Annotated in this window: 48 protein-coding genes, 1 tRNA gene and 3 pseudogenes (2 of these 52 cut by a window edge); 23 read left to right on the top strand and 29 right to left on the bottom strand. The window is 69.4% G+C overall.

Going from position 1 to position 57050, the window contains the following annotated elements; all coding sequences use genetic code 11:
* The 4 genes from AB0M67_RS29145 to AB0M67_RS29130 all read left to right on the top strand — a co-directional run.
* On the top strand, positions 1 to 794 hold the 3' portion of the coding sequence (locus tag AB0M67_RS29145) for an ABC transporter permease (RefSeq protein WP_365750313.1). Its footprint begins 34 nt before the window's first position; the window shows 794 of its 828 coding nt (coding positions 35-828); its start codon lies beyond the left edge, outside the window; its stop codon occupies positions 792 to 794.
* A 32-nt stretch (positions 795 to 826) separates the two neighbouring features.
* Positions 827 to 1846: an ABC transporter substrate-binding protein gene (locus AB0M67_RS29140; RefSeq protein WP_365750222.1), complete on the top strand. Its 1020-nt coding sequence runs from the start codon at positions 827 to 829 to the stop codon at positions 1844 to 1846.
* Positions 1843 to 2703, top strand: a complete 861-nt coding sequence (locus tag AB0M67_RS29135) for an ABC transporter ATP-binding protein (RefSeq protein ID WP_365750220.1) — start codon at positions 1843 to 1845, stop codon at positions 2701 to 2703. Before AB0M67_RS29140 ends, AB0M67_RS29135 begins: the two co-directional genes overlap by 4 nt.
* A 121-nt stretch (positions 2704 to 2824) precedes the next feature.
* Positions 2825 to 3364 (top strand): GNAT family N-acetyltransferase, encoded by a 540-nt coding sequence (locus AB0M67_RS29130; protein WP_365750312.1) that lies wholly within the window; start codon positions 2825 to 2827, stop codon positions 3362 to 3364.
* A gap of 97 nt (positions 3365 to 3461) precedes the next feature.
* Here the strand turns inward: AB0M67_RS29130 and AB0M67_RS29125 are convergent, their stop codons facing one another.
* The 3 genes from AB0M67_RS29125 to AB0M67_RS29115 all read right to left on the bottom strand — a co-directional run bounded on the left by AB0M67_RS29125 (position 3462) and on the right by AB0M67_RS29115 (position 8959).
* Positions 3462 to 4187, bottom strand: coding sequence for a sugar phosphate isomerase/epimerase (locus AB0M67_RS29125; RefSeq protein WP_365750310.1), 726 nt, complete (start codon positions 4185 to 4187; stop codon positions 3462 to 3464).
* A gap of 176 nt (positions 4188 to 4363) precedes the next feature.
* Entirely contained in the window at positions 4364 to 7870 is a 3507-nt protein-coding gene (locus tag AB0M67_RS29120) for a ThuA domain-containing protein (RefSeq protein ID WP_365750218.1), read from the bottom strand.
* 231 nt (positions 7871 to 8101) lie between these two features.
* On the bottom strand, positions 8102 to 8959 hold the full coding sequence (locus AB0M67_RS29115) for an aldo/keto reductase (RefSeq protein ID WP_365750216.1): 858 nt from the start codon (positions 8957 to 8959) through the stop codon (positions 8102 to 8104).
* Positions 8960 to 9138: 179 nt separating this feature from the next.
* Here AB0M67_RS29115 and AB0M67_RS29110 point away from each other — a divergent pair, with 179 nt between their 5' ends.
* Positions 9139 to 10020: a LysR family transcriptional regulator gene (locus AB0M67_RS29110; protein WP_365750214.1), complete on the top strand. Its 882-nt coding sequence runs from the start codon at positions 9139 to 9141 to the stop codon at positions 10018 to 10020.
* A 197-nt stretch (positions 10021 to 10217) separates the two neighbouring features.
* Here the strand turns inward: AB0M67_RS29110 and AB0M67_RS29105 are convergent, their stop codons facing one another.
* The 3 genes from AB0M67_RS29105 to AB0M67_RS29095 form a co-directional block, all read right to left on the bottom strand.
* Complete coding sequence (locus AB0M67_RS29105; protein WP_365750212.1) at positions 10218 to 10730, bottom strand: DUF664 domain-containing protein; 513 nt, start codon at positions 10728 to 10730, stop codon at positions 10218 to 10220.
* A gap of 165 nt (positions 10731 to 10895) precedes the next feature.
* The gene (locus tag AB0M67_RS29100; protein ID WP_365750210.1) at positions 10896 to 11798 is read right to left on the bottom strand and encodes a transketolase; all 903 of its coding nucleotides are present in this window, start codon (positions 11796 to 11798) and stop codon (positions 10896 to 10898) included.
* Between the two features lie 82 nt (positions 11799 to 11880).
* A complete protein-coding gene (locus AB0M67_RS29095; RefSeq protein WP_365750208.1) occupies positions 11881 to 12582 on the bottom strand; it encodes a transketolase in 702 nt (233 codons plus the stop codon).
* A 151-nt stretch (positions 12583 to 12733) separates the two neighbouring features.
* Here AB0M67_RS29095 and AB0M67_RS29090 point away from each other — a divergent pair.
* Positions 12734 to 12810, top strand: a tRNA-Pro gene (locus AB0M67_RS29090).
* On the opposite strand, the gene AB0M67_RS29085 is transcribed toward AB0M67_RS29090, so the two are convergent.
* From AB0M67_RS29085 to AB0M67_RS29055, 7 genes and pseudogenes are all read right to left on the bottom strand, one after another.
* Positions 12789 to 13502 (bottom strand): hypothetical protein, encoded by a 714-nt coding sequence (locus tag AB0M67_RS29085; protein WP_365750206.1) that lies wholly within the window; start codon positions 13500 to 13502, stop codon positions 12789 to 12791. The genes AB0M67_RS29090 and AB0M67_RS29085 overlap by 22 nt on opposite strands.
* 94 nt (positions 13503 to 13596) lie before the next feature.
* Positions 13597 to 13842: a helix-turn-helix domain-containing protein gene (locus tag AB0M67_RS29080; protein WP_365750308.1), complete on the bottom strand. Its 246-nt coding sequence runs from the start codon at positions 13840 to 13842 to the stop codon at positions 13597 to 13599.
* A 766-nt stretch (positions 13843 to 14608) separates the two neighbouring features.
* Complete coding sequence (locus AB0M67_RS29075) at positions 14609 to 15145, bottom strand: hypothetical protein (RefSeq protein WP_365750204.1); 537 nt, start codon at positions 15143 to 15145, stop codon at positions 14609 to 14611.
* A gap of 144 nt (positions 15146 to 15289) precedes the next feature.
* Positions 15290 to 16515: pseudogene (locus tag AB0M67_RS29070) on the bottom strand (IS701 family transposase).
* Between the two features lie 123 nt (positions 16516 to 16638).
* Positions 16639 to 17013 (bottom strand): VOC family protein, encoded by a 375-nt coding sequence (locus AB0M67_RS29065; protein ID WP_365750202.1) that lies wholly within the window; start codon positions 17011 to 17013, stop codon positions 16639 to 16641.
* A gap of 442 nt (positions 17014 to 17455) precedes the next feature.
* Entirely contained in the window at positions 17456 to 17974 is a 519-nt protein-coding gene (locus tag AB0M67_RS29060; protein WP_365750200.1) for an ATP-binding protein, read from the bottom strand.
* A gap of 692 nt (positions 17975 to 18666) precedes the next feature.
* A complete protein-coding gene (locus AB0M67_RS29055) occupies positions 18667 to 19365 on the bottom strand; it encodes a DUF317 domain-containing protein (RefSeq protein ID WP_365750198.1) in 699 nt (232 codons plus the stop codon).
* 1497 nt (positions 19366 to 20862) lie between these two features.
* Here AB0M67_RS29055 and AB0M67_RS29050 point away from each other — a divergent pair.
* Positions 20863 to 22023, top strand: coding sequence for a hypothetical protein (locus AB0M67_RS29050; protein WP_365750196.1), 1161 nt, complete (start codon positions 20863 to 20865; stop codon positions 22021 to 22023).
* A gap of 72 nt (positions 22024 to 22095) precedes the next feature.
* Here AB0M67_RS29050 and AB0M67_RS29045 read toward each other — a convergent pair whose 3' ends face one another.
* Together AB0M67_RS29045 and AB0M67_RS29040 are read right to left on the bottom strand one after the other, a co-directional pair.
* Entirely contained in the window at positions 22096 to 22500 is a 405-nt protein-coding gene (locus AB0M67_RS29045) for a (2Fe-2S) ferredoxin domain-containing protein (protein ID WP_365750194.1), read from the bottom strand.
* Positions 22501 to 22920: 420 nt separating this feature from the next.
* Positions 22921 to 23227: pseudogene (locus tag AB0M67_RS29040) on the bottom strand (antibiotic biosynthesis monooxygenase).
* Positions 23228 to 23461: 234 nt separating this feature from the next.
* On the opposite strand from AB0M67_RS29040, the gene AB0M67_RS29035 reads away from it, so the two are divergent.
* From AB0M67_RS29035 to AB0M67_RS29025, 3 genes are all read left to right on the top strand, one after another.
* Positions 23462 to 24610, top strand: a complete 1149-nt coding sequence (locus AB0M67_RS29035) for a glutathione-independent formaldehyde dehydrogenase (RefSeq protein WP_365750192.1) — start codon at positions 23462 to 23464, stop codon at positions 24608 to 24610.
* A gap of 54 nt (positions 24611 to 24664) precedes the next feature.
* The gene (locus tag AB0M67_RS29030) at positions 24665 to 25222 is read left to right on the top strand and encodes a type 1 glutamine amidotransferase domain-containing protein (protein ID WP_365750190.1); all 558 of its coding nucleotides are present in this window, start codon (positions 24665 to 24667) and stop codon (positions 25220 to 25222) included.
* Positions 25223 to 25575: 353 nt separating this feature from the next.
* On the top strand, positions 25576 to 25944 hold the full coding sequence (locus AB0M67_RS29025) for a hypothetical protein (RefSeq protein WP_365750188.1): 369 nt from the start codon (positions 25576 to 25578) through the stop codon (positions 25942 to 25944).
* A gap of 1415 nt (positions 25945 to 27359) precedes the next feature.
* Here the strand turns inward: AB0M67_RS29025 and AB0M67_RS29020 are convergent.
* The 4 genes from AB0M67_RS29020 to AB0M67_RS29005 all read right to left on the bottom strand — a co-directional run bounded on the left by AB0M67_RS29020 (position 27360) and on the right by AB0M67_RS29005 (position 31353).
* Positions 27360 to 28157, bottom strand: a complete 798-nt coding sequence (locus tag AB0M67_RS29020; RefSeq protein ID WP_365750187.1) for a DUF317 domain-containing protein — start codon at positions 28155 to 28157, stop codon at positions 27360 to 27362.
* A gap of 25 nt (positions 28158 to 28182) precedes the next feature.
* On the bottom strand, positions 28183 to 28416 hold the full coding sequence (locus tag AB0M67_RS29015) for a hypothetical protein (protein WP_365750185.1): 234 nt from the start codon (positions 28414 to 28416) through the stop codon (positions 28183 to 28185).
* Positions 28417 to 28664: 248 nt separating this feature from the next.
* Entirely contained in the window at positions 28665 to 29258 is a 594-nt protein-coding gene (locus tag AB0M67_RS29010; protein ID WP_365750183.1) for a hypothetical protein, read from the bottom strand.
* 1540 nt (positions 29259 to 30798) lie between these two features.
* Positions 30799 to 31353 (bottom strand): hypothetical protein, encoded by a 555-nt coding sequence (locus tag AB0M67_RS29005; protein ID WP_365750181.1) that lies wholly within the window; start codon positions 31351 to 31353, stop codon positions 30799 to 30801.
* 380 nt (positions 31354 to 31733) lie between these two features.
* Here AB0M67_RS29005 and AB0M67_RS29000 point away from each other — a divergent pair, with 380 nt between their 5' ends.
* The 4 genes from AB0M67_RS29000 (at position 31734) to AB0M67_RS28985 (ending at position 38552) form a co-directional block, all read left to right on the top strand.
* Entirely contained in the window at positions 31734 to 34184 is a 2451-nt protein-coding gene (locus AB0M67_RS29000) for an MMPL family transporter (RefSeq protein ID WP_365750179.1), read from the top strand.
* Positions 34185 to 34323: 139 nt separating this feature from the next.
* Complete coding sequence (locus AB0M67_RS28995; RefSeq protein WP_365750177.1) at positions 34324 to 35622, top strand: histidine kinase; 1299 nt, start codon at positions 34324 to 34326, stop codon at positions 35620 to 35622.
* A 1044-nt stretch (positions 35623 to 36666) separates the two neighbouring features.
* On the top strand, positions 36667 to 37899 hold the full coding sequence (locus AB0M67_RS28990; protein WP_365750175.1) for a histidine kinase: 1233 nt from the start codon (positions 36667 to 36669) through the stop codon (positions 37897 to 37899).
* Positions 37896 to 38552 (top strand): response regulator transcription factor, encoded by a 657-nt coding sequence (locus tag AB0M67_RS28985; protein WP_365750173.1) that lies wholly within the window; start codon positions 37896 to 37898, stop codon positions 38550 to 38552. The genes AB0M67_RS28990 and AB0M67_RS28985 overlap by 4 nt, the downstream gene beginning before the upstream one ends.
* Here AB0M67_RS28985 and AB0M67_RS28980 read toward each other — a convergent pair.
* Together AB0M67_RS28980 and AB0M67_RS28975 are read right to left on the bottom strand one after the other, a co-directional pair.
* Positions 38522 to 39199, bottom strand: coding sequence for a DedA family protein (locus AB0M67_RS28980; protein ID WP_365750171.1), 678 nt, complete (start codon positions 39197 to 39199; stop codon positions 38522 to 38524). The genes AB0M67_RS28985 and AB0M67_RS28980 overlap by 31 nt on opposite strands.
* The gene (locus AB0M67_RS28975; RefSeq protein WP_365750169.1) at positions 39196 to 39921 is read right to left on the bottom strand and encodes a methyltransferase domain-containing protein; all 726 of its coding nucleotides are present in this window, start codon (positions 39919 to 39921) and stop codon (positions 39196 to 39198) included. Before AB0M67_RS28975 ends, AB0M67_RS28980 begins: the two co-directional genes overlap by 4 nt.
* A 132-nt stretch (positions 39922 to 40053) precedes the next feature.
* Between AB0M67_RS28975 and AB0M67_RS28970 the strand changes: the two genes are divergently transcribed.
* Positions 40054 to 41205, top strand: coding sequence for a histidine kinase (locus tag AB0M67_RS28970; protein ID WP_365750167.1), 1152 nt, complete (start codon positions 40054 to 40056; stop codon positions 41203 to 41205).
* Positions 41202 to 41852 carry a response regulator transcription factor gene (locus tag AB0M67_RS28965; RefSeq protein WP_365750165.1) on the top strand — a complete coding sequence of 217 codons (651 nt, stop codon included), beginning with the start codon at positions 41202 to 41204 and terminating at the stop codon, positions 41850 to 41852. The genes AB0M67_RS28970 and AB0M67_RS28965 overlap by 4 nt, the downstream gene beginning before the upstream one ends.
* A gap of 55 nt (positions 41853 to 41907) precedes the next feature.
* Here AB0M67_RS28965 and AB0M67_RS28960 read toward each other — a convergent pair whose 3' ends face one another.
* The 7 genes and pseudogenes from AB0M67_RS28960 to AB0M67_RS28930 all read right to left on the bottom strand — a co-directional run bounded on the left by AB0M67_RS28960 (position 41908) and on the right by AB0M67_RS28930 (position 49280).
* On the bottom strand, positions 41908 to 43380 hold the full coding sequence (locus AB0M67_RS28960; RefSeq protein WP_365750163.1) for an MFS transporter: 1473 nt from the start codon (positions 43378 to 43380) through the stop codon (positions 41908 to 41910).
* Between the two features lie 56 nt (positions 43381 to 43436).
* Positions 43437 to 43565, bottom strand: a pseudogene (locus tag AB0M67_RS28955) (oxidoreductase C-terminal domain-containing protein); the annotation flags it as partial.
* 6 nt (positions 43566 to 43571) lie between these two features.
* Complete coding sequence (locus AB0M67_RS28950) at positions 43572 to 44252, bottom strand: DedA family protein (protein ID WP_365750161.1); 681 nt, start codon at positions 44250 to 44252, stop codon at positions 43572 to 43574.
* Positions 44253 to 45048: 796 nt separating this feature from the next.
* Complete coding sequence (locus AB0M67_RS28945) at positions 45049 to 46224, bottom strand: FAD-dependent oxidoreductase (RefSeq protein WP_365750159.1); 1176 nt, start codon at positions 46222 to 46224, stop codon at positions 45049 to 45051.
* The gene (locus tag AB0M67_RS28940) at positions 46221 to 46418 is read right to left on the bottom strand and encodes a ferredoxin (RefSeq protein ID WP_030355372.1); all 198 of its coding nucleotides are present in this window, start codon (positions 46416 to 46418) and stop codon (positions 46221 to 46223) included. Before AB0M67_RS28940 ends, AB0M67_RS28945 begins: the two co-directional genes overlap by 4 nt.
* Before the next feature lie 70 nt (positions 46419 to 46488).
* Positions 46489 to 48078: a cytochrome P450 gene (locus AB0M67_RS28935; protein WP_365750157.1), complete on the bottom strand. Its 1590-nt coding sequence runs from the start codon at positions 48076 to 48078 to the stop codon at positions 46489 to 46491.
* Positions 48075 to 49280 (bottom strand): cytochrome P450, encoded by a 1206-nt coding sequence (locus AB0M67_RS28930; protein ID WP_365750155.1) that lies wholly within the window; start codon positions 49278 to 49280, stop codon positions 48075 to 48077. Before AB0M67_RS28930 ends, AB0M67_RS28935 begins: the two co-directional genes overlap by 4 nt.
* Positions 49281 to 49516: 236 nt before the next feature.
* Between AB0M67_RS28930 and AB0M67_RS28925 the strand changes: the two genes are divergently transcribed.
* Both AB0M67_RS28925 and AB0M67_RS28920 read left to right on the top strand, forming a co-directional pair.
* Entirely contained in the window at positions 49517 to 50146 is a 630-nt protein-coding gene (locus AB0M67_RS28925) for a helix-turn-helix domain-containing protein (RefSeq protein WP_365750153.1), read from the top strand.
* A 520-nt stretch (positions 50147 to 50666) separates the two neighbouring features.
* Positions 50667 to 51338, top strand: coding sequence for an FAD-dependent monooxygenase (locus AB0M67_RS28920; RefSeq protein WP_365750151.1), 672 nt, complete (start codon positions 50667 to 50669; stop codon positions 51336 to 51338).
* Positions 51339 to 51844: 506 nt separating this feature from the next.
* Here the strand turns inward: AB0M67_RS28920 and AB0M67_RS28915 are convergent.
* Entirely contained in the window at positions 51845 to 52456 is a 612-nt protein-coding gene (locus AB0M67_RS28915; RefSeq protein WP_365750149.1) for a helix-turn-helix domain-containing protein, read from the bottom strand.
* Between the two features lie 143 nt (positions 52457 to 52599).
* Here AB0M67_RS28915 and AB0M67_RS28910 point away from each other — a divergent pair, with 143 nt between their 5' ends.
* The 5 genes from AB0M67_RS28910 to AB0M67_RS28890 form a co-directional block, all read left to right on the top strand.
* Positions 52600 to 53334 carry an SDR family oxidoreductase gene (locus AB0M67_RS28910; RefSeq protein ID WP_037738440.1) on the top strand — a complete coding sequence of 245 codons (735 nt, stop codon included), beginning with the start codon at positions 52600 to 52602 and terminating at the stop codon, positions 53332 to 53334.
* Positions 53335 to 53367: 33 nt separating this feature from the next.
* Positions 53368 to 53991 (top strand): NAD(P)-binding domain-containing protein, encoded by a 624-nt coding sequence (locus AB0M67_RS28905; RefSeq protein WP_365750146.1) that lies wholly within the window; start codon positions 53368 to 53370, stop codon positions 53989 to 53991.
* Positions 53992 to 54025: 34 nt separating this feature from the next.
* Positions 54026 to 54916: a TIGR03619 family F420-dependent LLM class oxidoreductase gene (locus tag AB0M67_RS28900; RefSeq protein WP_365750144.1), complete on the top strand. Its 891-nt coding sequence runs from the start codon at positions 54026 to 54028 to the stop codon at positions 54914 to 54916.
* Positions 54917 to 55249: 333 nt separating this feature from the next.
* On the top strand, positions 55250 to 55996 hold the full coding sequence (locus AB0M67_RS28895) for a transposase family protein (protein ID WP_365750142.1): 747 nt from the start codon (positions 55250 to 55252) through the stop codon (positions 55994 to 55996).
* Between the two features lie 132 nt (positions 55997 to 56128).
* Positions 56129 to 57050, top strand: the 5' portion of a protein-coding gene (locus tag AB0M67_RS28890) for an NADPH:quinone reductase (RefSeq protein WP_365750140.1). Its footprint extends 92 nt past the window's final position; the window shows 922 of its 1014 coding nt (coding positions 1-922); it begins with the start codon at positions 56129 to 56131; its stop codon lies off the right edge, out of view.

The raw sequence follows: 57050 nt of genomic DNA, 5'->3' as shown, positions 1-57050 counted from the left end.
TGGGGGAGCGGCTGGTCCGTGCCGTCGAGGCCGGCTGGCGGCCCGTCGCCCTGCTGGCGGGCTGTTTCGCCGTCTGGTGGATCATCGCGGCGGCCGAACTGGTCGAGCCGTATCTCGTCCCCTCGCCCGGCGCGACCCTCGATGTGCTCACGGGCAAGGCCGACTACCTCTGGCAGCACACCTGGGTGACGACCTACGAGACGCTGCTCGGCTTTGTGATCGCGGTGGTGGTCGGGGTGCTCGCCGCGGTCGTCATGGTCTACTCCTCGACCGTCGAGAAGACGCTCTACCCCATTCTGCTCTTCGCCCAGGTCGTGCCCAAGATCGCCATCGCGCCGCTGTTCGTGGTCTGGCTCGGCTTCGGTATCACACCGAAGATCCTGATCGCCGTCCTCATCGCCTTCTTCCCCGTGGTGATCTCCATGGTCACCGGCTTGAAGGCGGTCGATCCGGAGATGCTCCAACTCTCGGCCACCATGGGCGCGAAGCCCTGGGGGACCTTCGCCAAGATCCGCTTCCCCGCCTCGCTGCCCCATCTCTTCTCCGGTCTGAAGGTCGCGGTGACCCTCGCGGTGACCGGCGCGGTCGTCGGTGAGTTCGTCGGCGCCAACGAGGGGCTCGGCTATGTGATCCTCCAGGCGAACGGCAACCTCGACACCCCGATGCTCTTCGCGGGACTGCTCGTCATGTCACTGATCGGCGTCGTTCTCTTCGTCCTCGTCGAGATCGCCGAGAAGCTGCTCCTGCCCTGGCACGCCAGCCGCCGGGACACCAACGTCACCACCTCGTACTGACCGACTCGATCCCGTTCGGGGAAGGGCCAGCCATGCATGCGCGCAGACTCCTGATCGGCCTCGTACCGCTGCTCCTGGTCGCCACGGCCTGTGGCGAGGACGGTTCGGGGACCACCACCAGCGACTCCGGCAAGAAGCTCGACAAGGTGACGCTGACCCTCAACTGGTATCCGTACGGCGAACACGCGCCGTTCTACTACGGCAAGCAGCAGAAGATCTTCGAGAAGCACGGCATCGATCTGACGATCAGGGCGGGCCAGGGCTCGCAGAAGACCGTCCAGGCGACCGCCGCGGGCCAGACCGACTTCGGCTGGGCCGACACCCCCGCCGTACTCAGCGGTGTGGACCAGGGCGTGAAGGTGAAGAGCCTCGGTGTGTTCCTCCAGACCACGCCCTCCTCGGTGCAGTTCTTCGCGAGCGAGAACGTCTCCACCCCCGCCGATCTCAAGGGAAAGACCATCGCGGGCACGGCCGGTGACGCGCTCACCAAGACATTCCCGATCTTCCTTGAGAAGAACGATCTCAAGGAGTCGGACGTCCGGATCCAGAACACCGACCCGGCGGGCAAGATCGCCGCGGTGATCTCCGGCAAGACGGACGCGCTGCTCGGCTACGCCAGTGACCAGGGCCCGACCATGCAGGACAAGGCCAAGAAGGACGTGTCGTATCTGCGCTTCTCCGAGCACGGACTCAACTTCTACTCCAACGGACTGATCGCGGGGCAGAAGGTCCTCTCCGGCAGGAGCGAGCTGGCCGGACGCATGGTGCGGGCCGTCAGTGAGGCCTGGACGGCGGCGGAGAAGGCACCGGAGGCGGCCGTGGCGGAGATGGACGGTGCCTCGGAGCAACTGCCGCCCACGAACGTCCTGTTGGAGCAGTTCAAGACGACCGTCACACTGCTGCACACCGACGCGACGCGCGGCAAGGCCCCGGGCGTCAACACCGAGGGCGACTGGCAGCAGACCATCGACGTCTTCTCCGAAGCCGGTCTGGTGAAGAGCCCGAAGGCCGTCGCGGAGTACTGGGACAGCTCCACGGCGCTGAAGGGATGACGATGGCCAGGGATACAACGCTCCGGAAGCCGGACCTCACCAAGGGCGGCGCCTCGGCGGGAGCGCGAAGCGCGGCGGGAGGGCAGACGGCGGCGGTCGGCCTTGAGGACGTCGCCGTCCGGTTCCGTACGAAGAAGCGCGATGTCACCGCCCTCCAGGAGGTCTCGCTCGATATCGCGATGGGGGAGTTCGTCGCCATCGTCGGTCCCTCGGGGTGCGGCAAGTCGACCCTCCTCAAGTTGGTCGCGGGCCTCCTCCAGGCGTCCTCGGGCGCCGTAAGGCTCCAGGGCGACCGGGTCGACGGACCGCGGCACGACATCGGATACGTCTTCCAGCGGGCGGCGCTGCTGGAGTGGCGTACCGCCCGGCGCAATATCCTTCTCCAGGCGGAGATGCGCCGGATGCCCGCCGAACCGGCGCGCCGGCGCGTGGCCGAGCTGATCGAGATGACCGGTCTCAGCGGTTTCGAGGACGCGTATCCGCATGAGCTGTCGGGCGGGATGCAGCAACGGGTCGCCCTGTGCCGGGCGTTGCTGCACGAGCCGCCCGTGCTGCTGATGGACGAGCCGTTCGGCGCGCTCGACGCCCTCACCCGCGAACAGATGAACATGGAGCTGAACCGCATCTGGCGGGAGACCGGCACCACCGTGCTGCTGGTCACCCACTCGATCTCGGAGGCGGTCTATCTGGCCGACCGGGTGGTGGTGATGAGTCCGCGCCCCGGCACGATCACCGAGATCATCGAAGTGGGTCTGGGGGCGGAGCGCGACTATACGGAGACGCTCGGCCGGCCCGAGTTCCGGGAGGCGACCGGACATATCCGGGGGCTGCTGGGGGCGGCATCGGCACAGGACTGACCGAGGCGGCCGAGTCGATCCAGGGGACCCGGGTGACCGAGGCGGTGTGTCGCGGATCTGGGATACCGTTCCCCGGGTGAGAGAGAGTGATCCGGGGGTACGCGATCGCGGCGGTCCGCTCATGACCCCCGAGGTGGTGCCGCTGTCCGCCGACGAACTGCTCGACGCCCTGGACGAGCTCGCGGAGCTGCTGATCGACACCGTCCTCGGGGGCGCCTCGATCGGGTTTCTCGCACCCCTCGACCGGGCGACCGCGGCGGCCTGGTGGCGGGCGCAGATCCCGGCCGTCCGCGCGGGACGGCTCTCCGTACGGGTCTCCAGGGACGGCGGGCGCATCATGGGGACGGTCGGCGTGCTGTTCGCGGACAAGCCCAACGCCCGCCATCGCGCCGACATCGTGAAACTGATGGTCCACCGCGACGCCCGCGGCAAGGGCCTCGGCCGGACGCTGCTCAGTGCGGGGGAGCGAGCGGCGGCGGAGTCCGGGGTGACGCTGCTCCTTCTCGACACCGAGACGGGCAGCCCCGCCGAGACGCTGTACCGCTCCGCGGGCTGGACCGCGATCGGGGTGGTCCCGGGGCACGCGGCGGACCCGGCGGGGACGCTCCGCCCGACCACCTTCTTCTACAAGGACCTGCCGGCCGCTTCCGTACGGGACTGAGGGACGTCATATGGCTCCCGGCCGCCGGTGACGGAGGCCGGGAGCCACTACGGACGACGAACGCCGGTGCTCGGTACGCTCGGTACGGTCAGTACGTTCAGTACCGCAGCGCCGACAGATAGCGGTAGCTGTTCAGCGCGCTCGCGAACGGATCGGCCGGCGCGTCGTGTTCCACCAGCCACTGCCGTACGCCCCCGCTGCGCGCTGTGTCGAACATCGCCGCGAAGTCCAGGACACCCGAGCCGACGTCCTCGAAACCGCCGTTGGGGGCCATGTCCTTCACATGCAGCGCGGGGAACCGCCGACGGTCCGTCACGAACAGCCGACGCGGGTCGTCTCCGCCCTTCGCCGCCCAGTACACGTCCAGCTCGAAGCCCACCAGCTCCGGGTCGGTCTCCTTGAGCAGGATGCCGTACAGGCTCTCGCCGTCGACCACGTCGTGATCGCCGTCGTGATTGTGGAAGAGCACCTTGAGCCCGGACTCCCTGGCGATCCGCCCGGCGGCGTTGAACTGCCGTGCCGCCTCTCGGTATCCGGCCGGTGAGTGCATTCCCGCGGGCAGGCTCGGCACGACCACCCAGGAGCCGCCCAGCGTACGGACGTCCTCGATCGCCTGCGGCAGACCGCTGCCGGTGACCGTGGTGTAGGCGACATGCTCCAGGACCGCCTTGAGCCGCGTGGCGTCCAGCATCCGCCGGATCTCGGCGGCGCTGTGACCGTGCCGGCCGCTGACACCGACCGTCGCGTAACCGATCTCCGCCAGGCGCTCCAACGTCCCCCGGAAATCCGTCGCGAGCGGGGTGCGCATCGTATAGAGGTGCATACCGATCCCGGACGGCGGGATGCGCCGCCGCCGGCGACCGGTGTCGGTGCGGTGGGCGGTGTCGTGGGTGGCCGCCGCCGCGGGAGTGCTCATCCCCAGCGCCGCCAGACCGACTGCCGCGCCCGCCGTGCCGAGGAACGCTCTTCGGGTGCCGTTCATCGTCACTCTCTCTCCTCTCAACGTACCTGGATCGGGACCGCGCCGGTCGTCGTGTCGCCCTTGTCGTCGGTGACGGTCAGACGCGCCGTGTACGCGCCCGGCCGCGCGTAGGTGTGAGCCGCGCTCGGCCCCTCGGTACCCGTGATCTTGGTGTTGTCACCGAAGTCCCAGTGGTACGAGGCGATGGTGCGCCCGGCCGCCGGCATCACGGTGCTGGTGAGCCGCACGGCCAACGGTGTGTTCCCCTCGGCGGGCATCGCCTTGACCGACACCTTCGTGGCCGGTTTCTTCTCCACTCCGGGGCCGTTGAAGTGCAGCCAGTCGACCGCGAGCAGATCCGGTTTCTCCGCCGACCAGTCCGGGTTGGTGAAGACGGCGTACAGCTTCACCGAGCCGCCCGGGCTCTTGAGCTTGACGGTCGGGGAGATCACATTGCCGAAGCCGCCGGTGTTGGGGATGGTCACCTTCCCCAGCAGCGGTCCGGTCGGTGAGCCGTTGCGGAACTCGATGTCGCCGCCGAGACCGCCCGACGAGGCGCCCACCGTCACCGACTGGATGCCCTTGAGATTTACCGGGTCGAAGGAGATCCAGTCACCGTCCTCGATCTCGGTCACCCGCTTGCCGCCCGAGGAGTCGGCGCGGTCGGCGATCACCGTGCCCTCGTGCGCGCCCCCGGTCGCGGTACGGTGCTCCGCCTCCCGGAAGGTGGTACGGAGCGTCAGCGATGTCGAGCCCGTCAGCGCCGGCACGCCCTCGGCGCCCTTGTCCTCGTACTGCGCGGTGATGCCGTAGTACAGATTCTGCCCGGGGCCGTGGCTGTCCCCGGCATCGGTGACGATCTCCCCCGTACAACCGGTGTAGTTGTCCAGCGGATGCAGATGGCTGTCATGGCCGAGCTGGGACTGCACGACCACCCGCGAGCAGTCGATTCTGCCGCCGGGTCCGGTCTTCCCGTCCTCCCGGTCCGTCACCTTCACGGTGAAGGGGATGGTGTCGCCGAAGCTGAACATCCCGCCGTTCGGGGGCTGTTGGATGGTGACGACCGGTCTGGTGTTGCCGACGGTGATCTCCTGGACGGAGAGCGCGGTCAGTCCGTCGGGCCCGGTGACGGTCAGCCGCGCCGTGAACCGGCCCTTGTCCTGGTAGACATGGGACGGATTCGGCTCGGTGGAGTCGGTGGTTCCGTCGCCGTCGAAGTCCCACGCGTAGGACACCGGCTTGCCGCCCGGCAGCCCCGATCCCTCGCTGGAGAACGTCACCTTCAACGGCCCGGGGCCGCTGTCCGGGGTCGCCGTGGCCTTGGCGTCGGGCAGCCGTCCGTCGGCGACATAGTCGATACGGTAGATGCCGGAGCCCTCGTTGCTGCCGCCACGGCCCGTACCGCTGCCGAGCCCGAAGTCGATGACGTAGAGCGCTCCGTCGGGTCCGAAGTCGGCGTCGAAGGGCTGGTTCCACTTCAGATCGCCGAAGACACCGTTGATGGAGTGGAGATCGCCCGCCTTCACCGGATCGAAGCGCGGGTCGGTGAACGTCTGGTCCTCCCGCTGGAACGAGAAGGCCTTGAACCAGGTCCTGGTCAGCTCATAGTTGAGCCATTTGCCCTCGAAGTACTCCGGGAACTTCGACGGATAGGTGTTCGCGGGGTCGTAGTCGTAGACGGGACCGCTCATCGGTCCGCCGCCGCCCGTGCCGAGTTCGGGGAATTCGGACGAGGCGGAGTACGCGTACCAGACCGTCGCCGGCTTGGCCGCGGGGAGCTCCCGCAGACCGGTGTTGTTCGGCGAGTCGTTGACCAGCTTGGCGCAGTCGAACTTCGCCCCCGAGGTTCCGGTCGCGAAGTCGTAGTCGTTGAACGGGGTGTTGTCACCGGTGCAGTACGGCCAGCCGTAATTCCCCGCCTCGGTGATCCTGTTGTACTCGACCGTACCCTCGGGCCCACGGTCGGCCACGGCCTCCCGTGCGTCGGGCCCGTAGTCCCCCATCAGCACGGCGCCGCTCAGCGGATCGGTGGTGATACGGAACGGATTGCGCATGCCCATCGCGTAGACCTCGGGACGGGTCTTCTCCGTACCCGGCGCGAAGAGATTCCCCTCCGGGATGGAGTAGGTGCCGTCGTCCTCCGGGGTGATCCGCAGGATCTTGCCGCGCAGATCGTTCGTGTTCCCGGACGTGCCCTGGGCGTCCCAGGCACGGCGGCCCTCGCGCTCATCGATCGGGGAGAAGCCGTCGGAGGCGAACGGGTCGGTGTTGTCGCCGGTCGCGACATACAGATCGCCGTTCTTGTCGAAGGCGATCGAACCGGCCATATGGGAATTGGCCCGGCCCTCGCCGCGCAGTGTCGGAACGGTCAACAGCCGTTTCTCGGAGGCCGGATCGACGGTGTTCCCGGTGACCGTGAAGCGCGACAGATTCAGCCGTTTCTCGGTCTTGTCGGAATGGAGCAGATAGAGCCAGTTGTTCGCCGCGAAATCCGGGTCGAGCGCCAGCCCGAGAAGCCCGTCGGACTGGCTCGTCATCTCCGGGGTGTAGGCGAAGTCCAGCGCGGTCGAGACCTGGAGCGTGGTCTGGTCGATCACCTTCAGCTTGCCGGTGCGCTGGATGAAGAAGACCCTGCGGTCCGGGGCGACGGCCAGCTCGAAGGGGTCGGCGAGATCGCTGGTGGCCAGCGCGGTGCGCTGGAAGGCGCCGGTCTTGGTGGCGGTGCAGTCGCCCGGCTTGTTGCCCGCGGCCCACTGGATCCCGCCCAGCAGATGCTTACGGAACGCGTCCTCCTCGAAGGTGGACGAACTGTGCCCGCCGGCGGTGTACCAGGAGCGTCCGCCGTCGTAGTTCTGGCACCACGACCACGGCTGGTCGACGCCCTCGTCCAGCCCGTCGACGCCGTCGTTCACCTTGATCTGGGCGAGCGTGTGCACCTTGCCGGTCGGGTTGGTGCGCCAGTTGTACCACTCCTCCGTATGCTCCCAGAGCTGAGGCAGGCCCTGGGTGGAGGGGTGGGTCTGGTCCAGTACCTTCACCCGGCCGGTCTGGATGGCGGGGTGCTTGTCGAAGATCGCGCCGACCAGGCCCTCGTACCAGCCCCAGTCGCGCTCACTGGCGGACGCGGAGTGCAGACCGACCCAGCCACCGCCCGCGCGTACGAAGCCCTGGAGGGCGGAGCGCTGGTCGGCGTCGAGCAGATCGCCGCTCTCCGGGGTGGAGTTGGTGTTGTTGAAGACGATCGCCTGGAAGCGGGCGAGATTGTCCGTGGTGAAGGCCGTGGCGTCGTCGGTGGCCTCCACCTCGAACCCGTTCTCGCTGCCGAGCTGCTCAACCGCCTTGATTCCGGCGGGGATCGAGTCATGCACGGAGTTGGTGGTCTTGGAGAAGACCAGAACGCGGAACGGAGCCGCGTCGGCGCGGGGTGGCGCGGCCAGCCCGAGGCCGAGGACGAGTGCCAGTAACGCGACGATGACGAGGAAGGGGGAGGAAGAGGCGAACGGGGACGGGGATGGGGACGGGGGTCTGACGGATGACGTTCTCATGGGCGCTCCCGGTGCTGGTGAGCCGAGCTGCGGGTTAGAAAGCGCTTTCTGGAGTACGTCGCACAGCGTAGGTTCAGCTGTTACAGGGGGTCAATGGGTCGGAAGGGCCCTCTGTGATATGGGAGTTGGCGCCGGTCCTTGGCGGATTCCGTCCGGACACACGGCTGACCCGCCCCGGCGATCGCGCGGGGCGGGTCGGTGGTGCGTGTGTTTCCGTGCGCGCGGGCGCCGTCAGACCGCGTCCAGCTCCGCCACCTCGGCGGGAGTCAGTACGAGGTCAGCCGCGCCGACCGAGTCGATGATGGTCTCCGGACGGCTGGAGCCCGGGATCGGCAGCACCGTCGGCGACTTGGCCAGCATCCACGCCAGGCACACCCGCTGCGGGCTCACGCCATGAGCCTCCGCGATCCGGGCGAACGGCGCGTAGGAGGAACCGAGTTCACCCGCGCGCTTGATTCCGCCGAACGGACTCCACGGCAGGAACGCGATGCCCAGCTCCGCGCAGAGTTCGAGCTCGGGCTCGCTGGAGCGGAAGGCCGGTGAGAACTGGTTCTGCACCGAGGCCAGCCGGCCGCCGAGGATCTCATTGGCCGACCGGATCTGATCCGGGTCGGCGTTGGAGATACCGGCCTGGAGGATCTTGCCCTCGTCGAGGAGATCACGCAGCGCGCCGACGGACTCCTCGTAGGGAACCTTCGGGTCGGGACGGTGGAACTGGTAGAGCCCGATCGCCTCCACACCGAGCCTGCCGAGCGACGCCTCACAGGCGCGCCTCAGATGCTCGGGGGAGCCGTCCTGCGTCCAGGAGCCGTCGCCGGGGCGCAGATGGCCGCCCTTGGTGGCCACCAGCACCTCGGAGCCCCGGCTGTGGGAGGCCAGCGCCTTGGCGATCAGGGACTCGTTGTGGCCGACGTCGTTGGCGTCCCGGTGGTAGGCGTCCGCCGTGTCGATCAGTGTCACCCCGGCGTCCAGCGCCGCGTGGATGGTGGCGAGGGACCGCGCCTCGTCGGGCCGTCCCTCGATCGACATCGGCATACCGCCCAGACCGATCGCACTGACCTCGACGGTTCCGATGCGGCGAGTCTTCATGGTGGAGAACACCCTTCCTGCTGCGATGCCCGCCGGATCCGGCGGACATACTCCAGCTTTGCGGTCGGCCCGTGAGACGTCCAATAGAAGAAAACGAACGCATTGAGTGATGAGGCTTCTCAATCGGGCCCGCCCGCCGGGCCGGATCGACCGGACCGGCTCGATTAGGCTCGTATGCCGTGGAACTCCGACATCTCGAATACTTCGTCGCCGTCGCGGAAGAGCGCCACTTCACCAGGGCCGCCCAGCGGCTGATGGTCTCGCAGTCGGGACTGTCGGCCTCCGTCCGCGCGCTGGAACGCGAGCTGGGCGCCCGGCTCTTCGTACGCTCCACCCGCAGGGTCGAGCTGACCGGCGCCGGCCAGGCCCTGCTCGTGGAGGCGTCGCGCGCGCTGGCGAGCGTACGGGCGGGCCGTGAGGCGGTCGCGGCGGTGCAGGGACTGCTGCGCGGCACCCTGTCCGTCGGCACCGAACAGTGCGTCACGGGCGTACACGTCCCCGGCCTGCTCGCGCGCTTCCGGTCGGAGCACCCCGAGGTCGAGGTACGGCTGCGGCAGGCGGGCTCGGCCTCGCTCGTGGAGGACGTCGCGGACGGACGGCTCGACCTGGCCTTCGTCGCCGTGTCCGGGGCCGTGCCCGAGGGGGTACGACTGGTGCCGCTGGCCAGCGAGCCGATGGTGCTGCTCTGCCATCCCGATCATCCGCTGGCCGGGTCGGAGAAGACCGACTGGGCCGAGCTGGGCGGCGAGGTCTTCGTCGACTTCCATGAGGACTGGGGCGCCCGCGGCCTCACCGACCGGGCCTTCGCCGCCGCCCGCATCGAGCGGCGGGTCGCCCTGGAGGTCAACGACGTGCACAGTCTGATCGAGCTGGTCGGGCACGGCCTCGGCATCGCGGTGGTGCCTCGCCCCATCGCGCGCAAGGAGCAGGCCGCGGCGCTGAGGACGATACCGCTGGCCGGCGCGGAGGATCATCTCTGGGAAGTCTCGGCGGCCGTTCCCGAGAACCAGCGCACGGGCCCGGCCGCCCGGGAAGTGCTGTCGTATCTGAGCCGCGTCTGACCGCCCCTGAGCCTCGTCTGACCGCCTGCGAGCCGCGTCCGACCGTCTCCGAGCCGCGTCCGAGCCGCGCCGGGGCGTGCCCGGGCGTGCACCGCCGGGACCTGGGAATCTCCTGACCCGGACGGGTCGTCTCCGGTCCGGCAGGGGTCGTCTCCTGCCCTGGGCGGGTCGTCCCGGACGGTGTCCGCCCGCACGGCTCAGGGCCGCTCCAGCCACCCCCGGATGAACGCGGCCTGCCCGACATGCTGAAGATCGTCGGTGATGACGCTGACCAGCCGTACGCCAAGAGTGACGGCCGGGGTCCACGCGTCGTCGACGACCTCGGCGAGGTCCGCGTCCTTGAGCGTGCCGAGGAACTTCACCGTGCGCTCGTGAACGGCGTCGTGGTACTCGACGAGCAGCTCCCCGGAGATCCCGCCGAGCGAGGCCACGTCCTTGGGGGAGTGGCCGTATCCGGTGGAGCGGCGCGAGAACGGCAGCTCGAACCTCTCCGACCACTCCTGCGCGATCCACACCTCCTCCGTACCGGCCGCGTCGGCGATGTGATCGTCCTGGACCCGGGTGAGATGCCAGACCAGCCAGGCGATCGAATTCGCCCCGTCGTCCAGCCGTACGGCGAGCTCATCGGGGGAGAGACCGTCCACCGTCTCGTGGACCGCTTCGCGGATACGGCCGAAGGCGTCGATGAGCAGATCACCACTCGCGGTCATGGCAGGCTCCACTTCTGTACGTCTTCCGCGGCTCTGTCGGTCGTCCGCGGGGCTCTCGATACCGGCGTTTCCGGATCGCGGGCATCCGGTCCCCTCCAGGTTCCCCCGTGCGGCCCGGCGATGCGCTCCGGGGAGCCGATCCGGCCAGGGCCGCTCGGGTACGTCTCATGTACGTGTCAGGAACCCCGTGATCCGCTCCCGCAGGGACCTCGCGTCGAGACCGTGCCCCGCCAGATGCTCTTCCAGCTGTCCGTACCGGCGCAGCTCGCGCCGTGCCACACCGAGCGCCAGCACCCGGTGCGGTGTCTCGGACAGCGCGTCGTTGGCCGCGGCGGTGGAGGTGCCGGCGAGATACGGCTCGACGAGCACGACATCCGCCGCGTCCCCGCCCGCGACGGCCCGGCGCAGCGCCGCCCCGTCGAAGGGCCGCACGGTCGTCGCGTACAGCACCGTCGTATCCAGCCCCTCCGTCGCCGCGAGCACGTTGTCCAGCATCGGCCCGACGGCGACCACCACCCCGGCGCGGCCCTCGCGTACGGTGCTGAGCCCGCCGCCGGCCACCGGCCGTGCCCGCTCGTTGCTCTGCTGGGACAGCCGCACATATTCCCGGCCGTCCCCGGCGGCGGCGCGCCGCAGCAGGGCCTCGGCCTCGTCGGGATGGCCTGGTACGTGCACCGCCCAGCCGTCGAGCGTGTCCATCAGCGCGACATCACCGGGAGCCATATGGGTGAAACCGCCCGCGGGCCAGTCGTACGAGGCGCCCGCGCTGACCAGCACGCCGCCCACGTCCTGATGCCCGAAGTCCAGCTTGACCTGCTCGAAGGGCCGCTCGACCAGGAAGCTGGCGAAGGTGTGCACGATCGGCCGCAGCCCGGCGAGGGCCAGTCCGCCGCCCACCCCGACCAGCAGCTGTTCACGGATCCCGACATTGATCACGCGGTCCGGATGACGTCGCTCCGCGGCGTCGAAGCCGTCCCGGCTGATCTCGGCGAGGACGACGGCGAGCCGTGGGTCGTCGTCCAGCAGCTGGGAGGTGGTGGAGATGAAGCGGTCGCGCATGGTGTCCATGGAAATACCCCTGTTGATGGGTGTGCCGGCGGGTGCCGGCGGCGGGTGGTTTCGGCGCTCGTACCTGGCGCGGCGGAGGCGGTCAGGACTTGGGCTCGACGCGGGCCACGACGGCCCGGGGCCGGCCCGGGTGCGGCGCGGTGAAGGCCGCGTACAGCGCCTCGTGGTCCCGGCCGTCGACGGTCTCGGCCGACCAGCCGGCCGCCTCGAACCGCGACGCGACGCCGCCCGGCCAGCCGTAGGTCGCGGACGCGTTGTCGATCACCAGCGTGTGCAGCTGATCGAGTCCCGCCGGACCCGCGTAGGCGAGCGCCTCGTGATTACTGCCCTCGTCCAGCTCGGCGTCGCCGATCAGCACCCACACGCGCGGGTCGGTGAGCCCTCGCGCACGGAGCCCGAGCACACTGCCCACGGCGAGCGGCAGCCCGTGCCCGAGCGAACCGCTGCCGATCTCCACGCCCGGGATCAGCGTCCGGTCGGGGTGATGCCCGAGCGGCGAGTCGTACGAGCCGAAGCCGGGCAGCGTCTCCTCGGCGAGGAATCCCTTGGCGGCGAGGACCGCGTAGTACGCCATCGGCCCATGCCCCTTCGAAAGCAGAAACCGGTCCCGCTCCGGCGCGTCGACACTCCCGGGCGACACGCGCAGGACCCGGTCGTACAGCACCCACAGGGCATCCAGCGTGGAGGTCGCCGCCGGTCCGTGCTTCTCGTCCCCCGTCATCAGGGCCAGCAGCCGGTCCAGATCCCGGTATCCCGCTACGGAGGTCATCTCTGTCGTGGTCATGGAACCCACCGTGCAACTTGAACCACACTTGAGGTCAAGCGCCCGATCCACCGGAAAGCGACGCCCGGAAAGCGATTCGTGACCACAGGCCCGAGTGCGGTATTGTTCTCATGCGCGTTCGGGCCGGGGAAACCCCAGGTCAGACGGGCAACGGGACGTGGCGCAGCTTGGTAGCGCACTTGACTGGGGGTCAAGGGGTCGCAGGTTCAAATCCTGTCGTCCCGACCAGCGTTTACGCAGGTCGCAGGCGGTATCGGAGAAATCCGGTACCGCCTTTTCTGTCGCTCTGGGGACCACGTGGGGACCGGGCGGACGGTCCAGATCCAGGTGTGGTTGTCGATGTCGGCGACGCGCACCCCGGAGACTTCGCCGATACGGGCGGCGGTCGCGCTGGCGAAGACGACGACCTCACCCCAGCCTTGGTAACGGCCGTGGGAGCGGTCGATGAGTGTCTGGGCGAGGCGGAGCAGGGTGGGCCAGTCGGGCCGGGCGAGGGCACGGGGGTTGTCGAGTTCGTCTTCTGCCTGTTTGTACTCGCGCTGCCGGCCGGTGACCCGGGCGGGGTTGATGGTGATCAGCCCGTCGCGGATGGCCTGTTCCATGACGCGGACGAGGACGGCGGGGATGTTCTTGACGGTGGACCGGCTCTGTTCGTCGGCGATCCAGCCGTTGACGGTGCGGTCGATGGCACCGTTGGTGATCGTCCGGACGGGGAAATGCCCGAGGGTGGGGACCACGCGTCGGTGCCAGCAGGCGAGGTAGGGATCGAGGGTCTTGAGTTCCGGGCCGCGCAGAGCGAGGTCCATGGTGGTGGTGCCGTATTCGGCCGGCGACATGGTGGCCGTATGTGGTGCGATACCCGGCTGCGCGGCCTGAAGATTGCCGGTGACCCACTCCTCGGCCTGGTCCAGCGTGTCCATGCCGATGGAGAGCGACGTGCGGCGTTTGGGGACGGGGTCGGATCAGCGGACGCGGGCGCGGTAGGGGGAGGGCCGGTCGGGGCGGTGCTCGATGTCACTTGACACCCGCACACCGAGCGGGACGGTCTCGGTGTGGGGCATCAGGCGGCCGGCCCGGGGAGACGCGGCGCTGGGCGATCCAGTGTTCGACATCGCGGGCGCTGTACAGGATGACGCGCTTGCTCATCTGTACGTACGGGGGGCCTTGGCGGGGGTGTGCGATGCGCCAGCGGCGCAGTGTGGAGGGATCGACGTGGAGGATGTCGGCGAGTTCCTCGGTCGAGTACCAGGGGCCGGGCAGCAGGGCGGCCGGCTCGGCGGTGGTGGGTGCTTCTGGCGGGGTGGAGGGGGCCGTCCTGGAGTCCTGTGAAGGGGCGGGACGGGCAGCGGCGGAGTGTGCGCGGCGTAGGGGGCGCGTGGGGGTAAGTCGCCCTTCAAGTCTCCGAAGATTCCCCGGTTACCGAAACCGGCGATCACGTGCTATGTAGCCCCCCGCCACGCGCCGACACAGCACGTGCCGTCCAGGCGAAGACGCAGCCGGGACCGCCACCGCAGGAGGCGAATGTCTTGTTGACCGAAGAGGTGAGGAGCCGGCGGGATCCTTCTTTTGCTGGGGCTCGGCCCCTGGGGCAGGTGACAGGGGTACTGCCCCTGCTCTCTTCGGTCGTCGGCCATGCAATGCGTAGGGTTACTCGCTGTCGCTCATTCGTCAGTGTGCTGGGAGTGGTTGGCCGGTGAGGACCGGTGACTGCGGCCGCGCACCGAGTTCTACGAGGAGCGAGACGCATTCATCACCGCCGTGCACGAATGCCTTGAGGAGGCTGCCAGGGTGGGTGCTCGGCCAACGCCCTGCGAATAACCGGCGTCGCCGCCCGTATGGCTGCCGTCACGGTGGTCAACGGATCGTGATTCCGGGGCAGTGGACGCGCATCGGAACTGCCCTCCGGAACGGCCGTCGACGTGTTCCCGATGACGCACCACGTGGAGTGGCGGGGCGGTCCTTGAGCCGGCCGTGAGGGGCTCCTGAACTGCGGCTTTATCGATGCGCATTATGTGCGGTGTGGGCATTACGGGCGATATCTTGACGCTGAAATGACGCTCGTGACGCTCATTTGACGCTCGTTCTGATGGGGCGTCAGGCGCTCTGTTGGGCAGGTCCCTGCCAGGGTGGCGTATATCAATGAGGTGTCCGAGGGTGGGTGAAGCCCTGCGCGGAGCTGCTGGCCCCAGGTGGCCAGTTGTCCCAGAAAGGGACCGAGGGGGGTGCCGATCGGCAGCTGCGCGAGGTGGGCGTCGTTGCCGCTGTGGCGGACGCCGCGCAGGGGGCAGGTGAAGGTCCCGGTACTGCTGAGGATTGCGGCCTGGGTGGCTCGGTGGCTGCGGCGTTCGGTGCTGCGGATGAGGAGTCGGGCGGTGTCGGGGTGAGTGAGCGTGGTGATCTCGTCGGTGGTGAGCTGGCTGAGCCAGTCGAGGAACTGGCGGAAGGCCGGCTCCGGGTAGGGGCAGTTGGCGGCGAGGGTGGTCGCGGTGGCGCGGTCGTGGATGCCGATGCTGGAGGCGTAGCAAGCGGCGGGGATGCCGCCCCCGTATTTGCTCGCGCGCATACCGTGTGAAATGCCCCGGAGTGCCACCGCTCCCAGCCGACTTCGGCCAGACCATCCTTTGCCTCGGGAATTAGCGCCTACCGATCGGATTCCCAACAGCCGCTATCGGACGGGAGGCGGCACTCCAGCTGTAGATCGTGATCTTCATGTCTGGGATGCGGCTTGTCGTCGGTAATGACTGGTGCGGGATCGGGCCTGATGGCGGCGTCGCCGGTCGGACCAGCCGAGTCGGTGGGCCATGTCGTGCAGCGGCTGGACGGCAACCGTAGTGAACAGTCGCTGGATCTCGTTGCAAGACAGCGGGACCAGGTCGGCTGGCCCGGGACGGTAGGCGTGTTCGTCTGCGCGGACGACCGCGAGGAAGGCGTGGGCGAGCATGGACAGGGTGACCCAGCGGGCCCAGGAGGGGTAGCGGCGGACCTGGTGCTCGTCGAGTCCCGCCAGCCCCTTCTCGGTCTGGAAAGTCTCCTCCACCCGCCACCTGGAGCCGGCGACCTTGACCAGGGCGGCCAGGGGAACCGGCCCGGCCGAATGACAGCGGTAGTAGGCGAGTTCCCGGTGGTGCGGTTGCGGCGGATCAGCAGCTGACGCCTGCCCGGCGCTGAGTCGGCGAGGTCGATGACGGCCCGGTCGTAGAACCGCTGTCCCTTCGCACCGGGTTCGGCTGAGAGCTTCTGCCAGGCCCGCTTCGGAACCTTCTTCGCCAGCGCGTCGGCACGGAAGGTGCCCGCGCTGGTGGACACTTCGGCCGAACAGGCCACCGCGAGGACATAGCCGATGCCGCGTTCCTCCAGAGCCGTGCGCAGTTTCGGGTTGCCGCCATAGACCTCGTCACCGGTGACCCAGTCCACGTGGTGTCCGGCGTCCAGGAAGCGTTCGATCATCGTGCGGGCCAGTTCGGGCTTGGTCGCGAAGACGGTGTCCTCGCCGAGCCCCGCTGCCCGGCAGCGGTCCGGGTCACATGTCCAGGAGCGCGGGATGTACAGCTCCGGGTCCACCGCCGCGTGTCCCCGCTCGCCCGCGTAGACGAGGTGGACGGCGACCTGGGAGTTCTCGATCCGCCGGGCGGTGCCGGTGTACTGGCGCTGGACCCCGACGGTGTGGGTGCCCTTCTTCAGGTCACCGGTCTCGTCGACGACCAGCACCGCTTCCTCGTCGTGGAGGTGCTCGACGACGTTTTCGCGGACGGCGTCGGCATCCCAGGAGGCCCGGCACAGCAGGTGCTGCATGCCGTGCGGGGTCCTCTCCCCGGCCCACTCCGCGATCGTCCGGCAGTTTTCGCGCGGCAGGTCCGACAGCAGGCCCAGCACCAACCGCCCGGCCCGCAGCCGGGGTTCGACCCGGGCGAACCGGCCCGCAATCCGGCTCATGGCCACCTCGAACGACTCCCGCCACCGGGCGGGATCTATGCTGTGGCCTGCGGCCACCGTCTCATTGTTAGTCCACACAACTCACGATGGTCGACGGTGGCCGCACCGCTGCGGCGTCTCCTGTCACTCCCGGACGAGACAGAACGGGTGACCTGCCGGATCCGCGAAGATGCGCCAACTGCGCTTCCCGTCCCCCTCATCGAGCAGTGAGGCGCCCAGATTGAGAACGTCTTCCTGAGCTCGGTTCAGGTCCGGGACACCCAGGTCGAGATGGAACTGCTGGGGCCGAGCGGGATCCGGCCACCGTGGCTGCTGATGGTCTTCCACTCGCTGGAAAGCCAGCACGAGCCCGTCGGTGTGGAGCGTCGCCCAGCCGTCGCCGAGTGACCACCGCGGATCCGGCTGGTTCACTACGCCGCCGAGAAGCGACTGGTAGAACCGGGACAGCTCAACGACATCGGCACAGTCCAGCACCACACACTGCAGCTTGGCGATCATGAAGAGCAGCGTCTCACGGCGCCTGATCACGATCTACAGCTGGAGCACTAACTTCGCCGTTTCGGTTGAGGTGATAGAGGCGTCGCTGAGGGGGCCACTGTCGGGTGGCCGGTGCGATTTCGGTGCTCGGGCGCGGCGGAGTCGTGGCGCGGTGGTCGGGTTCTCCGGGATCCTTCGGGTCGTGACGGGCCTGGGTTTGCCGGTCAGTTGGCGGGGCGGGGCAGTGCTGCGAAGTGGCCGAAGGCCGTGGCCAGTTCGTTTCTCCAGGGCCAGGTCGCCGATATCCGCAAGCGGCGGCGATCCAGTCGGTTCCCGGTATCGGTATCGCCCTGGGCGCCCGGATCCCGGCGAGTACTTGCTGGGCGGTGCCACGTCTTACTTCTCGTTTCCTTACACAGGGATCCTATTGGGTTCCTGTCCGGAAACCTCGGGGCACCTCAAATCATGGCTTGTGGAGCACGCCCCGGCTTCCTTCGCTTCGCTGAAGGCGGGAGCATCCGAGGATGAGATTGCCGCGCCGGAAGACACCATGGGTGTTCATGTGTCCGATGGGGTGAAGGCGCTGTGGCGGATGCGCGCCGGCGCGGACAGTCTTACCAGTGCCGTGTTCATGCTGGGCAACTGGGTGCTGATGGGACTCGATACGGTGGAGGCCGTGTACCGGGAGCGCATGCTCTTCCAGCGGCAGAACGAGGCCCAGGGGTACATGACGTGAGGACTCGGTACCGGTCTGGATCAAGCTGCAGCGGAACGTGATCCGGTCGGCGATGGCCGCGCAGAGTCGGCGATTGCCGAAGGTCTTGTCCCATTCGGCGAACGGGGAGTTCGTGGCGACCGCGGTGGCCTTGCGTTCCTCGCGTTCGGTGAAGATCTGGAAGAGCAGTTTGGCGCCCTTCTTGTCGAGGTTCGCGTATCCGAATTCGTCCAGGCAGAGCAGGTCGACCTTGGTGTAGCGGGCCATCAGTGAGGACAGGCGTCTGGCTGCCTCGGCCTCGGCGAGTTTGTTTCACCAGTGCCTAGGTGGTGGTGTAGCGGACGGACAGTCCGGCCTCCGCGATCGCAGGTCGACTGCTCTCGGCGGGCGGTGGCGGACAGGTCCACGAACCGTTCCCGGAACGCGGGAAGCCGCAGGTCCCGGCAGGCTTCGTCGATCGCCGCGTCCTCGGGGTCGCCGGGCAGCGGCATTCTGGTGGGCGGGACCTGGCAACTCTCCTTCCAGGACCAGGACCACCCCGCCTGCTTGGCCGCTGGGGCCTCGGCCGTCTTGGTGGGGCTCATGCACTCGTGGCCTCGTCCCCCTCACCGTTGGCAGAGATCCGCAGACTCCTGCGATCCACATACCCACGCACTGAACTGGTCACACTGGCGCAGAAAACACCAAGCCACCGCACAACGATCCCACTACCAACGAAGTACCAGCCCAGGACACGAAATCCCGCTGGGCTGTCCGGAGACCAAAACCGCGATGTAAGTTCCATCAACCCGGGCGCCTCAGGGTCGACGTGCACCTTGGGAGTGAACGCGCGTGCGTCCGATTGCCGGGGGCTGCGTCGGCTTCCGCGATAGCGCAAGCCCTTGTAGAACGCGCGCGGTACGGTGCAGGTGTGGCCCTGCTGCATCCCCCGTCCGCGGGGTCACACTTTTGTCCATCAGTCAGCGGTGTCGGTCAGCCTGGGGCGTCGGTGCGGTCGGTGCGATGGCGGCTGGTTTCGGAGTGGGCTGCGGCGGTGCGCCGGGGCTGGGCTGGCGGGTGCCGGTGCCGTGCGCGAGTTCCTCGGTCAGACGGGCGATCATCGGGGCGGGTGCGTAGGGGAAGGCGTGGATCGCCCAGGTGGGCCGGTCGATGCTGGGCCCGGCCCACAGGGTCCAGGTGGCGAGGGGGTTGTATGGGCTTTGTGCGGCGAAGGCGTCGAACTGAATTCCTGCGTCGCCTTCGGGGGTCTGCCAGCGGATCCATCGTCCGTCCAGGGTGTGTTCCCAACCCGCGTCGGTGAGGGGATGGGTGGCCTCGATGACGGTTTTCTCTGTGACAGGGCTGCCGAGGGTGGTTTCCCACACGTCTTGCTCGGCGAGCCCGTCCAACAGGGTGAGCAGGATTGGGGCTGGGGTGAGACCGGTCATGGTGAGGTGCCACATGCGGTCGGAATCCGGGGTCTCGTATGCGGCGATCGTCAAGGCGGTCTCGCGGGGTTCGGCTTCGTGGACCCGTTCGATGCGCAGAGTCTGTGATTCGTGGATCGCGTGGGTGGTGTCGTCGCCCCAGGTCCGCCGCTTCTCCCAATCCGGGTGTGCGGTGAGGAATTGGTCGAGGATGGCGTCGTGGTCGCCGGGGTCGGCGGCGTAGGCCGGCACGGTCTCCGGTGACTGTGCGGGCGGTTCGGGGTCTGCGGTCCGTGTGCCGAATGAGGTTCGGGCTTCGGCGGTGGCGCGTTCGGTGTCGTAGATGACGGAGGTGGAGCTGCCTCGGTGGCAACGGGAGCCCGAGGTGGTCGTGGCCGAGGTGGTCGGTACGGTCGATCCGTCCTGCGCACCGCAGGCGGTGGCTTGCGCGGTGGAGCGGGTGTTCCGGCAGCGTCCGCAGCGGCGCGAGCTCGCCCGGCTCCTGGAGTCCGACCCGTCCCTGTTGACCTCGGGTCTGCCGCAGGTGCCCCGGCTCGTGGAGCGGTTGATCCGGGCCCTGACCGAGAGCGGGGCCACCGGGCTGGTACTCCCGAGTTGTGCCACGTGCGGTCGGCAGCGGCCTCTCACGGCTACGTCGCCCAATGGGAGGATCCGCGGATCCTGCTACAACCGGTCCCGGATCGAGGACCGCCGCTGTGTTGAGTGCGGTCGGCGCGACTTCTGTGGCCGAGACCGGGACGGGCGTCCGCGGTGCGCCAAGCATCTGCCCGACCAGGATGTCGACCCGGTCCGCGAGATCACGGGATTGCTCGCCGCGTCCACGGGCCTTAAGCGTGCGGTGCTGGAGGACTCGGTCCGGCAGGCGGAGCGGAGCCGGGCTGGGCAACTGCGCCTGTGGTGGGCGCTGTCGGATGGTCCCGATCTCCTGACGGGCACTGGCGCCCGCGGCCCACAGTCGATCTCCGCCCTGGCGAAGATCCTGGTCGATCGCGGCGCGAGCGGCGTGGTAGTTCCGCTCTGCCCGTGGTGCAGCTCCAGCACCAATCTGATCAGCCTGCGCGAAGGGATCCGCTGCTGCTCGCACTGCTGGGCTAAGAGCCAGACGGCCCGGTGCGCCCGCTGCGGCCGGGACCGGCCCGTCGGCGGCCACGACAGGCAGGGACAGGCAGTGTGCGTCTCCTGCCGTCAGACGGAACCGCTGCATCACCGGCGCTGCGACGGCTGCGGCGAGCTCCGCATCCGCCGTCGGCGCACAGCAGACGACGGCGGATTGTGCCCGGCGTGCTGCATCAATCCCTACGCCCTGTGCGCGACCTGCGGGGCCTGGAGGCCGTGCTGGTTCACCTCGCTCCGACGCCCCGGTGCCAGCCGTGCACGGCCAAGGCCCGGCGTCAGGCGGTGTGCGTGCGCTGCGGGCAGCACCGCCGGGTCAACAACCGCACCGCGGACGGGGAAGCTCTGAGCGCGACCTGCGGCACCCTGCCGTCGGCGTGCGACGGTTGCGGGAAGACCTAGCGGATCTCCGCACTCCTTCCCGACGGCCGTCGGCTGTGCCAGACCTGCTGGACCAAGCATCCCAGCGCGAAGAAGCCCTGTGCCCGCTGCGGAGTTGTCGCCCGCCTCTTCCACCGGGGCATGTGCCCGGGCTGTGCGCGCGACCGGAGCCTGCGCGAGGTCTTCGCCTGAACCGACGGCGCGGTGCGGCCCGAGCTACAGGGTGTCGTCGACATGCTCCGCGCGCTCGACGCCCGCACGGTCCTGCGGTGGGTGCACAAGACGCCGGCCCGCCGCGCTGTTTTCCGGGCGCTCGCGACCGCGACGGGCCCCTTGACGCATCAGAGCCTGGACGCAGTGGCCGACGGACATATGGCCGACCAGCTGCGCGCGCTTCTCGTCGCTCACGGCATCCTTGCCGCCCGTGACGAACACCTCGCACGGATCGAGCGGTGGCTGCCGAAGGCGCTGGGGCGGCTTCCCGACGTGGGGGAGCGGCGGATCGTCGAGCGGTGGGCACGCTGGCAGCCGTTGCGTCGCCTGCACCGACAGCCCGAGCACCGGCCGACCGGCCCCGGGCAAGCTTGCGGGATCCGGCAGGAGATCCGCGCTGTCGTCCGTCTGCTGGAGTGGCTGCCCGCACAGAGCAGCAGCCTCGCTTCGTGCACGCAGGACCACATCGACGCCTACCTTGTCACCGGCCCGGCCGAGCGGCTGCGGATCCGGTCCTTCCTGCACTGGACCAGCCGCCACAACCACACCCGAGCCCTGACGGCTCCCTTCTACACCAGCTTGCTCGCCGCCGACATCATTGCCGCCGAAACACGCTGGCGCCTGGTGCACCGGCTCATCCACGAGCCCGACATCTTCATCCGCGACCGTCCGGCCGGACTGCTCCTGCTGCTGTTAGCGCAACCCCCGTCCCGGATCTGTGCGCTCAGTCGTGACGACGTCCTCGGCGACGGCACCACGCTGCGACTGCGCCTGGGCACCCACCCGGTGGAGATCCCGCCGCCGCTTGACGGCATGCTCCGCGAGCTGCTGCGCCATCCGGCCGGCAAGGCCCATCGCCTGGAGCCCGGCCCGAGCCGCTGGTTGTTCCCCGGCGCCCGGGCCGGCCGACCGATGGAGCCGGTCAGCCTGTCCCGCCGGCTCAAGGCGCTCGGCATCCGACCCCAGCCCACCAGAAACGCTTCCCTCATGGACCTCGCCGCCGAGCCCCCCGCGTTCGTCTTCAGCCCGCTGCTCGGCTTCAGTGAGCAGACCGCCGCGAACTGGATGTCGGAGAGCGGCGGCGACGATGCCCGCTACGCCGCCCACCGAATCCGCGGCAAGACCGGCGCCCGATCGCTGGACCGAGGCGATCGTGTTGCGCAAGCGCCCCGCGAGCCGTGATTCGGGCGCCCCGCCGAAGGCCAATTCGGCAGCAGCACGGAACCTTGCCAACAAGTGGACTATGCGCAGGGATTATGCGTCGTCGTGGAGATCCGATCGGACGCGGCGGGAGGGGCGGAAGGTGTAGGGATCGAGAATGTTGGGTGGGCCGGTGAGGCCGGGACCACCGTCCTTGATCCAGACGGTTATGTCGGTGGCGGCCTCGGGGTTGTTGACGAGGCCGAGCCAGACGGGCTGGCCGCCGTTCTTGCGACCTTCGGCGGAGGGCTGGACGACGATGACGTTGGCGCGCTCGCAGGCGTCGAGGCAGTCGGTGCCGCGCACGGTCGCCGTGCCGTCGAGGGCCTGGCGCAGGTCGCGGAGCTGGGCGGTCTGGTCGAGGCCGGGGACCTTGGGTGTGCCACAGCAGCAGCCGCGGCAAACGGTGATGGCGGGCCGTGCGGCCCCCGGGGCGGGTGCGGCGCGGCGTTTGCTCACGCGGTGGCCTTGGTGAGTCGGGCCAGGCGGTCTCGCGCAGGAGGCGCAGGCCGTTGAGGCCGACGATGTCGGTGGAGCCCTCGTGGCCGGCGACGCCGAGGGGTAGGGGGAGGGTGCCGATCAGTTCCCAAGCGACCAGGACGGTGAAGCACGAACGATGCGTTCGCCCAACCGTCACCGGGACAACGACGCGTTCTCCGCCAAACACCCGCCAGTACACCGACCCTCTGAGCAGGGAGAACGGACCGTCTGCTCGCCATGTCCTTCATGATCGGCACCTTCGGATTTCAAGATCCCCGACAGCGTCAGGCACTTACGGCCGTGTCGCCGGTCTGCCCTGCGATTCCGCTTCCAGGTAGACACGTTTGGGCTGGGTCGGGATCAGTCCGACGCGCCGGGCCGACCAGCCACGTCTGGTCTTCAGGGGAGTTTGTGGGCGAGGACGTCGAGTTGCTCGACGGAAGGCGGTTGGGTGAACAGTTCGCCGGCTCGCTCCGTCAGGGCGCTGCCCAGGCGGCCGTCGAGGTGGGCCTGGCATGCGTCGTCGTCGGGGAAGGCGTCGAAGATGGCGAAGGTGGACGGGCTCAGGCGCACGGCGAACCAGGCGACGGTGCCGGGCTCCTCCTGCACGAGGGCAAGGCCCTAGCGGAGATAAGGCGGCGACCTCTTCCTCCTTGCCGGGCTGGGCCTCGACCCGTACGTGCAGCGCGACGTTGATGTCGACCATGAGGGGACTCCTTTCCGGTGCTCGGCCGCCCGGGAGTGGCCGGGCACCGCCGTGACCGGTTGGTGTCGAACGGGTCTCCTGTACGGCCGCGCCGATGCCTCGTTTTCGCCCATTTTGACACCTTTCGCGGGCGTGGGAGGCTATATGTGTGGGTGGCTTCCGATGGTCGTACCGCGCTGTAGCAGCGCCCACTTCCGAAGCATGCTCAGCATCTGCCGAGAGTGAGGGAGACCGATGAAGGCTCTCGTATACGACGGGCCGCACGACGTGCGGGTGAAGGACGTGCCTGATGCGCGTATCGAGCGTCCGACGGACGTCCTGGTGAAGATCACCACGACGAACATCTGCGGGTCGGACCTGCATATGTATGAAGGCCGTACCGAGATGGAGACCGGCCGCGTCCTCGGTCACGAGAACATGGGCGAGGTCGTCGAGGTCGGGGCCGGAGTGGACAAGGTGCGGGTCGGTGACATGGTCAGTCTGCCGTTCAACATCTCCTGCGGCTTCTGCCGCAACTGCGAGCACGGGCTGACCGCCTTCTGCCTGACCACACCGGACGACCCGACGATGGCGGGCGCGGCCTACGGCTTCGCCGGCATGGGCCCCTACAACGGCGGTCAGGCCGAGTACCTGCGCGTCCCTTACGGTGACCACAACTGCCTGGTTCTGCCCGAGGATGCTCGCGAGCGGCAGGCCGACTACACGATGCTCTCCGACATTTTCCCCACCGGCTGGCACTGCACCCAGCTGGCGGGTGTGCAGCCCGGGGACTCCGTCGTGATCTATGGCGCCGGCCCGGTCGGCCTGATGGCCGCACTCTCGGCGAACCTCAAGAGCGCCTCCCAGGTCATGGTCGTCGACCGTCTGCCGGACCGGCTGGCCTTGGCCGAACAGATCGGCGCCATCCCTGTCGACGACTCCAAGGGCTCGCCGATCGATCAGGTCAACGAGCACACGAACGGTGCCGGCGCGGACCGCGGTTGTGAGTGCGTCGGTTACCAGGCCCACGACGCCTCGGGGCACGAGCACCCCAACCAGACGCTGAACAACCTGGTGCAGTCGGTGAAGTTCACCGGCACCATCGGTGTGGTTGGCGTCTTCGTCCCGCAGGACCCCGCAAGCCCCGACAAGTTGTACAAGGACGGCGAAGTCGCCTTCGACTACGGCCCCTTCTGGTTCAAGGGCCAGTCCATGGGAACCGGGCAGGCCAACGTCAAGGCTTACAACCGGCAGCTGTGCAAGCTGATCGAGCAGGGCAAGGCCAAGCCGTCCTGGATCGTCTCCCACGAACTGCCGCTCGACGAGGCCCGCGAGGGCTACCAGCACTTCGACCAGCGCGACGACGGCTGGACCAAGGTCCTTCTCCACCCCGCCGCCGGCTGACGCGCCGCCCAGAGCCCATAACCTCGGAAGCGACTTCAGTAAGGAGCTCGCACCATGACCGACGAACTGAAGGGGAAAAAGGTCGCCATCCTCGCGACCGACGGCGTCGAACGTGTGGAACTTGAAGAACCGCGCGGCGCACTGCACGGCGCGGGGGCACAGACCGAACTACTCTCGCTGCACACCGGCGAGATCAACGCCCGCCAGAGCGACATCAACCCCGCCGGCACTTTCACCGTCGACAAGAAGGTCGCTGACGCCTCCGTCACCGACTACGACGCGCTGCTGCTCCCGGGCGGCACCATGAACCCCGACCAGCTGCGCACCGACCCCGACGCCGTCACCTTCGTACGCGAGTTCATGGGCACCGGCAAACCTGTCGCCACCATCTGCCACGGACCCTGGACGCTGGCGGAGGCCGACGTCGTACGCGGCCGGCGCCTCACCTCCTGGCCCAGTATCCGCACCGACCTTCGCAACGCCGGCGCCGACGTCGTCGACGAAGAGGTCGTCGTCGACCGCCAGCTCATCAGCAGCCGCGGACCCCACGATCTGCCCGCCTTCTGCAACACCCTCATCGACCACCTGGCCGAAACACTCCAACCCGCCTGAGCAGCCCCAGCGATCAGTCCCGCTACTTGGGATCAGGAGCAAGTACTCAGCCCTGATCGCTGTCGTGCCCCTTGCCTCAGTCGGTCACGTCCGGGTCGCTCAGTCGGGCCGGGACGCTCGTCTGGCATTCCGAGCCCGAAAGCTCACAGGGAGACTTTGGGCAGGGTATCCCCCCTTGGAACATCACGCTGTACCAGCAACAGGCATAGGCAGGGTTTCTTTGTCGATGAGGTGATCAGAACGGGAAGAGGCGGCGGTGCCGGTCCCGGGGCGCCGGCGTCGAACGTTGCTCGCAGCCGGTCGAGCGCTTCAGCGTCGGCGCCGGACGCGGCCGTTGTCCGGGGGAATGTGTGATGGGTGTCGATCAGGGCCGGGCCGTGGTCGAGGACCGTCTGGAAGGCGTCCCACATCCGGTAGCGGAACCAGACCTCCAGCCCGGCGAGGCGCTCGTCGTCCAGTGGAGTGCCGTCACTGGTGCGGCGGGTACGGACGGTCGCGTCCCACGGCCGCTCCGTTGCGCGACCGCGGGTGAGGGCGCGGGCGACCTCGCTGATGCGGCGGGCGTGAAGTGCCTGGTGGCAGACGGGCAGCAGACGCTCCTTGATGGCCTGGGCGGTGTGGGCGGGCTCGCCCGTGACGACGACGCGGCGCGGGGCGTTCCCCGGGGTCAGTTCCCCGGCCGTCGCTCAGGACAGCCGTGTACAGGACGCGGGCCGTCGTGACAGCTTCGGCGAGTTCGCCGGCGTCCCACAGCCTGTCCGCCAGGTTGTCCTGGTCGGCGGCCAGGGCGTAGACCTCCACCCTGGCGCTCCGGCGGCCGGGTATCTGGCGGGCGACGTGTTCGGCATGTCGCCGAGGTAGCGGCGGTGGTGAGGGTGACGGCGACGTTGTGGTCGCGGGCGAAGCCGACCAGCTCCGCGACGGCGGCGCTCTGGCGCACGGGATCGGCCAGCGGGAAGGCATAGGTGCCGTCGTCACGCTGTGCGAAGCCGGTTGACCGCGGTGCTGTGCGAGCGCGGTGGTGCTGCTCGCCGGAGGGGATGGCGATGATGCCGGGACCGGGGCTGTGGACGACGGTGATCTGGGAGTGATGGGAGTCGGAGGGCAGAGGTTCCTTGCTGTCAACGGCGCGGATGCGGGGCCCATTGTTGGGCGGCACTCAAGATGCCGATATCGCAGGCGCGGCTGGGAGTTTGCCGACGGGTTCGGCATGTGAGTCGGTTCGTGGGCGGCGGCACCTTGCCGATGAAGAAGGCCGTCGGCCGCGAGCCCGTGGTGCCGCCGGAACGGAACAGCGGGTGTTCATCGCGGCCGTGGTACGGCGGCGCGGCACCGGCGCGGGTGGCGTGGTGTCGTCCGGCGGCGCGATGCGCAGGCTGGGGTCGAGCTCGACTGGGTAGCGGGCTGCGGTGAGCATGTCGGCGGCCCAGGAAGCGTGCTCGGTCTCCCAGGCTTCGCCCATGTCGAAGGGCAGGCGTACCCATTGCCCGTACAGGGTGGGGAAGGTCATGAACTCCGCCTGTCTGTGGGCGGTGGCGGCGAAGGCATCGACGGCCCCTTCGACCTCGACTTGGCCCCCTTGCCCCCGGAGGATGCGGATCGGGTCACTGCTCACGCCCGTTTGCCCTGTCCCCGCCCGCCGGGCGGGGCGGCGCCGATGCTGGGGGCGTAGGGGGGGCTTGGGCGGGACCGGCCGGGCGGCGGGCGGTGTGGTGGTGAGGGCGGCACCGTGCTGGGGCGGGCGGATGCCGGCGGCCTGCGCAATCCGGGTACGGCGCTCCAGCAGCCCGTTGCGTACGGCCGACCGCGGCGGTGCGGGTGTGGCGGCGGGGTCGAAGGCGAGGTCGGCCTTCACGGTGTAGCCGAGTTGGCGCAGGTCGTGGACGGCTTGGCGGGAACGCCGTGGGCCGGCTGTCTCCGGGGGGGAGCCGGTACAGGCCGGGAGTGCCGGGGACTTGTTCGAACTGTTCGCGGGCCAGGAACCAACTGCCTATTTGTACGGGCATGTTCGGGCGGTGCGGGCGACGAAGCCGTAGTCGTGGTGGATGCCGAAGATGAAGTGAGTGGATGGGTCCACAGGCGAAGGCGGCTCTTCCTGTTGTGATCGGGGGCGTGAGGGGCCGGTGGGCGGTGGGGGTTAGTGGCGCCGGGGGGCGCCGGGGTGGTGCGGTGGTCCGTCGAGCGGGGGCGAATGGCGGTGGCCGGGGTGGGGCTGGGTGGCGCGGACGGTGACGAGCGGAGCCAGAGCGGCGGGGACGGTCTCGGTGGCGGGCCGGGTGACTGGCTCGGGGGAGAGTGTGTGGCTGAGCACGGAGTTCACGACGACCGGCGGGGTCTGGTAGGTGAAGGAGATCGCCCACAGCCCGCCGTGTTCGGCAGTTGAAGCGCCGATGTGCCAGACGAGGGACTCGTCGCCCAGCAGGGGTGGCGCGGGGGAGTCGTCGGGGCGGCCGATCATGAAGGCGTGGCCGTCACGGGACTGGAACCCGGCGAGACCGTGGTCCTCGATGTGATCCCACCGGTGTGCATCGACCTTCGGAGCGATCAGGTCCGGGTCGGGGCCGATCCCGTAGATGAGGTGGTCGGGGTCGGCTTCGAGGCGGTCGGCGATGGTGGTGGTCAGAGTGGCGAGGACCTCGACGGGTGTGTTGCCGGCGATGTCGGCTCTCCACCGTTCGGGGGCTCTGGGACCGGTGCGCGCGGTGATGACCAGGTGCGGGCCGAGCCCTTCGGCCCGCTGGTCGTGGTGCACGGTGACGCGCCCGCAGACACTGGTGGCCGTGAGCGTGAACGCGCCCGTCCGGCATAGCCAGTCACGTGCCGTGCCGAACGTCGCTATGTGTGCCTGGTGCTGGGTGGGCCGGCTCGCCGCCAGATAGCGGGGGCTGATGTGGACGGTGCCGTCAGCCGCGGCCTTGTCGTGGTTGTGTGTCATGGAGGGGGTTCCGTATTCGGGGCGGTCAGTGTGTTGGGCGCGCTGGCGCGCTGATCGCGGGCGGATGCGCGCCGGCCTGGGTGAGGGAGGTCAGGGTGGCTGGTCCACGCGGGTCGGCGGCGGGAAGTGCCGCCGGCCCGCCGGTGAGGGCGGCGTGGGCGAGCCGGATGAATGACTCGCTGTCGCTCAGCCACGTCTCGATGGCCGGCATCACCTGTGTCCCGAGCCGCATCCGGGCTTCGCCCGGGGACTCGGCCATCAGCGCCGGAGGGAAAGACGTCGGGTCGGTCAGCCGCTCGTTCCATTCGTCGCAGGCCGGCTTGCTGCTGGCCAGGGCATCGCACAGGCGCGGCAGCGCGGCGGCGTCCTTTGGCCGGCCGCCGGCGGGACGGCACTTCTCCAGCAGGGTGGGGGCGTGGGTGAGGACGTCATGGAATTCGAGCCAGGCGCGCTCGGCGAAGGTTCCCTCCAGCTCGGGCAGCAGCCTCGGGTCGAGAGGGACGCCGTCTATCCCTGGTCGTGTCCGGGGCGCTCGATCAGCAGCAGGCTGATGTCCGCCCCGTCACCTAGCCGCGCGGCGTAGGGAACGCGGCCCGTCTGTACGGCTTGGGAGAGTTCCCCCGAGTCCCACAGCCAGGGCACCAGGTCCTCCTGCCACACGGGGTGGTTGTAGACCTCCAGCGCGGCGGCCCACCGGCCGGGCAGCTGCGCGGCAAGGTCCTGTGCGATATCGCCGAGGAAGCGCCGGCTGCTCGTGGTCACGATGATCCGGTGGCGTTGCGCGGCCCGTACAAGGGCGGTGACCGTGGCGCGGGCGGTATCGGGATCGTCCGCCGAGAGGACATATGTGCCGTAGTCACCGAACTGGAAGCCAGCGGTTTCGAGGGCGGTCTGCGCCCAGGGGTACTGCTCACCATGGGCGATAGCGACGATGCCGGTATCGCGGCTGAAGGAGAGCGTGATCGTCCCCGATCGACGCGATCCGGCCCTCGATGCGCTGGGTGAGGATCTCGTCGTCGTGCGCTCGCGGGTCGGGTAGCCGCCGGGCGTATCGGGAGATGCGTGTGCCGAGGCGGAGCAGGTGGTCGGGGTTGTCGACATCGGTGGCCAAGGGCTGCTTTCCGTTCAGGAGTGAAGCAGGCCCGCTGTTCAGCCCGGCCGCCCTCGCCGCGGAGGCTGTCGGACACGGTGTCCCGGGTGCCGGATGCCTGGACGATGCTGTCGGCAGGGGCGGTAAGAGCCCGGATGCGCGCCTGCCGCGCTGGCTCCTCGTAGCGGGGAAACAGCCGGCGCCGTCCGCAGGGGCAGTGCGCTCCGGATCGGTGCCGACGGTGATGGTTGGCGGCACTTGGCCGTCGTCGGGATCGGTCAGATGGACGGGGATCGACGGGGCGCAGGGACTGGTGCCGGTATGCGGGATGCCGGTGGTGGGCGCGGGGGTCCAGGTGTCGGGCAGGTGTTCGGCTACGGCGGTGGTGAAGGCGGCGAGGTCGGTGCGGGGCCGGGGCATGGATTGCGTGGTGGGTGAGGGGTCAGCGTGAGCGGCCGGGGCTGGGTGGCGGGTGACGCGGGTTGCGGGGGCAGTGCCGTCACGGCGGCGCTGTGGTTGGTGGCGTGTGGCTGCCGGCTGAAGCGGGGCGGGGAACCGAGAGCGCGTATCCGGTCGACGGCCAGGTGCAGGTCTTCGCCGAGGCCGCGGACGGTGGCTGCCGCGTCCTCGAAGCCGTCGTACAGGTCGAAGCCGTCGTCGAGTTCGGATTCTTTAGCTTTTTCGGCTGCGGCCTCGAAGAAGTCCGGAGGCGTTCCAGCAGGCCGTCAGTGGGATGCGGGACCTCGTCGGTCAGTGCGGCGGCGTGCTCGTACGACGCGGAGGCGTTGAGCTGGTCGGTGAGATGGAGAACCGCGTGGCCGTGGACGTATCGGCCATCCGGACCGGGCGGCGTGCCGGTGTTCTCGTCGGTGGACAGGAAGGCTCCAGGGTGGGGTTCGGGATGGGCGAGCCGACCGGGCGTTGGCTCTGTGACTGTGTCTTCGGGGGCGCGGGCATTGGTGTGCACGGCCCCGAATAGAGAGGGATGGCGGTCGAGTTCGTCGACCCAGCGAAGGAGACGGGGGAGGTTCTTGGTCGCATCCGTCCTGCGCGGCGAACGCGGCCGGAATACCCAGGGCACGGATACGGGCCAGCCAGGGAAGGGACTCGGAGAGCGCGCCTGCCGCGTCGAACGGGACATCGGGAGCGACCGCCCACAGACAGCGGTCGGAGCCGTATCGCTGGACGGTGCGGTCCAGCCACGCGTACCACGCATCGTGACCGGGCCAGCCCTGGCCGAACTTGCCGTTGTCGCAGGCGTATTCGGCGGCGGGCGGAATCACGGCGCCTTGCGCCGGCGTGGTCATGCAGCTGATCAGTCCGGCGCTCATCGCGGCTCGTATGTCAGGCCCCGAGGGCGTGCCGAGGTACAGCGCGGCGCAGCTTCCGGAAGGGCAGCCACCGGCTGACCAGGAGTGTGATGCCGTGCCTGTCATCGAGGCGGGGGTCCGGCAGCGGGGCCGTACAGCTGCTGTATATGCCGTCGTAGCCGGTCGCGGTGGGGTGGGTGATGAAGGAACGGGTCGCAGGAGAAGTCTCCAGGGGGTTGTGCTACCGGCCGGCAGTCGGGCCGGCGGGCGGCGGGCCGGGCGGAGCCGGGGGAAGACCCGGCGCGGTCTTCGGAGCCGGGGGCGGCTGTGCGGGCGTGGGGTCGTACATGACGCGCAGGACGGCAAGGTCGGCTTCGTCGGCGAGGGCGAGGACGGAGAGGCTGCCGCTGGCCGCTTCCATCAGCAGCTTGGCCGCAGACCCCTGCTCGGCGGCCCGGTGGCGGTCGCCCCACCGGGCGATGGCCACGAGGAGGTCGCTCATCGTGCTCAGAGCGGGTTGGGCGGCGTCCAGGAGACGCTGGGTGACGGCACTGACCTCGGCAAATGTCTCGGCCGCGGCGAGGGCGGCGAGGTACGGTGCCGGATCCGGCACCGGGAACGGCTCGGCGGGGAGTGGGTGCTCGGCGAGGAACGGCTCGGCGTCCCGGCGTGCCCAGCGCAGCAGGTCGCCGCGGGTGGCGATGCCGAAGTGGGCGGCGGCGATCTGTTCGGCATCGCGGCCCACATTGATGTCCAGGCCGTCACTGGGCAAAGCCGCGCAGCCAACGGTCAGCATTGGTGGCTCCATGCCACTCGGCGTCATCCGGCAACCCCGTAAGTCCTACGGCACGCCTGCTGGCGTACTCCTTGAGGCAATTGCTCGTACTGCGACAGGTGGGCGCAGGGACGTAGCCGCTGGATCATCTCCTGTCGGTGTGATCCGGGAAGTACTTGAGGACACGCGGCGGCCGTGGCCCGGCCGCCGCTTCTCTCGATCAGTGCATCGCCGACCGGCGGGCTTCGAGGAGGACCGGGCGTAGTACTGCGGTACTAATGGGCTCCGCCGGATTCGGTTCCGCGGTACGGGATGGTCGCCCGGTACCGCTCCTAGGTTGAGATCGCGGGTCAGTCAGGCCCAGCTCACCCAATGATCTCTTCTCCTGGTGGGAGTAATCCGTGGCCACCTTCCTCTATCGGCTCGGCCGGCTGTCGTTCCGGCGACGACGCATCGTCGTGATGCTGTGGATCGCCGTCCTGGCCGCCATCGGCATCGGCGCCATGAGTGCGCCCGGCACATCCTCCGGGGCCCTGAGCGTTCCGGGCACGCAGTCTCAGCGGGCGATCGACCTGCTGCGGAAGGAGTTCCCGCAGGCGTCCGCCGACGGCGCCACCGCGCGTGTGGTGTTCGAGGCGCCCGGCGGGCAGAAGCTCACCTCCGGCGTCAACAAGGCCGAGGTCGAGTCCCTGGTGGCGAAGCTGGAGAAGTCGCCGCAGGTGTCGGGCGTCACCGACCCCTTCACCAGCGGCCTGGTCAGCAAGTCCGGCACCATCGCTTACGCCCAGGTGTCCTACAGGGTTGCCCAGGCCGACGTCAGCGGCGCGGCCCACGCCGTCCAGACCGACGTCGTCGCGCAGGGCGAGAAGGCCGGCCTGAAGGTGAGCCTGGGCGGCAATGCCGTCAAGGGCGAGTCTGCGAGCAAGGCGGCCGAGCTGATCGGGGTCGGGGTCGCCGCCGTCGTCCTGGTGATCACCTTCGGTTCGCTGATCGCGGCCGGACTGCCCCTGCTCACCGCGATCCTCGGGGTGGCCGCGGCCGTCCTGTCGGTCACGCTCGCCACGCATTTCTTCGACCTGGCCTCGGCCTCCACGACCCTGGCGCTGATGCTGGGCCTGGCCGTCGCCATCGACTACGCCCTGTTCATCGTCTCCCGCTACCGCAACGAGATCCGCGACGGCCAGGAACCCGAGGAAGCCTGTGGACGGGCCCTGGGCACCGCCGGCTCGGCGGTCGTTTTCGCCGGTCTGACCGTGATCGTCGCGCTGAGCGGCCTGAGCGTCATAGGCATCGGCATGCTCACCTCGATGGGGCTGGCCTCGGCCTTCGCCGTCGCCGTCGCCGTGATCATCGCACTGACCCTGCTGCCCGCCATGCTCGGCTTCGCCGGGATGCGGATCATGAAGAGCAAGATGCTGACCCGCCGTATGAAGGCGCTGGAGCGCGGCGAGGGCGAGTCGATGGGCGTGCGCTGGGCAAGGTTCGTCACCCGCAACCCGGTCAAGGTACTCGCGGTCTCGGTGGCCGGCCTGGCCCTGCTGGCCATCCCCGCGATGTCCCTGCAGATGGCCCTGAACGACGACTCCGGAAAGCCTCCCGGCAGCACCCAGCGCATCGCCTACGACACCCTCAGCGAGGGGTTCGGGCCGGGCTTCAACGGCCCGCTCACCGTGGTCGTCGACGCCCGGGGCAGCGACAGTCCCAAGGCCGCTGCCCAGGACGCGTACGCCATGCTGGGCAAGCTGGATGACGCCGCCGCCGTTCGTCCCCCTTCCTTCAACCAGGCGGGCGATGTGGCCCTGCTCGGTGTCGTCCCCAAGAGCGCCCCCACCAGTGAAGCCACCAAGGACCTCGTGGGCGAGATCCGCGACCACAGCGCCGCCCTGCACCAGGACACCGGCGCCGACCTGATGGTCACCGGCCTGACCGCCGTCAACATCGACGTCAGCAGCAAGCTCTCCCAGGCCCTTGTGCCCTACCTGGCCATCGTCGTGGGCCTGGCCCTGGTCCTGCTCCTGCTGGTCTTCCGGTCGATCGTGATCCCGCTCAAGGCCGCCCTCGGCTTCCTGCTCAGCGTGGCCTCCACTCTCGGAGTCGTGGTCGCTGTCTTCCAGTGGGGCTGGCTGAAGGACCTCTTCGGCGTCGACCAGACCGGCCCCATCGTCAGCCTGCTGCCCATCGTGCTGATCGGCGTCGTGTTCGGACTCGCCATGGACTACGAGGTCTTCCTCGTCTCCCGCATGCGGGAGGAGTACGTCCACGGCGCCGACCCCACGCAGGCCATCGTGGAGGGCTTCCGGCACAGCGGCCGGGTGGTCACCGCGGCCGCGGTCATCATGGTCTCCGTCTTCTCCGGATTCCTCCTCGACAACGAGGTGCTGATCAAGTCCATCGGCCTGGGACTCGCCGCCGCCGTGTTCATCGACGCCTTCGTCGTCCGGATGACCATCGTCCCCGCGGTGATGGCCCTGCTCGGCCGACGGGCCTGGGCTCTGCCGAAGTGGCTGGACCGAATCCTGCCCGACGTGGATGTCGAGGGCGAGAAACTGCGCCACGCGCTCGAAGCCGAGCAGACGGTCTCCGCGCCTGAACCCGTACTCGCCGGTGTCGCCGCGGGGGTCCACGCGGGCTCGGACGACCACGGCGCCCCCCGCACCTTCACCGGCGTCCACGCTTCCTTCGACACGGACACGCCGGCACCTGCCCAGCGGGCCCCCAGGAAGTCACGAGGACTGTCCGGGCTCAAGCAGCGCCTCGCACGGGGCGGCGACGCCACCGCCCCCGCCGACTCGACGGAGCCGAAGGCACCGGCACGCAGGAAGCTGCTGAAGAACCCGATCCGCAGGCGTTGACGAGAGCGAGCCGCAGCACCGGCTTCCACACGGCTCCTGACATGACGGCCGTCTCTCACCGGCCGTCTCTCCTGCCCCGCCCGCCGGCCCGATCCCCCTCGGGCCGGCGGGCGGTCTCGACACCGCGAAGGGCCCACCCGTGACCGCATCGAGCGCGCCCGCTCCCGCCCCACGCCCGGACGAGCGCCAGTTCCTTCAGGCTCTGACGAACGATCCCGAGCAGCGCGTGATCGCCTCGGTCATGTCCCGGCTCGCCTCGTGGCGGCGGGCCGACCGGGCCCGTCCCCGGGTCCGGCGCTGGGGTGTCCCGGTCTTGTGCTTCGCGGGCGGCAGCGACGCCTACCTCAACCCTTACAACGTCAGCGACCCCCAGCTGCCGATCATCCTCGCCTTCTGCGTCCCGCTGCTGTGGCGGGAACGACGCCCCATGCTGGTCTTCGCCCTCACCACGGCCGTTTCCATCGTGTCGCTTCCCCTGGGTGTGCTGACCGGCGCCGAATTCGCCCGGATGGTCGCCCTGTTCAATGTCGGCCGTCACTGCCCTCCGCGCCTGCTGGCCGCCGCCACCGGCGTCACCCTCGTCCAACTCGTGGCATGGGCCTACTTCTTCTGGCGCGGACACCAGTTGGAGTACGTCACGCGTCCGGAGCCCGTGACGTTGCTGGCGATGATCGCCGTGGTGGCGTTCGCGGCACTCGGCCTGCTCCTGCGGCTGGCCTACGCCTACATCGACGCCCTGAAGAAGCAACGCGACCAGCAGGCCCGTCTCGCCACGGCGCAGGAACGCGCCCGTGTCTCCCGCGAGATGCATGACATCCTCGGCCACACCCTCGCCGTCATCGTCGGCCTCGCCGACGGCGCCGCCGGGCTCGCCGAGACCAAGCCCGAACGCGGCGCCCAGACTCTCCGCATCATCGGCGCCAGCGGCCGCGACGCCCTGGCCGAACTGCGCCGCCTGCTCGCCGTCATCGGCAACGACAACGACCGGCCGCACGATGCCCCGCTCGCCCCGCAGCCCGGCCTCGCCGACCTCGACGCGCTGCTCGACCGGGTACGCGCCGCCGGCCCCACCATCGCCCTGCACGCGCACGGTGACCTCAGCAGCCTGGCCCCTGGGCTCCAGCTCTCCGCCTACCGCATCATCCAGGAGGCCCTGACCAACACCGTCAAGTACGCCGCCCGCGACACCTCGGTCCACGTCTCCATCACCGCCGACCCCGACACCGTACGCATCACAGTCGAGGACAACGGCCCGCCCCGCACCCACGCACGACGTGGCCGGACGGGCAGCGGCAGGGGACTGGTCGGTATGCGCGAGCGCGCCACCCTGTACCGGGGCGAGGTCACCGCCGGCCGCAACCCTCACGGCGGCTGGACCGTCCACGCCCTCCTCATCCCCAACGCGCCTGCCAACTCCTCGGAGAAGCGCCCCGTTTGACACTGCCTTCATGGTCGAACGCCGAGCCTTGGCGCGGCTTGGCGTTTCGGCATGCCGCCAGGGCCCGGCCTCACCGCCGTTGCGAGGCCGCGGACGTCGGCGCATCAGTCCGCACACCCCGAACGCCGCCCCGACACTGTCCTGACAGACGTCCGCGTGCCCGGCATGGGCGAAATCGAGACCACCCGGCACCGCTCGGCACGAGCCGACCGCCGCCATCAGCGCGGTCGCAGCCGGAGGCGCCGTCATCCCGCCGAACCTCACCCGTCGGCTCATCGACCCCGTCCGCCGACGGTCACCCGCCTCCATACCCTGGACCGCTCGTCGCGGCCGTGAGGAGGACGGGCTCTGGTACCCCGGTACTAGTCGGCGTCGCGGCATTCCCTCCCGCGGTGCCGTGGCATCGGTCGATTCCGCTTCTAGGTTGAAGTCCGGGACTGGTCAGGCCCGTCCAGGCAATGACGTTCTTTCCCGGCGGGAGCAACTTTGCGTCCATCGTTCTGCACCGACTCGGGCCGGTCGGCGTTTCCTCCACCTCCACTGGTCGTCCACTTGCGGATCTTCCTCCTGGCGTCCACGTTCGTGGGATCGGCGCCGACGCCCCGGCCGGCCGGGGTGGGCGGCCTGAGACTCGCCGTGACATCCGGCTCCGCCTCGCCTCCGACGTGTTCGAGGGCCGGAAACCGCGCCACGCGCTCGAAGCCCGGCAGGCCGCCCGCCCCACGGCCGCCTTCTCCCGAGATTCGGCTCCCGGCTCAGATGGCGCGGGCAGGGGCGGGTGCGGTGACCAGGCCAGGACGGCCGCCGACCCCAAACCGTTGGCAGCCGTACGATTACGGAAGAGCGGTCGACCCCGGTCGGCGTTCTCCCCCAGTCGCCGCCCGTCCGTCCATCACCCGGGGACCGGCGAGCGGCTCGCCTGCACCGCGAAGGGCCCAGACCTTGCCCCCCACGCCCCCACAGGATTCCCGGCCCGGGCGACACGTTCCCGACCGACCCGAGCTGCCCGAGGCACTGACGAGCGACGCTGAGCAGCGTGTGATTGTGTCGATCATCGCTCGGCTGTCTTCCTGGCGGTGGGCGGACCGGGCCCATCCCCGGGTCCGGCGGTGGGGCGTACCGCTGTTCTGCTTCGCCCTGGGCCTTCCATCCGTACTCAACCCCGCGGGCGAAACCGGAGTCGCCGAAGAGCTGATCCTCACCGCCGTCCTGGCCGCCCCCCTGCTCTGGCGGGAGCGCAGGCCCATGTTGGTCTTCGTACTCACCAGTGCCACCGCCGCGCTGACGGCCTACACAGGGTCCCTCCACGGTGCCAACGCCAGCGCCGACGTCGCACGCCTCGTAGCCCTGTTCAACGTGGGCCGCTTCGCCACCCCCGGCCGGCTGCTCATCGCCCTGGCCATCTCCCTGACGCAGCTCGTGGCCTGGGCCGCCGGGCTGTGGGGCGAGGGTCAACCGGAGTACGCCGCACGCTCGGAACCCGTCATTCTGCTGGGGATGGTGACGGTGATGGCCATCGCCGGCCTCGGCCTGGCCACCCGCCTGGTCAATGTCGTCATCGCCGCCCTGCAGAAGGAGAAGGACCAGCAGGCCCGCCTCGCCGTCGCCCAGGAACGCGCCCGCGTCTCGACGGAGATGCACGACATCCTCGGCCACACCCTCGCCGTCATCGTCGGCCTCGCCGACGGCGCCGCCGGCCTGACCGAGACCAAGCCCCAGCGGGGTGCCGAGACCCTACGGATCATCGCTGACAGCGGCCGCGGCGCCCTCACCGAACTGCGCCGGCTCCTCGCCGTCATCGGCGACGGCAACGACCGGCCGCACGATGCCCCGCTCGCCCCGCAGCCCGGCCTGGCCGACCTCGATCCGCTGATCGAGCGCGTCCGCGCCGCCGGCCCGAGCGTCGCCCTCGACACCGACGGCGACCTCACCGTGCTGGCCCCCGGCCTCCAGCTCACCGTCTACCGCATCGTCCAGGAAGCCCTCACCAACTCCCTCAAGTACGCCGCCGCCGACACCTCCGTCAGCGTCCGGGTAATCGTCGGGCCCGGCACGGTCCACATCGACGTCGAGGACACCGGCCCCCTCCGCGCACCCCGCTCCCGAAGGCGGAGCACCGCAAACGGCCGCGGCCTGATCGGCATGCGCGAACGCGCGGCCATCTACCAGGGCCAGGTCACCGCCGGACCCAACCGTGAGGGCGGCTGGAGCGTCCACGCCCGGCTCCTCACCACCCCGCCCGTCACCATGACCAAAACGGAGAATCCCCGCGCATGACCACCGTGCTCATCGTCGACGACCAGGCCCTGCAACGCCTCGGCTTCAGCATGCTTCTGGAACAGCACGCCGACCTCACCCTCATCGGTGAAGCCACCCACGGCGCCGAAGCCGTCCGCATGGCCGCCGAGCTGAAGCCCGATGTCGTCCTGATGGACGTTCGCATGCCCGGCATGGACGGCATCGAGGCCACCCGACGCATCATCCAGTCCGGCGGACGCTCGCGCATCCTGGTCCTGACCACTTTCGACCTCGACGAATACGCCTATGACGCCCTGCGCGCCGGAGCGTCCGGGTTCCTGCTGAAAGACGCCATGCCCGATGAACTCGTCGCCGGCATCCGCGCGGTGGCCGCCGGAGACGCCGTCATCTCGCCTGGTCTGACCCGCAAGCTCATCGACGCCTTCGGCAGCCGTCTGCCGGGCCACACGCCTGAACAGCAGCGGCAGCTGGCCCGCCTCACCAACCGCGAACGCGAAGTACTCACCGCCATCGCCACCGGCTGGAGCAACACCGAGATCGCCGAACGCTTCTCCCTCGCCGAGTCCACTGTCAAGTCACACGTGAGCAGCATCCTCACCAAGATCGGGGTCCGGGACCGGGTCCAGGCCGTGATCTTCGCCTACGACACCGGCCTCGTCAGACCTGCGTGAACATGACCGGAAGACTCTGTACCGGGCTCGGGCGCCTGTCCCTCGGCTTCAGGCGATCGGCGCCTTCTTCGCCACAGCAGCGAGCCCCCGATCGCCATCAGAGCGACCAGGGCGAGGGCAGGGCCGCCCAGCGTGAGGACGCGCTGGAGAGAGGTCGCGGCGGCGTATCCGACACCCGCTTCCGCCGTGGCCCACACACAAGCTGCGACGACGCTGTACGGAGCGATCCGCCGGTAGGGCAGACGGGTGGCGCCCGCGGTGTGCGGGACGAGGGTGCGCACCACCGGCAGGAAGCGGGCCGCGAAGACCGCTCGGCCGCCGTGGCGCGTCATCAGCGTCTCGGCCCTGGCCCACGCGGCATCCGGAACGCGACGGCCCAGGTGGCCGCCGCGCAGCCGGTCACCGAGATACCTGCCGGTGCGGTGGGCGAGGAAGTCACCCGCCACCACGGCGCCGGCTGCGACTGCGATGACGAGGAGAATGTCGACGTGACCGGTACGGGCCAGCGCGCCCGCGGTCAGGAGCAGGGACAGCGTCGGGACGAAGGCGCCGACGAGAAGGATCGACTCGGCCAGGACCGCAGCGGCCACCACGGTGTACGCCGAGGCCGGCGGGAGGTGGCCGAGGATGTCGGAGAGCACGTTCACCGCCTCGTCCCGTCGAACTGCGGCGTGGGCTGGTGCGCGGAGACGAGGGGTCGTTGCAGATGCCAGACGTAGGCGGGGGGAACGTTGGCCCATACCGTCCAGCGGCCCGTGGCGTAGGTGTGCTGGTAGGCGGCCATGATCTCGTCCACGGCGGCGTGGCGGCGGGCTTCGGCCCGCGATGCCGTCAGAGCGCGGGCCTTGCGGGTGCCGAGGTAGGCGAAGTAGGTCAGCGTGCCGCCGGGGTGGAGGAGTCCCATGTAGCGGGCCATGATGCGCTCGACCTGCACGGGCGTGAAGTTGGTCAGGGGCAGCCCGGAGACGATCACGTCGTACCGCTGGTCGGTGTCGAGCTGCTCGACATAGGTCTGATGCACGTTCACCTGCGCGGACGTGGCTGTCAGGTGCGGGTGTGAGGTGACGAGGTGGCGCAGTCGCGAGGCGAAGCGCGGGTTGGCCTCGACGATGTCCAGGCGGCTGCCCCGGGACAGCCGCGGTATCAGGGCCCGGGTGACCGGGCCGGTGCCGGCACCGGCTTCCAGGACTGCCAGCGGGTGGGGCGCCTGAGCCCGTACGGGGTCGGTGAGCGCGCGGGCCAGGGCCTTGCCGCTGGGGGCTATGGCACCCGTGGTGCGCAGATCACGGGCCGCTTCGATCAGGAACATCCAGCCTTCGGCATTGCGCTGCGCCAGGACATGGTCGTGGGAGGTGGTCCGGTCGTTCATGGAATTGACGCTAGAAAGTCGCGTCCGGCATAAGATCCGCCGTTCTGCGACGGTGTCCCCCTGCGAAAGTAGGGGGTGGACATCGCCGATCGTCAGACGGAAGGGAGCGGGAGTTTGCCTAGGATCGCCCAGGTGAGCAGAAGCAGGACCCCGAAGTGGGCAGCGGCCTTCGGGCGCGTAGGACTCGTGGCGTTTCTCGCACTGGCCGCTGCGGTGAACGGAGCATCGATCAGCGGCGGTCAGCTCCTGGCCCCGGTCATCGCCTCCGTGGTGGTGTGCGCGGTGGCCCTGCTCGTGCCGCGGCTGCCATGGCCTTTCGCCCCGTTTCTGGTCACCGCGGTCACAGTGTGGTGGGGATGGCTCACGGTGCCGCTGCTGGGAATCGTCATGTTCGACCTGTCCGTGGCCCGCCGGATGCGGGTGGCAGTGGGCTGCGCCGTCGTGGCGCTGGGCGCCAATCTGCTCGGCTACCCGGCAACCCGGCTGTGGGCCGAACAGCGGTATGTGTCCGCGCTGGTCGTGCTGCTCTTCGCCGTCGTCGTCGGACTGTGGCTCGGTAACCGCCGGCGTCTGCTCCAGGCGCTGGCCGCTGAAATGAAGCATCTGCGCATCGAGTCACAGCTGCGCGAAGAGGCCGCACGGGTCGCGGAACGGTCCCGTATCGCCGCCGAGATGCACGACGTCCTGGCCCACCGCCTCAGCTTGATCGCACTGCACACCGGTGTACTGGCCACCAAGAGCGACACACTGCCCGCACCCGTCGCCGAACGACTCGGTCTGCTGCGCACGACGTCCGTCGAAGCCCTCGCCGACCTGCGCGACGTTCTCGGCGTGCTGCGCGACCCCGACGCCACGCCGACCAGCGCCGCCCTCACGCCGATGATGAGGGAGGTAGAGGAACTGGCCGACGAGGCCCGCGCCGCCGGCCAGCACATCGAGCTGACCACCGACGGCCTTCCGGAGCAGGCTCCCACCACCCACCGTCTGGCCCTGTACCGCATCGTCCAGGAAGCACTGACCAATGCCCGCAAGCACGCCGACGGTGCTCCAGTGACCGTACGCATCGACTACGGGCCGCCGGCCACACTCGTCGAGGTCACCAACCCCTCCGGTACACCCCGCACGGACACCGTCGGCTCCGGCTACGGGCTCGTCGGCCTGCGCGAACGCGTCACCACGCTCGGCGGCCACCTGAACGCCGGGCCGGCCGGCGCGGGTGCCTGGCGGCTGGCCGCACGCATCCCCCACCCCGCCGCCATCGAACAGAACGGCCCCCGCACATGATCCGCACCATGATCGTCGACGACGACGCGCTGGTCCGCCTCGGCCTGACCGACCTCCTGGACGGCGACCCCGGCATCGAGGTCGTCGCCCAGGCCCCCGACGGCCTGAAGGCCATCGAACAGGCCACCGCCCACCGCATCGACGTCGCCCTCGTGGACGTACGCATGCCCCGCATGGACGGCATCACCGCCACCACCCGCCTGCGAGCCCTCCCCCACCCGCCGAAGGTGATCACCCTGACCACCTTCGACCTCGACGAATACGTCTACAACGCCCTCGCCGCCGGAGCCGACGGATTCCTCCTCAAGGACACCGACCCAGCCGAAATCCTGCGCGCCGTCCACTTGGTCGCCGCCGGCTCGGCCATGCTCCACCCCACCGCGGCCCGCCGTCTCATCGACCGCTACCACGCCACCAACCAGCCCGAAGCAACCGCGGCCCACGCCCGGCTGGACCGGCTCACCCCCCGCGAACGCGACGTACTCACCCTGCTCGCCCAAGGCGACACCAACGCCGACATCGCCACCCGCCTCGCCATGCGCGAGAGCACCGTCAAAGCCCACGTCAGCCGCATCCTGACCGCGCTTGAAGTCACCAACCGCGTCCAGGCCGCCCTCCTGGCCCGCGACGCCGGCCTCACCACCTGACGAGCGGTAGACAGGAAACAGGAAAGGCGAGGTTCGACAGCCTTGAAGCGATGCCCTACTCCGCCCCCGCGGCCTTCGCGGCGGCCGACTTCGCCGGGGCAGGGACCTCCGCCGGCGCTCTGCCAGGGATGAGACTCGCGAAGGTGAAGGTGAGGACACCGGCGCCCACACCCAGGGCCAGGACAGCCCGCAGGCCGTTCTCCGTCGGGATGTGCACGCCGTGGAAATCGGTGGTCATGTGGGCCAGGATCAGACCGGCGACGGCGCTGGAAACGGTCGTGCCGATGGAACGCATGAGCGCGTTGAGGCCGTTGGCAGCGGCGGTCTCGGACACCGGCACGGCTTCCATGATCAGCGCGGGCAGCGCGCCGTAGGCGAAGCCCACTCCGGTCGCGACGATGCAGGAGGCCACGATGACCTGCCAGACCCCGGACATCATCACCATGGTGATGAGGTAGCCCACTGCCACGACCGCGGACCCGATCATGAGGGTCACCTTCGGTCCCATGCTCTTGGTGATGCGCGCTCCGTACGGAGAGACCGCCATCATCACCAGGCCCTGCGGAGCCATGACCAGGCCGGTGACGATCAGGGACTTGCCCAGACCGTAGCCGGTGGCCTCAGGCATCTGGAGCAGTTGCGGCAGCGCCATGTTCATCGAGAACAGGACGAGGCCCAGTGCCAGCGCGGCGAGGTTGGTGAGCAGTATCTGCGGTCGTGCGGTGGTGCGCAGGTCCACCAGGGGCTGCGGGGTGCGCAGTTGGAACCAGCCCCACAGCGGCAGCACGATCACGGCCACGGCGAACAGGGAGAGGACCGTGCCGCTTCCCCATCCCCAGTCCTGGCCCTTGGAGACCGCGAGCAGCAGGCAGACCAGGCCCAGTGCCAGGCCGGCCGCCCCCGTCAGATCGAAGCGCCCGCCCGTACGCGTCCTCGACTCGGGCACCAGCAGGACGACGAGTCCGGCGGAGAAGGCGCTGAGGACCGCGGAGACCCAGAACAGTACGTGCCAGTCGAAGTTGTCGACTATGACCGCGGAGACGGGCAGGCCCAAGGCGGCACCGACGCCGAGGGAGCCGACCATCGCCGACATCGCCGCGGGCAGTCTCTCGGCGGGCAGTACCTCACGCATGATGCTCACGCCCAGCGGCACCACGCCCGCCGCCAGACCCTGCAACGCCCGGCCGACGATCATCGGAGCGAGGGAGTCGCTCAGCGCGCAGATCACCAAGCCCACCAGCATCAGGCAGATGCCGAGCAGGAGCATGCGCCGCTTGCCGTACATGTCGCCGAGCCGGCCCGCCACGGGAGTGGCGACAGCGCCGCACAGCAGCGTGGCCGTGACGGCCCAGGCGGTGTCCGAAGCCTTGGCGTCCAGCAGTTGGGGCAGGAGGGGAACGATCGGGATCACCAGGGTCTGCGTCAACGCGCCAATGATTCCGGTGAGGGTGAGGGCCGCCACCATGGCGTCCAGCCGCAGTGGCGGGGAATTCTGTGCCTGGGCGTCCGGCGGGTGTGTTCTGGACATGGGTGGGCCTCCGTGTGTGGTGCGGGGCTGAGAGCGGCTGCGACGGGCTACGCGTCCACGTACCGGCGCTCGGCCAAGTCACTTTCCAAGACGGCCACTTGCTCGTGGCCGCGCAGGTATCCGTACGCCTGGATTCTCATGTCGTACTGGTCGGACCAGAACCAGGGCACCGGGTCGAACCCGCGGCCACCTCACCCCGAGGTGTTCGTCTCGACGTTCGCGGTCGCTGCTTCCTTCCGGCGTCGGTTGCGGCGCCTGAGGAACAGGGGGACACCCACGGCAAGGGCACCGATGAGGACGTACGGGACATAGCCCATGATGTCGACCACTCGGTGCCAGTTCTCGCCGAGCAGGTATCCGGAGCCCAGCAGCATGGCGTTCCACATCAGGCTGCCGATCGCGGTGAGCACCACGAACTTCGGCAGCGGCATCCGCTCGACCCCGGCCGGTATGGAGATGATGGGACGGACGACGGGAAGCATCCGGCCGAACAACACCGCCTTGGCGCCGTGCCGGGCGAACCATGCCTCGGCGCGGTCGACGGTTTGCGGCTTGATGCCCGGGATCTTCACCAGCAGCGCTCGCGCGCGGTCGCGGCCGAGCCGCGCGCCGAGCGTGTACTGGACGAGACTGCCCGCGACCACTCCCGCGGCGGCGCAGACGATGGCGACGACGATGTTGATGGCGCCCTGGCTGGCGGTGTACCCGATCAGCGGCAGCAGCACGTCGACGGGGAGGGCCCCGAAAACCAAGCTGTCCAGGGCGGTGAGCACCCCGACCCCCAGCCCGCCGAGTGCGTCGATCACATCGAAGGCCCAGCCGGCAACGCCCCCTGTCGGTTCGCCGGTGGTCTGGGCGAGGTACAGCGTCATGTGTTTCCTCCGGGAGATTTCGACAGGGATATGCGCTGGGAGACGGGGAGTGTGGTGGAAGCAGGGGTGTGTGAGAGTGCTGGAACGAGAGCCGCTGCTCCGTGACCCCTACCCGGCGTCGGTGGCGGGCTTTTGCGCGGCCGTGCTTGTCGGCGCGTGTGCTTCCGCGGAGTCGGCGTCCGACCGTCGGCGGGGGATGAAGGACGCGCAGGCCAGGGAGACGACTGCGGCATCCACCGATCGCCAGGAAGGTGCGCGGGCCGTTCCGGGGCGGCGGCAGCGTAACGCCGTCGAAGTCGATGGTGCGGTGGGCGAGGATCAGACGAGGACGGCCACGGCGGTGCCGAGGGCAGCGGCGGCCCAGCACGTGCCCGTGGTGGTTCTCGGCGACGAGCGCGGCGATGGGAAGGCCCAGGGAACCATCGACGCCGAAGGAGCCGTACATCACGGCGGTGGACGTGGCGAGCCTGTCCGCGGGCAGAACGTCCCGCACGATGCTGACGCCCGCCACCCTGAAGGCGCCCCAGGCCGGCGGCATGCGGCGTGTGCCGTACATGTCACTGGGCCGTTCCATCATCGGTGTTGGCGGGGGCGGCGCACAGCAGGGTGGTTACTCGTGGGGGTACGGAATTCCCTGCCTCGATTGTGGGGGGAAAGGGCGGAGACATGGAAGTGGGCCTCCGTGTGGGGGAGCCGGTGGGGACGGCGCTACGGAAAGGGGACCTTGTGGCACGGTCACAGGGCTGGGCGCGCCTTACGGGGCTCCACAGCCCTGCGTCGCGTACACGCGTGTCGCCTACGGCCGGTTCGGAACGGCGTCGTGCCAGGCGGCGCGGACGGCGATGACCTGCCGCCATTGCCGGACGACCTTGGCCGGCATGCCGACCGCGAGGGCTCCGGTGATCCGGTCGCCGGAGCGGTACGCGGCCAGGAAGCGGTCCTCGGCCAAGTTCCCTTCGGCGACGGCGACTTCGTCATGGCCGCGCAAGTAGCCGTACGCCTGGATCTTCATGTCGTACTGGTCGGACCAGAAGTACGGCACCGGCGTGAACGGTTTGCGTGCCCCGGGAGCGGCGAGCAGGTTGCGGGCGGCGGCCATGCCCTGCTCGGCCGCGTTGGTGCGGTGCTCGATCCGCATCGAGGTGCCGAACAGAGGGTTGTACCAGCGGGCGACGTCCCCGGCCGCGTACACGTCCGGCGCGGCCTGGCAGTACTCGTCGCAGACCACGCCGTCGTCGACGGTAAGACCGCTGCCGGCCAGCCAGTCGGTGTTCGGCAGTGAGCCGATCGCGACCAGGATCTCGTCGCCCTCGACGACTTCGCCGTCCGCCAGCCGCACCCCGTCCTCGGTCACGGCCGTGACGGTGACCCCGCACCGCAGCTCCACACCCCGCTCCCGGTGAGCCTGTGCCAGCGCCTGCCCCACCTCACGGCCCACCGCATGCGCCAGCGGTACCGGCGCCGGCTCCAGCAGGATCGCTTGAGCGCCCAGCTTCGACGCCACCGCCGCTGCCTCCGCCCCCAGGAATCCGGCCCCGACCACTACCAGCCGCCGTCCCGGTCCTATCCGGTCGCGCAGGGCGAGCGCGTCGTCGAGGGTGCGCAGGACGTGGGCCTCACGGTCCCCGGGAAGGCGCCGTGGCCGTACGCCGGTCGCGATGAGCAGCCGGTCGTACGGCACCGTCGAGTCGTCCGCCAGCCGCACCAGACGTCCGGCGGGGTCGAGGCCGGCCGCGGCGACGCCGAGCCGCAGGTCGAGGCCGAGGGCGGCGAGGTCCTCCGGAGTCCGCAGGGCCGTCCTGTCGGCGTCCCACTGACCGGACAGGACCTGTTTGGACAGCGGCGGCCGGTCGTAGGGCGGGCGGGGTTCGTCGCCGACCAGGGTGAGCGTGCCGTCGTAGCCTTCCCTGCGCAGTGTCTCGGCCGCCGCCAGACCGGCGGCGGAGGCACCAACGACCACGATCCGTTTCACAGCTCGGCCAGGCGGATCGCCGCGGCCGGGCAGACGGCTACGGCCTCCCGCACGCTGTCCAGGAGTTCGGCGGCGGGATGCTCTTCCAGCACCACGGCGACGCCGTCCTCGTCTCGTTGGTCGAACACCTCAGGGGCGACCACTACACACTGTCCGGCCGCGACGCATTTCGGTTCGTCCAGCTCCACACGCATGGTTCTTGTCCTCGGTTCCTCAGGGGGTGGGGCTTCAGGAAGTGGTTCTTCAGGGGTGGCGGCCTTGCGGCTACCAGGCGACGGGCAGCTCGTGCACGCCGTAGACCACCATGTCGTGCCGGAAACGCACTTTTTCCACGGGTACGGCCAGACGCAGGTCCGGCAGCCTGCGCAGCAGCGCGGGCAGGGCCTCCTGCAGTTCCACGCGGGCGAGGGACTGGCCGAGACACTGATGGACGCCGTGCCCGAAGGCCACGTGTCCGCGGGCGTCGCGGTCGAGGTCCAGGGCGTCGGCGGTCTCGAAGACAACGTCCCGGTTGGCGGAGGGCAGACCGGAGACCAGCATCTCGCCCTCTCGCACGAGGTGACCGCCGACGACGATGTCCTCGGTCGCCACGCGCACGAGCATGTCCTGGGCGATCGTCAGGTACCGCAGCAGCTCCTCGACGGCGCCGGCGACCACCTTCGGATCATCGGTGTCCCGGATGCGGGCGGCCTGCCCGGGGTTCTCCAGCAGGGCCAGCGTCCCCAGCGCGATCATGTTGGCCGTGGTCTCATGCCCTGCGTGCAGGATGACCATGCTGTTCATGGCCACGTCGTGATGAGTGAGCTCTCCGGTGACCACCCGCTCGGTGATCAGCCGGCTGATGAGGTCGTCCCCCGGCTCGCGCTCCTTGCGCTTCACCAGGTCCAGGAGGTAGCCGAACAGTTCACCGCTCGCCGCTTTCCTCTCCTCCTGCGGGGTTCCCTTGCGCATCAGCGTGGCGCTGCGTGTCTGGAAGAAGGTGTGGTCGTCGTAGGGCACCCCGAGCAGCAACGAGATCACCAGGGACGGAATCGGCAGCGCGTACGCGCGCACCAAGTCCGCCGGCGATCCTGCGGCGATCATCTCCTCCAGGAACCGGCTGACCAGCGACCGGACGTCCGGCCGCATCGCCTCGACCCGCTTGACCGTGAACTCGCCGGTGAGGGTGCGCCGGATACGGGAGTGCTCAGGGTCGTCCATCCGCGGGAACGCCTGCGGCTGGCCGTGCCGCTGGGTTTCCATCAGCTGCGGGTAGCGATGTCCGTCGGCACTGAGCCGCGGATCGCCCAGCAGCCGCTTGACATCGTCGTACCGGGTGACCGCCCAGGCGATGCGGCCATTGCCCAGCCGCACCTGCGTCAGCCCGTCGGCGCGCCGCCAACCTGCCTGTACGGGGGGCGGGTCGAAGGGGCAGCCGGGAGAACGGGTGCCAGGGTAGTCGGGAAGATCGGTGCCGTCGTTCGGCTGGGTTTGGCCGGTCGCCGTACTCATGGTTACTCCTGTGGGGAGGGAGGGGTGGACGAGCAGTGATCCGCCGGAGCAGGGCGTGCAAGGCACCTGGTTGTGGCAGGCCCGCGTCCGGCCGACGAAGAACCGCGCGGCCTGGCCGCCACCCGCGCTGTAGACCTCACCGGACACCGGCCAGTCCTCGTGGGCCGGGAAGGCGACCGTGGGCGAGACCAGCGCCGGATCGAGGCTGCGGGTGAGGGTGTTCATCATCTCCAGGGCCGCCGGATCGGCGGGGCTGCCGTCCGCGCCGCCGATCCGCGCGTACGCCGGGGATCCCGCGAGCATGCGGGTGGCGGCGACCGGGGCGACGGCGGTGCGGCGGGGCGCCCGGGGCGTGTCCGTCACCAGGCGATCGGCAGCGCGTGGACGCCGTAGACGTTCATGTCGTTGCGGAACCTGATCTCCTCCGGCGGCACCGCGAGACGCAGGCCGGGCAGCCGGCGCAGGAGCACGGGCAGGGCGATCTCAAGTTCGGCACGGGCCAGGACCTGTCCGAGGCACTGGTGCACGCCGTGTCCGAAGGCCACGTGTCCGCGGGCGTCGCGGTCGATGTCGAGGCGGTCGGGGTCGCTGACGAAGCCGGGATCCCAGTTGGCTGCCGAGAGGTTCATGACCAGGAGGTCACCGGCGCGGACGAGTTGGCCACCGATCTCGATGTCCTCCTTGGCCACTCGGGTGACCAGGCTGTGCACGATCGTGAGGTGGCGCAGGAGCTCCTCCACCGCGGCCGAGACCACCTTCGGGTCGTCCGTGTCGCGGATCCGCGCGAGCGCGTCCGGGTTCTGCAGCAGTGTGAGGGTGCCCAGCGCGATCATGTTCGCGGTGGTCTCGTGCCCCGCGTTGAGGAGGACGAAGCCGTTCACCGCCAAGGTCTCGCGGCTCAGCTGCCCTTCCTGGAGGTGCTCGCGCGCGACGCGGCTGATCAGGGCGTCGTCCGGTTCGCGTTCCTTCTTCCCGATGAGGTCGAGCAGATAGACGAAGAGGGACCCTCTGGCCTTCTGCCTTTCCTCCTCCGTGGCGGTGCGGCTCATCAGGACGGAGGTGATGTCCTGGAAGAAGGCGTGGTCGTCGTAGGGCACCCCCAACAGCATCGAGATCACCAGGGAGGGAATGGGCAGCGCGTACGCCTGGACCAGATCGGCGGGGCTGCCGGAGGCCACCATGGTGTCGATGAACTCGTTCGCCATCTCCTCGATCCGCGGGCGCATGGCCTGGACCCGCTTGACCGTGAAGTCCTTGGTCAGCATGCGGCGCAGCCGGGCGTGTTCGGGGTCGTCCATCCGGGGAAACATCTGGGCGCCGGGGCCCATGCTGATCTGCTGTATCGGGACCTCTGCGCTGATCCGCGGATCCGTCATCGCGGCCGTGACGTCCTCGTACCGGCTCACGGCCCAGGCGGCGTGGCCCCTGAAGTTCACCCGGCGCAGACCATCCGTCTCACGCCACTCCCGGTACTCGGGGGCGGGGGCCAGAGGGCAGCGTGCGTCGCGGTCAGCGGGGAACTCGGGAAGACCGATGGCGTCATCGGTGTCGGTCGTGGTGGACATGGAACCTCCTGGAGCGTCGTGGGGGAAGGCGCCGAGGTACTGGTGAGCGAGCCGTCGTGACCACTCGAAGAACGCAGAGGCACTACGCGCGTCATGGACCGCGCACAGTGCTCCGTGTTCGCCACTCACCGGATCATCCGCGAGCCGACGTGGGGCACTAACTGGCAGGTGCCTGCCACTTCCATGATGCCCCTCATGCAAGTGGCAGTCAACTGTCCATTTGTTACTCTGTCCTCGTGGCCACCGATTCCGAGCGACTCCTGCGGACCGACGCAGCCCGCAACGCCGAGCGGATCCTGCGCTCCGCCCGCGAGGTCTTCGCCGAGAGCGGCCCCGACGCACAACTGGACGAGATCGCCCAGCACGCCGGAGTCGGCATCAGAACGCTCTTCCGGCGCTTTCCCAACAAGGCTGTCCTCGTGAAGGCCGCCTTGGAGCAGGGCATCGCCGAGTGCATCGCTCCCGCCATCGAACAGGCACTCCTCGATGACGACCCGCTACGCGCACTCGACTCCGTCATCGACGCCTCCATGTCGCTGGCCGCCCGCGAGCACAACACCGTGGCCGCCGCGAGAAGGGCCGGCGCCGTCATCTCGGACGTCATCGACCCGTACTACGCGTCGATGACCCTTCTCACCCGGCGCGCCCAGGAGGCCGGACGCATCCGCGCCGACCTCGTACCGGACGACCTGCCCAGAATCATGGCCATGCTCTTCAGTCTGCTGTGGACCATGGACCCGGCCAGCGAGGGCTGGCGCCGCTACCTCTCCCTCATCCTCGACGGCCTGTCACCGGCGGCGGCGACTCCTCTTCCCGAGCCCGTTCCGCTACGGCCGTCATCGCAACCCGGAAACTGGCCAGTCTGACGCGAGGGCCGAACGGCGCCCTTCGGCGGGACTTGGCACGGGGAATCCTCGTTCATGGGCGCGAAGACAAGGACGCTCCCGCCTGCGGCACCAGTACACGAGCCGGGCGTTCGCCGATGCCTGCCGACGAGCCGGCGTCCGGCAGTCCATGAAAGCGATCGGCTCCAGCGCGGACAACGCCCCTCGCCGAGTCCTTCAACGGGAGTGAAGGTGTGCTCGATGCCCCTTCCGGGACAGGTGTCGTCGGGTACGCGCCCATGTAGGCGCCCAGATCGTCGGCCGACGGCTGGATGGATGGACCGGGGCAGGGAGGCGTGCGCGGCCAGGTAAAGCTTCTCGGCCCCGCCGTCCTCCTCGTCCTCTGTGTAGCCGATGCCGCAGGTCCGGCTCGCCCGTAGGCACCTCGGCCTCGCGGGTACAGCTGATGCCTTCGGCGCCGGAAGACAGGACGGCTTCCCCGGCCTCCCGCACGGCTTCTACCAAGGGCACTGGGTACGGCCGAATCGGGGCAGGACGAACGGTGAAGGGGCCCGCCATCCCGGTCGCCCAGCGCATGGGCATCCTCCCGCAGCTCCGCGGGCTCGCCACCCGCAACCGGTCACTGACCCTGCTCGACCCCGACGGCAGGCGAATCCTGCAACTCCCGCTCACCTCCGACGAGGCGCCGACGGTCGAAGTGACCCGAGCCGACCTGTCCGAGGCGCTCCACCGGTCGGCGCGGACCGAGGCCGAGTTCTTGTTCGACGACACGGTCACCGCTCTCGACCAGGACGGAGGTGGGGTCGACGTCACCTTCCGGCGGTCCGCGCCGCGGCGCTTCGACTTGGTAGTCGGTGCCGACGGGATGCACTCCACCGTACGGCGCCTGGTATTCGGGCCCGAGCGGCAGTTCGTGAGCGACCTGGGCCTGTACGGTGCGACCGTCCCGCTGGAACCCGACGCCATCGAGGACCCGAGTGAGATGACGATGCTGACCGTGCCGAACCGGATGCTGGTCGTCCACCCCTCGCGGACCGCTCTGCTCGCGATCTTCACCTTCCGGGCCGCACAGCTAGCGCCCCACGACCGCAAGAACATCGCCCTTCACAAGCAGACCGTGGCCGACGCCTACGCCGACGTGCGGTGGCGGGCACCGGAACTCGTGGCGGCGACGCATCGACCGGTCACCGGTCGGTGTGTGGCTCCGCGGTAGCTCTCAGCCGGGTCGGCGTCGCCATGTCCGACGAGCCGGGCTCGGCGTGGTAGGTCATCGCCGATGCGGCAGGTCGGCTGCTGTCGGCCTCACTCACCGTTCCGGGCGCTCGCCACGACATGGGTGCTGCCGGTGACTACGCCCCCGCGACGCGGAGGTGAAGTGCTGGGCGGACAAGGCGTATCAAGGCGCCGGCGGCACCATACGGGTGCCCTTCCGCAGCCGGCGTCTCAAGCTGCGGCAACGTCGGCACAACAGCACCCACGCCAGGATCCGGCGCCTCGGCGAGCAAGCCAAGGCCGCCCTGAAGGGCCGGCGCCTCCCGCGGAAACTCCGCTGTAGCACCAACCGGGTCACCGCCATCGTGAGGGTGAGTCCGCAACGGACAAGCCCCCAGCGCCATTGAGCTGTCCGGCAGAACGCGGAGGCTGTTCAGCCACTACGGCAGCGTGCTGGGCCAGCATCTATCCGGCCGGCAACGAGTTCAGCCCTGCCGGAGTGCCAGGTCAACTCGACACTTCCTCCCGTCGGCGGTCGTGGCCCGCAGTGGCGGGGAGAGCGTTGTCGATGAGGACGGCGGCGATGGCGGCGGCGGTGGGGAAGGCATCGGCATTGAGGACCCGGGTGCGGGCCGCGGCGCCATCGATGAGCAGCGCGAGCTGCTCGCCGAGCTGCTCGGGGTCGGCCGCGCCGGCTTCGCGGGCGGTGTCGGCGAGCCGCGCGGCGACGGCCTTCTTGTAGTCGCTCGCGTACCGGGATGCGGGGTGCTGGGGGTCGTGGAGTTCGACGGCGGCGCCGATGTAGGGGCACAGGGGGGTGGTGGGGGGGATGTCGAAGGCGGCGAGGAGCCGTTCGCGGGGTGTGAGGTCGGTGCGGTCGAACACGCCCGACAGAACGGAGGGGTCGAACCGGCGTAGGTACTCCGCGACGAGTTCGTCCTTGCCGGTGAAGTGCTGGTAGGCCGTGCGCTTGGACACCTCGGCGGCCGCGCAGAGCTCGTTCATGCCGGTGCGGTTGATGCCCTGCTCGCGGAACAGCTGCTGGGCCGCGCTGAGGATGCGTTCGCGGGCGCCCCGGCCGAGGCGGCGGCCCGTGGGGCCCTTCTCCAACTCCGTCATGGGCCCATCGTACCGCAGCTAGGTAACGGCCGGTGTACATAGTTGCGTACGAGCCGCTCGCCCCGTACCGTAAGTACACAGGGCGGTGTACTTAATGCTGTCGCCCCAGGTACATACGGCACCACCGACTCAAGGGAATGACTATGGGAAAGCTCGACGGCAAGGTCGCGGTCATCACCGGCGGCACCACCGGCATGGCGCTGGCCGGCGCGAAGCTGTTCGTCGACGAGGGAGCTCACGTCTTCATCACCGGCCGCCGCCAGGACGCCCTGGACGAGGCCGTGAAGCAAATCGGCCGCAACGTCACCGGCGTCCAGGGCGACGCCGCCGACCTGGACGACCTGGACCGCCTGTACGACACCGTCAAGCGGGAGAAGGGAAGCCTCGACGTGCTGTGGGCCAGCGCCGGAGGAGGCGAGCCCGCCCCGCTCGGCGAGATCACCGAGGCCCAGTTCGACACCTGGTTCGGGCTCAACGCCCGCGGCACCCTGTTCACCGTCCAGAAGGCCCTCCCGCTCTTCAACGACGGCGGCTCCATCCTCATGACCGGCTCCAACGCCTCCCTCGGCGCCTTCCCCGGCTGGAGCGTCTACGCCGGCAGCAAGGCCGTCCAGCAGGCATGGGCCCGTATCTGGCTCAACGAGCTCAAGGACCGCCGCATCCGCGTCAACGTCCTGACCCCCGGCCAGGTCGCCACCGCCAAGCAGGAAGAACTCTTCGACGAGGCCACCAAGCGCCAGTTCGAGTCCCTCATCCCCCGCGGCCAGATGGGCCGCCCCGACGAAATCGCCACCGCCGCCCTCTTCCTCGCCTCCGACGACTCCAGCTACGTCAACGGCATGGAACTCGTCGCCGACGGTGGCACCACCGCCATCTGAACCGAACCACACGCAACCAGGGCAGGACATCTCATGAGCAGCATCAGCATCATCGGCACCGGCAACATGGCCCGCACCATCGGCGCACGGGCGATAACGGGCGGCAACACCGTCGAGGTCATGGGCCGCGATCAGCCCAAGGCCACCGACCTGGCCCGGGATCTTGGCGGCGGCACCACGACAGGCGAGTGGGGCACCGCCCCGGCCGGGGACATCGTCATCGTGGCCCTGCTGTATGACGGCGTCGTGCCGACCATCGCCCAGTACGGCGACGCTCTCGCAGGCAAGGTCATCGTCGACATCAGCAACCCCTTCAACTCCACCTTCGACGGGCTGGCCCACCGCGAGGAGACCTCGATCGCGCAGGAAGTCGCCAAAGCGGTCCCTGCTAGCGCCAGCGTGGTGAAGGCGTTCAACACTGTCTTCCGCCACGTCCTGGAGAAGGGCCGACCCGACGTCTTCCTCGCCGGCGATGATGCGCAGGCCAAGGCGAGTGTGGAGGCGTTCATCGAGAGCCTCGGGATGCGCCCGCTGGACGTCGGCGGCCTGAAGATGGCGCACTGGCTGGAGGGAGCGGGCGTGGTCACGGTGGGCCTCGCCAACCATGGGGTGGGGAACCTGGACTTCGCCCTCGGCATCGCCGAGTTTCCCGTCTGACCAGACGGTTGACGGAACACCGAAGGGGCTCGCGATGAAGCTTGGTTTCACACTTCCCATAATCGGGCCCGCTATCAGTAGCGCAGCTGGCCTGAGCACGTTCTGCCGCGGGATCGAGGACCTTGGCTACGACACGCTGTGGGTCGGCGATCGCCTGGTCCAGCCGGTCGATATGCACAGCATCTATCCGGGCAAAGAGCAGCCATACCCGCCGCAGATGAAGCGTTACCTCGACCCGGTGCTGCTGTGGACCGTCGCCGCGACGGCGACCAGCCGGGTGCGGCTGAATGCCAGCACGCTCAGCACCTTCTACTGGGAGCCACCGCACCTGGCCCGGGTGCTGACCACACTCGACGTGCTCAGCGACGGCCGTCTCGAAGTCGGCGTGGGACTCGGGTGGATGAAGGACGAGCACGACATCTCCCGCAGCGCGGACTGGCACCGGCGCGGGCGGATGCTCGATGACTTGCTGGCGTTCCTGCACGAGTGGTGGACGACCAACCCGGTTTCCTGGGACAGCGAGTTTTTCTCGCTGCCGCCGGTCCACGCCGACCTGCGACCGGTGCAAGCAGGGGGACCGCCCATCTGGATCGGCGGCACCAGCGAGGCCGCGATGCGCCGGGTCGGCCGCAGCGCCACCGGCTGGCTCGGGATCGATTTCCTGCCGGACGAGGTCGCCGACCGATTGTGGTCGCTCGCGCGCCAGGCGGCGCAGGAGGCTGGCCGCGATCCCGACGCACTGAAGAAGGCCATACGTATCAACCTCGAGCCGGGCACGTCCGTTGATTCGCTGGCCGACAAGCTCAAGCGCTTCGCGGAATCCGGTGCGGACGAGGCGTTCGTGGACGCCTTCGCACCGTTCCCCGACCTTGACCAGATGCTTGACTTCGCCAGACAGGTGATCGTGCGCACCGGTCGGTTGTGACCACCCAAGAGCAGGACGACCAAGGACATCCTCGCCTGGTTACCCGTCGGGAACGCGGCCATCGGAGCCTTCCATGTTGGGCTCGTCACGTCACTTTAGGAAGGTGAATGGGTACGCGCGAACATCGCGTGGCCTTTCGATTCGGGTCTCCCGACGGTTGCTCTCCGCGGGTGGGCCCCGGGCCCGTATTCGGTTAGGTGATCACTGAGCGTTCTCAACGAGGCCACTGATTGGACGAGACTGACAGCATCGACCGGAAGGCCGCAACGGACAGGGCTCCCGTGCCGTTGGAGGACGTGTTCGAAGTCCCAACCCAGCGGCAGAGGAGCCTTGTTGGTCCCCTATCCTGCCGCACTCGACCTTCCGCATGCCCTGGTCGAGTGGGTCACGATGCTCATCGTCACCCGCGAGGGTGACCGGCGGTGCAAACCCCCGCCGCACCAGCGCGCGCTCGTTGCCCTGGTGTACCTTCACCGCCACGACACCCTCACCCGGATCGCGTCCGGCTTCGGGGTATCCGTCGGCACCGTCCACGCGTATATCACCGCCGTGGCCGATCTGTTCGCCGAACGGGCCCCGGGCCTGCTCAAGACTCTGCGCGAGCGTGATCCGGAGTTCGTCCTGCTGGACGGCACTCTCGCCGAGTGCGACCGCGTCAGCGACAGCCGGGCGGACTACTCGGCCGAGCATCGCCGTCACGGCGTGAACGTGCAGGTCGTCACGGATCCCGCTGGCGAGGTGCTGTGGATCTCGCCCGTGCTGCCGGGCCGCACTCACGATCTGACAGCGGCCCGTACCCACTGCATCATCCGGATCTGCGAACGCCTGGGCGTCCCGATCCTCGCCGACCGCGCCTACCAGGGCGGCCGCCCCTGGGTGACCACCGGACTCAAACGCCCACGGGGCGGTGAACTGCCACTCACCCAGCGCACCGTCAACCGGGCCCTGGCCGCGGCGAGGGCACCGGTCGAACGCGGTATGGCACGGCTGAAATCCTGGCAGATCTTCCGCAGATCCCGCATCCGCCCCAACCGTATCGTCATTGCCAAAGCTGTCCTCATCCTGGAGAGGCAACGCTGAAAACGCTCAGTGTTCGCGAGACTCCCGGAATATCTCGCTCCATAAGGGGGTTTGGAGGGTGTCCCATACAGAGTGGCATCCTCCCGGATGCCGGCCGACTGTTCCCAGGGGCGAGCGAATAAAGGGTGAGAGATGAAGTGCGTCGTCCGGACGGCTGCCGGCGGACCCGAGGTTCTCCAGCTCGTCGAGCGTCCGGTGCCCGAGCCCGGCCCGGGCGAGGTACGGGTCCGTGTGCACATCTCGGGCGTCAACCCGACCGACTGGCGCAGCCGCAGACGTGCACTGCCGCGGGGCATGGACGAGCAGGTGCCCCACCAGGACGGCGCCGGGGTGATCGATGCCGTCGGTTCGCAGGTCGACCCGTCACGGATCGGACAGCGGGTGTGGATCTGGGAGGCCGCGTGGGAGCGGCCCTGGGGGACGGCACAGCAGTACACGCTCGTCCCCGACCGGCACGCTGTTGCCCTGCCCGACCACGCTCCGTTCGAACTCGGCGCGGCCCTGGGCGTCCCGGCCCTGACCGCCCATCGCGCACTGACGGTGCATGACGGCGGACCGGGTCGTATCGCGCCCGGCACCCTGCGCGGCACCACCGTGCTGGTGGCGGGCGGCGCCGGCGCCGTCGGCAACGCGGCCGTCCAACTGGCCCGTTGGGCCGGAGCGCGTGTGATCACCACGGTCAGCAGCCCCGCCAAGGCCGCGCTGGCCCGCGCGGCCGGCGCCCACCGGACCGTCGACTACCGCACGCAGGACGCGGTCGCGGAGATCCTGGCCTTCGCCCCCAAGGGCGTCGACATCGTAGTGGAGGTAGCACCGGGCGCCAACGCCGCTCTCGACATCGCGGTGGCCGCCCAAGGGGCCGTGGTGGCCTACTACTCGGGCGGCGAGAGCGAGCGGCTGTCCGTCCCGGTGCTCACCTCACTGGCGGCGAACCTGCGCTGGCAGAGCGTCTTCGTCTACACCGTGCCGCCTGCGGCGAAGCAGCAGGCGCTCACCGACGTCGCGGCGGCCGTAAGCGCGGGGGCACTGCGTGTGGGCGAGGAAGCCGGACTGC

This window comes from Streptomyces sp. NPDC051662, from assembly GCF_040681655.1.
GTDB lineage: Bacteria > Actinomycetota > Actinomycetes > Streptomycetales > Streptomycetaceae > Streptomyces.
This window is presented reverse-complemented; position numbering and strand designations above follow the sequence as displayed.

Bases quoted from the DNA above. Each gene is read 5' to 3' on its own strand.
- AB0M67_RS28915 (WP_365750149.1), bottom strand. From the start codon at position 52,456: ATGACGGAGTTGGAGAAGGGCCCCACGGGCCGCCGCCTCGGCCGGGGC.
- AB0M67_RS29120 (WP_365750218.1), bottom strand. From the start codon at position 7,870: ATGAGAACGTCATCCGTCAGACCCCCGTCCCCATCCCCGTCCCCGTTC.
- AB0M67_RS29010 (WP_365750183.1), bottom strand. From the start codon at position 29,258: ATGTCGACAACCCCGACCACCTGCTCCGCCTCGGCACACGCATCTCCC.
- AB0M67_RS28930 (WP_365750155.1), bottom strand. From the start codon at position 49,280: ATGTCCACCACGACCGACACCGATGACGCCATCGGTCTTCCCGAGTTC.
- AB0M67_RS28985 (WP_365750173.1), top strand. From the start codon at position 37,896: ATGACCACCGTGCTCATCGTCGACGACCAGGCCCTGCAACGCCTCGGC.
- AB0M67_RS29085 (WP_365750206.1), bottom strand. From the start codon at position 13,502: ATGGACACGCTGGACCAGGCCGAGGAGTGGGTCACCGGCAATCTTCAG.
- AB0M67_RS29060 (WP_365750200.1), bottom strand. From the start codon at position 17,974: ATGGCCCGCTACACCAAGGTCGACCTGCTCTGCCTGGACGAATTCGGA.
- AB0M67_RS29125 (WP_365750310.1), bottom strand. From the start codon at position 4,187: ATGCACCTCTATACGATGCGCACCCCGCTCGCGACGGATTTCCGGGGG.
- AB0M67_RS28975 (WP_365750169.1), bottom strand. From the start codon at position 39,921: ATGAACGACCGGACCACCTCCCACGACCATGTCCTGGCGCAGCGCAAT.
- AB0M67_RS29105 (WP_365750212.1), bottom strand. From the start codon at position 10,730: ATGACCGCGAGTGGTGATCTGCTCATCGACGCCTTCGGCCGTATCCGC.
- AB0M67_RS29095 (WP_365750208.1), bottom strand. From the start codon at position 12,582: ATGACCACGACAGAGATGACCTCCGTAGCGGGATACCGGGATCTGGAC.
- AB0M67_RS29050 (WP_365750196.1), top strand. From the start codon at position 20,863: ATGCTCCGCGCGCTCGACGCCCGCACGGTCCTGCGGTGGGTGCACAAG.
- AB0M67_RS28940 (WP_030355372.1), bottom strand. From the start codon at position 46,418: ATGCGTGTGGAGCTGGACGAACCGAAATGCGTCGCGGCCGGACAGTGT.
- AB0M67_RS28905 (WP_365750146.1), top strand. From the start codon at position 53,368: ATGAGCAGCATCAGCATCATCGGCACCGGCAACATGGCCCGCACCATC.
- AB0M67_RS29135 (WP_365750220.1), top strand. From the start codon at position 1,843: ATGACGATGGCCAGGGATACAACGCTCCGGAAGCCGGACCTCACCAAG.
- AB0M67_RS29140 (WP_365750222.1), top strand. From the start codon at position 827: ATGCATGCGCGCAGACTCCTGATCGGCCTCGTACCGCTGCTCCTGGTC.
- AB0M67_RS29015 (WP_365750185.1), bottom strand. From the start codon at position 28,416: ATGGCCGAGTCCCCGGGCGAAGCCCGGATGCGGCTCGGGACACAGGTG.
- AB0M67_RS29020 (WP_365750187.1), bottom strand. From the start codon at position 28,157: ATGACACACAACCACGACAAGGCCGCGGCTGACGGCACCGTCCACATC.
- AB0M67_RS28900 (WP_365750144.1), top strand. From the start codon at position 54,026: ATGAAGCTTGGTTTCACACTTCCCATAATCGGGCCCGCTATCAGTAGC.
- AB0M67_RS29115 (WP_365750216.1), bottom strand. From the start codon at position 8,959: ATGAAGACTCGCCGCATCGGAACCGTCGAGGTCAGTGCGATCGGTCTG.
- AB0M67_RS29005 (WP_365750181.1), bottom strand. From the start codon at position 31,353: ATGCTGACCGTTGGCTGCGCGGCTTTGCCCAGTGACGGCCTGGACATC.
- AB0M67_RS29025 (WP_365750188.1), top strand. From the start codon at position 25,576: ATGGGTGTCGATCAGGGCCGGGCCGTGGTCGAGGACCGTCTGGAAGGC.
- AB0M67_RS29100 (WP_365750210.1), bottom strand. From the start codon at position 11,798: ATGGACACCATGCGCGACCGCTTCATCTCCACCACCTCCCAGCTGCTG.
- AB0M67_RS28910 (WP_037738440.1), top strand. From the start codon at position 52,600: ATGGGAAAGCTCGACGGCAAGGTCGCGGTCATCACCGGCGGCACCACC.
- AB0M67_RS29030 (WP_365750190.1), top strand. From the start codon at position 24,665: ATGACCGACGAACTGAAGGGGAAAAAGGTCGCCATCCTCGCGACCGAC.
- AB0M67_RS29065 (WP_365750202.1), bottom strand. From the start codon at position 17,013: ATGATCGCCAAGCTGCAGTGTGTGGTGCTGGACTGTGCCGATGTCGTT.
- AB0M67_RS28960 (WP_365750163.1), bottom strand. From the start codon at position 43,380: ATGTCCAGAACACACCCGCCGGACGCCCAGGCACAGAATTCCCCGCCA.
- AB0M67_RS29130 (WP_365750312.1), top strand. From the start codon at position 2,825: ATGACCCCCGAGGTGGTGCCGCTGTCCGCCGACGAACTGCTCGACGCC.
- AB0M67_RS28965 (WP_365750165.1), top strand. From the start codon at position 41,202: ATGATCCGCACCATGATCGTCGACGACGACGCGCTGGTCCGCCTCGGC.
- AB0M67_RS29035 (WP_365750192.1), top strand. From the start codon at position 23,462: ATGAAGGCTCTCGTATACGACGGGCCGCACGACGTGCGGGTGAAGGAC.
- AB0M67_RS29075 (WP_365750204.1), bottom strand. From the start codon at position 15,145: ATGCGCGCGAGCAAATACGGGGGCGGCATCCCCGCCGCTTGCTACGCC.
- AB0M67_RS28950 (WP_365750161.1), bottom strand. From the start codon at position 44,252: ATGACGCTGTACCTCGCCCAGACCACCGGCGAACCGACAGGGGGCGTT.